The sequence below is a fragment of the uncultured Tateyamaria sp. genome, from assembly GCF_947503415.1.
GTDB lineage: Bacteria > Pseudomonadota > Alphaproteobacteria > Rhodobacterales > Rhodobacteraceae > Tateyamaria.
Window position 1 is genome coordinate 227961 of the sequence record NZ_CANNDS010000003.1, and the last position, 55023, is coordinate 282983.

59 protein-coding genes, 1 tRNA gene and 1 riboswitch (2 of these 61 running past the window's edge) are annotated in these 55023 nt (G+C 59.8%); of the genes, 40 read left to right on the top strand and 20 right to left on the bottom strand.

Features of this window, described 5'->3' with window-relative positions; all coding sequences use genetic code 11:
• From miaB to trpB, 16 genes are all read left to right on the top strand, one after another.
• Positions 1–987, top strand: the 3' portion of a protein-coding gene (gene miaB, locus Q1A32_RS17730) for a tRNA (N6-isopentenyl adenosine(37)-C2)-methylthiotransferase MiaB (RefSeq protein WP_299614859.1). The gene continues 336 nt to the left of window position 1, outside the view; the window shows 987 of its 1323 coding nt (coding positions 337–1323); its start codon lies beyond the left edge, outside the window; its stop codon occupies positions 985–987.
• 272 nt (positions 988–1259) lie between these two features.
• Positions 1260–1781, top strand: coding sequence for an OmpA family protein (locus tag Q1A32_RS17735; RefSeq protein WP_299615489.1), 522 nt, complete (start codon positions 1260–1262; stop codon positions 1779–1781).
• Positions 1782–1791: 10 nt separating this feature from the next.
• Positions 1792–2106 carry a hypothetical protein gene (locus Q1A32_RS17740; protein ID WP_299614862.1) on the top strand — a complete coding sequence of 105 codons (315 nt, stop codon included), beginning with the start codon at positions 1792–1794 and terminating at the stop codon, positions 2104–2106.
• A gap of 174 nt (positions 2107–2280) precedes the next feature.
• Positions 2281–3246 carry a PhoH family protein gene (locus tag Q1A32_RS17745; RefSeq protein WP_299615491.1) on the top strand — a complete coding sequence of 322 codons (966 nt, stop codon included), beginning with the start codon at positions 2281–2283 and terminating at the stop codon, positions 3244–3246.
• A gap of 60 nt (positions 3247–3306) precedes the next feature.
• Positions 3307–3801, top strand: a complete 495-nt coding sequence (gene ybeY, locus Q1A32_RS17750) for an rRNA maturation RNase YbeY (RefSeq protein ID WP_299656149.1) — start codon at positions 3307–3309, stop codon at positions 3799–3801.
• Between the two features lie 45 nt (positions 3802–3846).
• The gene (locus Q1A32_RS17755) at positions 3847–4734 is read left to right on the top strand and encodes a hemolysin family protein (RefSeq protein ID WP_299615493.1); all 888 of its coding nucleotides are present in this window, start codon (positions 3847–3849) and stop codon (positions 4732–4734) included.
• Positions 4731–6245, top strand: coding sequence for an apolipoprotein N-acyltransferase (gene lnt / locus Q1A32_RS17760; RefSeq protein ID WP_299656152.1), 1515 nt, complete (start codon positions 4731–4733; stop codon positions 6243–6245). The genes Q1A32_RS17755 and lnt overlap by 4 nt, the downstream gene beginning before the upstream one ends.
• Positions 6246–6254: 9 nt before the next feature.
• Positions 6255–6307: riboswitch (SAM-SAH riboswitch) on the top strand.
• Between the two features lie 3 nt (positions 6308–6310).
• A complete protein-coding gene (gene metK / locus Q1A32_RS17765; protein ID WP_299614873.1) occupies positions 6311–7492 on the top strand; it encodes a methionine adenosyltransferase in 1182 nt (393 codons plus the stop codon).
• A 116-nt stretch (positions 7493–7608) separates the two neighbouring features.
• Complete coding sequence (locus Q1A32_RS17770; RefSeq protein ID WP_299656155.1) at positions 7609–8208, top strand: hypothetical protein; 600 nt, start codon at positions 7609–7611, stop codon at positions 8206–8208.
• A 79-nt stretch (positions 8209–8287) separates the two neighbouring features.
• Entirely contained in the window at positions 8288–11158 is a 2871-nt protein-coding gene (locus Q1A32_RS17775) for a GAF domain-containing protein (protein WP_299656158.1), read from the top strand.
• A 357-nt stretch (positions 11159–11515) separates the two neighbouring features.
• A complete protein-coding gene (gene rpsA, locus Q1A32_RS17780; RefSeq protein WP_299614885.1) occupies positions 11516–13192 on the top strand; it encodes a 30S ribosomal protein S1 in 1677 nt (558 codons plus the stop codon).
• A 274-nt stretch (positions 13193–13466) separates the two neighbouring features.
• Positions 13467–13751 (top strand): integration host factor subunit beta, encoded by a 285-nt coding sequence (gene ihfB / locus Q1A32_RS17785; protein WP_299614887.1) that lies wholly within the window; start codon positions 13467–13469, stop codon positions 13749–13751.
• Positions 13751–14101 (top strand): LapA family protein, encoded by a 351-nt coding sequence (locus Q1A32_RS17790; protein ID WP_299614889.1) that lies wholly within the window; start codon positions 13751–13753, stop codon positions 14099–14101. The genes ihfB and Q1A32_RS17790 overlap by 1 nt, the downstream gene beginning before the upstream one ends.
• A 10-nt stretch (positions 14102–14111) precedes the next feature.
• On the top strand, positions 14112–14756 hold the full coding sequence (locus Q1A32_RS17795) for a phosphoribosylanthranilate isomerase (RefSeq protein WP_299656161.1): 645 nt from the start codon (positions 14112–14114) through the stop codon (positions 14754–14756).
• A complete protein-coding gene (locus tag Q1A32_RS17800; protein WP_299656164.1) occupies positions 14753–15202 on the top strand; it encodes a GNAT family N-acetyltransferase in 450 nt (149 codons plus the stop codon). Before Q1A32_RS17795 ends, Q1A32_RS17800 begins: the two co-directional genes overlap by 4 nt.
• A gap of 15 nt (positions 15203–15217) precedes the next feature.
• Positions 15218–16465 (top strand): tryptophan synthase subunit beta, encoded by a 1248-nt coding sequence (gene trpB / locus Q1A32_RS17805; protein ID WP_299656167.1) that lies wholly within the window; start codon positions 15218–15220, stop codon positions 16463–16465.
• 2 nt (positions 16466–16467) lie between these two features.
• Here the strand turns inward: trpB and Q1A32_RS17810 are convergent, their stop codons facing one another.
• From Q1A32_RS17810 to Q1A32_RS17830, 5 genes are all read right to left on the bottom strand, one after another.
• Positions 16468–16836: a DUF2237 family protein gene (locus Q1A32_RS17810; protein ID WP_299656171.1), complete on the bottom strand. Its 369-nt coding sequence runs from the start codon at positions 16834–16836 to the stop codon at positions 16468–16470.
• Between the two features lie 4 nt (positions 16837–16840).
• Entirely contained in the window at positions 16841–18010 is a 1170-nt protein-coding gene (locus Q1A32_RS17815) for a serine hydrolase (RefSeq protein WP_299656174.1), read from the bottom strand.
• 66 nt (positions 18011–18076) lie between these two features.
• On the bottom strand, positions 18077–19111 hold the full coding sequence (locus Q1A32_RS17820; RefSeq protein WP_299656177.1) for a DUF2332 domain-containing protein: 1035 nt from the start codon (positions 19109–19111) through the stop codon (positions 18077–18079).
• Positions 19108–19791: an aminoacyl-tRNA hydrolase gene (pth, locus tag Q1A32_RS17825; protein WP_299656180.1), complete on the bottom strand. Its 684-nt coding sequence runs from the start codon at positions 19789–19791 to the stop codon at positions 19108–19110. Before pth ends, Q1A32_RS17820 begins: the two co-directional genes overlap by 4 nt.
• A gap of 275 nt (positions 19792–20066) precedes the next feature.
• Complete coding sequence (locus Q1A32_RS17830) at positions 20067–20711, bottom strand: 50S ribosomal protein L25/general stress protein Ctc (protein ID WP_299656183.1); 645 nt, start codon at positions 20709–20711, stop codon at positions 20067–20069.
• A gap of 97 nt (positions 20712–20808) precedes the next feature.
• On the opposite strand from Q1A32_RS17830, the gene Q1A32_RS17835 reads away from it, so the two are divergent.
• Positions 20809–22032, top strand: a complete 1224-nt coding sequence (locus Q1A32_RS17835; protein WP_299656186.1) for an MFS transporter — start codon at positions 20809–20811, stop codon at positions 22030–22032.
• A gap of 67 nt (positions 22033–22099) precedes the next feature.
• Here Q1A32_RS17835 and Q1A32_RS17840 read toward each other — a convergent pair whose 3' ends face one another.
• A complete protein-coding gene (locus Q1A32_RS17840) occupies positions 22100–23263 on the bottom strand; it encodes an alpha-hydroxy acid oxidase (RefSeq protein ID WP_299656189.1) in 1164 nt (387 codons plus the stop codon).
• Between the two features lie 159 nt (positions 23264–23422).
• Between Q1A32_RS17840 and Q1A32_RS17845 the strand changes: the two genes are divergently transcribed.
• The 5 genes from Q1A32_RS17845 to Q1A32_RS17865 all read left to right on the top strand — a co-directional run bounded on the left by Q1A32_RS17845 (position 23423) and on the right by Q1A32_RS17865 (position 27885).
• The gene (locus Q1A32_RS17845; RefSeq protein WP_299656192.1) at positions 23423–24529 is read left to right on the top strand and encodes a twin-arginine translocation pathway signal protein; all 1107 of its coding nucleotides are present in this window, start codon (positions 23423–23425) and stop codon (positions 24527–24529) included.
• A complete protein-coding gene (locus tag Q1A32_RS17850) occupies positions 24522–24968 on the top strand; it encodes a MarR family winged helix-turn-helix transcriptional regulator (RefSeq protein ID WP_299656195.1) in 447 nt (148 codons plus the stop codon). The genes Q1A32_RS17845 and Q1A32_RS17850 overlap by 8 nt, the downstream gene beginning before the upstream one ends.
• A 76-nt stretch (positions 24969–25044) precedes the next feature.
• Complete coding sequence (trmB, locus tag Q1A32_RS17855) at positions 25045–25746, top strand: tRNA (guanosine(46)-N7)-methyltransferase TrmB (RefSeq protein ID WP_299656198.1); 702 nt, start codon at positions 25045–25047, stop codon at positions 25744–25746.
• A gap of 160 nt (positions 25747–25906) precedes the next feature.
• On the top strand, positions 25907–27259 hold the full coding sequence (aroA, locus tag Q1A32_RS17860) for a 3-phosphoshikimate 1-carboxyvinyltransferase (RefSeq protein WP_299656201.1): 1353 nt from the start codon (positions 25907–25909) through the stop codon (positions 27257–27259).
• Entirely contained in the window at positions 27256–27885 is a 630-nt protein-coding gene (locus tag Q1A32_RS17865) for a d(CMP) kinase (RefSeq protein ID WP_299614934.1), read from the top strand. The genes aroA and Q1A32_RS17865 overlap by 4 nt, the downstream gene beginning before the upstream one ends.
• Here Q1A32_RS17865 and Q1A32_RS17870 read toward each other — a convergent pair.
• The 3 genes from Q1A32_RS17870 to Q1A32_RS17880 form a co-directional block, all read right to left on the bottom strand.
• Complete coding sequence (locus tag Q1A32_RS17870) at positions 27882–28316, bottom strand: hypothetical protein (RefSeq protein ID WP_299614939.1); 435 nt, start codon at positions 28314–28316, stop codon at positions 27882–27884. The two genes, Q1A32_RS17865 and Q1A32_RS17870, sit on opposite strands and share 4 nt — an antisense overlap.
• A 109-nt stretch (positions 28317–28425) precedes the next feature.
• Positions 28426–29220 carry a tryptophan synthase subunit alpha gene (gene trpA / locus Q1A32_RS17875; RefSeq protein ID WP_299614945.1) on the bottom strand — a complete coding sequence of 265 codons (795 nt, stop codon included), beginning with the start codon at positions 29218–29220 and terminating at the stop codon, positions 28426–28428.
• Positions 29221–29279: 59 nt separating this feature from the next.
• A complete protein-coding gene (locus tag Q1A32_RS17880; protein ID WP_299614948.1) occupies positions 29280–29765 on the bottom strand; it encodes an acyloxyacyl hydrolase in 486 nt (161 codons plus the stop codon).
• Positions 29766–29953: 188 nt separating this feature from the next.
• On the opposite strand from Q1A32_RS17880, the gene ychF reads away from it, so the two are divergent.
• On the top strand, positions 29954–31051 hold the full coding sequence (gene ychF, locus Q1A32_RS17885) for a redox-regulated ATPase YchF (RefSeq protein WP_299614951.1): 1098 nt from the start codon (positions 29954–29956) through the stop codon (positions 31049–31051).
• Between the two features lie 6 nt (positions 31052–31057).
• On the opposite strand, the gene Q1A32_RS17890 is transcribed toward ychF, so the two are convergent.
• Entirely contained in the window at positions 31058–31267 is a 210-nt protein-coding gene (locus Q1A32_RS17890) for a hypothetical protein (protein WP_299656204.1), read from the bottom strand.
• 153 nt (positions 31268–31420) lie between these two features.
• Between Q1A32_RS17890 and Q1A32_RS17895 the strand changes: the two genes are divergently transcribed.
• Positions 31421–31510, top strand: a tRNA-Ser gene (locus tag Q1A32_RS17895).
• 134 nt (positions 31511–31644) lie between these two features.
• Here Q1A32_RS17895 and Q1A32_RS17900 read toward each other — a convergent pair.
• Both Q1A32_RS17900 and Q1A32_RS17905 read right to left on the bottom strand, forming a co-directional pair.
• Positions 31645–32475, bottom strand: a complete 831-nt coding sequence (locus tag Q1A32_RS17900) for a GNAT family N-acetyltransferase (RefSeq protein WP_299656207.1) — start codon at positions 32473–32475, stop codon at positions 31645–31647.
• Positions 32472–33149, bottom strand: a complete 678-nt coding sequence (locus Q1A32_RS17905) for a GntR family transcriptional regulator (protein WP_299656711.1) — start codon at positions 33147–33149, stop codon at positions 32472–32474. The genes Q1A32_RS17900 and Q1A32_RS17905 overlap by 4 nt, the downstream gene beginning before the upstream one ends.
• A gap of 252 nt (positions 33150–33401) precedes the next feature.
• Between Q1A32_RS17905 and Q1A32_RS17910 the strand changes: the two genes are divergently transcribed.
• The 7 genes from Q1A32_RS17910 (at position 33402) to Q1A32_RS17940 (ending at position 41220) form a co-directional block, all read left to right on the top strand.
• Entirely contained in the window at positions 33402–34388 is a 987-nt protein-coding gene (locus tag Q1A32_RS17910; protein ID WP_299656210.1) for an ABC transporter ATP-binding protein, read from the top strand.
• A 27-nt stretch (positions 34389–34415) separates the two neighbouring features.
• Entirely contained in the window at positions 34416–35675 is a 1260-nt protein-coding gene (locus tag Q1A32_RS17915; RefSeq protein WP_299615059.1) for a PotD/PotF family extracellular solute-binding protein, read from the top strand.
• A gap of 102 nt (positions 35676–35777) precedes the next feature.
• Positions 35778–36599, top strand: a complete 822-nt coding sequence (locus tag Q1A32_RS17920; protein ID WP_299615501.1) for an ABC transporter permease — start codon at positions 35778–35780, stop codon at positions 36597–36599.
• A gap of 1 nt (position 36600) precedes the next feature.
• Positions 36601–37440 carry an ABC transporter permease gene (locus Q1A32_RS17925; RefSeq protein ID WP_299656213.1) on the top strand — a complete coding sequence of 280 codons (840 nt, stop codon included), beginning with the start codon at positions 36601–36603 and terminating at the stop codon, positions 37438–37440.
• Entirely contained in the window at positions 37437–38072 is a 636-nt protein-coding gene (locus Q1A32_RS17930) for an aspartate/glutamate racemase family protein (RefSeq protein ID WP_299656217.1), read from the top strand. Before Q1A32_RS17925 ends, Q1A32_RS17930 begins: the two co-directional genes overlap by 4 nt.
• 449 nt (positions 38073–38521) lie before the next feature.
• The gene (locus tag Q1A32_RS17935) at positions 38522–38983 is read left to right on the top strand and encodes a (2Fe-2S)-binding protein (protein ID WP_299656220.1); all 462 of its coding nucleotides are present in this window, start codon (positions 38522–38524) and stop codon (positions 38981–38983) included.
• A 2-nt stretch (positions 38984–38985) separates the two neighbouring features.
• Complete coding sequence (locus tag Q1A32_RS17940) at positions 38986–41220, top strand: molybdopterin cofactor-binding domain-containing protein (RefSeq protein ID WP_299656223.1); 2235 nt, start codon at positions 38986–38988, stop codon at positions 41218–41220.
• 82 nt (positions 41221–41302) lie between these two features.
• On the opposite strand, the gene Q1A32_RS17945 is transcribed toward Q1A32_RS17940, so the two are convergent.
• From Q1A32_RS17945 to Q1A32_RS17955, 3 genes are read right to left on the bottom strand one after another with little or no spacing between them, the layout of a single operon-like run.
• Positions 41303–42358: a DUF1513 domain-containing protein gene (locus tag Q1A32_RS17945; protein ID WP_299656226.1), complete on the bottom strand. Its 1056-nt coding sequence runs from the start codon at positions 42356–42358 to the stop codon at positions 41303–41305.
• Positions 42358–43350, bottom strand: coding sequence for an imelysin family protein (locus Q1A32_RS17950; protein ID WP_299656229.1), 993 nt, complete (start codon positions 43348–43350; stop codon positions 42358–42360). The genes Q1A32_RS17945 and Q1A32_RS17950 overlap by 1 nt, the downstream gene beginning before the upstream one ends.
• The gene (locus Q1A32_RS17955; RefSeq protein ID WP_299656232.1) at positions 43350–44861 is read right to left on the bottom strand and encodes a di-heme oxidoredictase family protein; all 1512 of its coding nucleotides are present in this window, start codon (positions 44859–44861) and stop codon (positions 43350–43352) included. The genes Q1A32_RS17950 and Q1A32_RS17955 overlap by 1 nt, the downstream gene beginning before the upstream one ends.
• 86 nt (positions 44862–44947) lie before the next feature.
• Here Q1A32_RS17955 and Q1A32_RS17960 point away from each other — a divergent pair, with 86 nt between their 5' ends.
• Entirely contained in the window at positions 44948–45355 is a 408-nt protein-coding gene (locus tag Q1A32_RS17960) for a hypothetical protein (protein WP_299656235.1), read from the top strand.
• Positions 45356–45467: 112 nt separating this feature from the next.
• A complete protein-coding gene (locus tag Q1A32_RS17965; RefSeq protein WP_299615078.1) occupies positions 45468–45938 on the top strand; it encodes a Dps family protein in 471 nt (156 codons plus the stop codon).
• On the opposite strand, the gene Q1A32_RS17970 is transcribed toward Q1A32_RS17965, so the two are convergent.
• From Q1A32_RS17970 to Q1A32_RS17990, 5 genes are all read right to left on the bottom strand, one after another.
• A complete protein-coding gene (locus tag Q1A32_RS17970; protein WP_299656238.1) occupies positions 45921–46184 on the bottom strand; it encodes a DUF1289 domain-containing protein in 264 nt (87 codons plus the stop codon). The two genes, Q1A32_RS17965 and Q1A32_RS17970, sit on opposite strands and share 18 nt — an antisense overlap.
• Before the next feature lie 52 nt (positions 46185–46236).
• A complete protein-coding gene (locus tag Q1A32_RS17975) occupies positions 46237–47451 on the bottom strand; it encodes an imelysin family protein (RefSeq protein WP_299656714.1) in 1215 nt (404 codons plus the stop codon).
• A 70-nt stretch (positions 47452–47521) separates the two neighbouring features.
• Positions 47522–47989 (bottom strand): hypothetical protein, encoded by a 468-nt coding sequence (locus tag Q1A32_RS17980; RefSeq protein ID WP_299656241.1) that lies wholly within the window; start codon positions 47987–47989, stop codon positions 47522–47524.
• The gene (gene hemP, locus Q1A32_RS17985) at positions 47986–48126 is read right to left on the bottom strand and encodes a hemin uptake protein HemP (protein WP_299656717.1); all 141 of its coding nucleotides are present in this window, start codon (positions 48124–48126) and stop codon (positions 47986–47988) included. Before hemP ends, Q1A32_RS17980 begins: the two co-directional genes overlap by 4 nt.
• Before the next feature lie 17 nt (positions 48127–48143).
• A complete protein-coding gene (locus Q1A32_RS17990) occupies positions 48144–48296 on the bottom strand; it encodes a hypothetical protein (RefSeq protein WP_299656244.1) in 153 nt (50 codons plus the stop codon).
• A gap of 525 nt (positions 48297–48821) precedes the next feature.
• Here Q1A32_RS17990 and Q1A32_RS17995 point away from each other — a divergent pair.
• The 7 genes from Q1A32_RS17995 to Q1A32_RS18025 form a co-directional block, all read left to right on the top strand.
• Complete coding sequence (locus tag Q1A32_RS17995; RefSeq protein ID WP_299656720.1) at positions 48822–50078, top strand: ABC transporter substrate-binding protein; 1257 nt, start codon at positions 48822–48824, stop codon at positions 50076–50078.
• A 104-nt stretch (positions 50079–50182) separates the two neighbouring features.
• Positions 50183–51130 (top strand): carbohydrate ABC transporter permease, encoded by a 948-nt coding sequence (locus Q1A32_RS18000; protein WP_299656247.1) that lies wholly within the window; start codon positions 50183–50185, stop codon positions 51128–51130.
• Positions 51131–51233: 103 nt separating this feature from the next.
• On the top strand, positions 51234–52172 hold the full coding sequence (locus Q1A32_RS18005) for a carbohydrate ABC transporter permease (protein ID WP_299615089.1): 939 nt from the start codon (positions 51234–51236) through the stop codon (positions 52170–52172).
• A 109-nt stretch (positions 52173–52281) separates the two neighbouring features.
• Positions 52282–52476 carry a hypothetical protein gene (locus Q1A32_RS18010; protein ID WP_299615510.1) on the top strand — a complete coding sequence of 65 codons (195 nt, stop codon included), beginning with the start codon at positions 52282–52284 and terminating at the stop codon, positions 52474–52476.
• Positions 52476–53573, top strand: a complete 1098-nt coding sequence (locus Q1A32_RS18015; RefSeq protein WP_299656250.1) for an ABC transporter ATP-binding protein — start codon at positions 52476–52478, stop codon at positions 53571–53573. The genes Q1A32_RS18010 and Q1A32_RS18015 overlap by 1 nt, the downstream gene beginning before the upstream one ends.
• Positions 53566–54564 (top strand): ABC transporter ATP-binding protein, encoded by a 999-nt coding sequence (locus tag Q1A32_RS18020; RefSeq protein WP_299656253.1) that lies wholly within the window; start codon positions 53566–53568, stop codon positions 54562–54564. Before Q1A32_RS18015 ends, Q1A32_RS18020 begins: the two co-directional genes overlap by 8 nt.
• 15 nt (positions 54565–54579) lie before the next feature.
• On the top strand, positions 54580–55023 hold the beginning of the coding sequence (locus Q1A32_RS18025; protein WP_299656257.1) for a dihydroxyacetone kinase subunit DhaK. It continues 1179 nt past the right edge of the window; 444 of the gene's 1623 nt are visible here — the first part of the coding sequence; it begins with the start codon at positions 54580–54582; the stop codon falls past the right edge of the window.

The following is a 55023-nucleotide window of genomic DNA, read 5'->3' on the forward strand; positions in this document are numbered from 1 at the left end:
CCCGAGATGGAGGCGAAGACGCGTGAAGGTGAAAAGGCGCTCGACACCGATTTCCCCGAAGAAGACAAATTCGAGAAGCTCAAAGGCCGCCGCAAGGCCCAGCGTGGTCCGACGGCCTTCCTGACCGTTCAGGAAGGCTGCGACAAGTTCTGCGCATTCTGCGTGGTGCCCTACACCCGTGGCGCTGAAGTCAGCCGCCCGGTGGATCGCATCCTGACCGAAGCCCGCGATCTGGTCGAACGCGGCGTGCGCGAGATCACCCTGCTGGGCCAAAACGTCAACGCCTATCATGGCGCTGGCCGGGACGGGTCGGATTACACCTTGGCCAAGCTGATCTGGGATCTGGACAAGGTGGACGGGCTCGAACGCATCCGCTTCACCACCAGCCACCCCAATGACATGACGGATGACCTGATCGAGGCACATGGCACCTGTTCCAAGCTGATGCCCTACCTGCATTTGCCGGTACAATCGGGCAGTGACCGCATCCTCAAGCGCATGAACCGGAGCCACACCGCCGAAAGTTACCTGCGTGTCATCGAACGCATCCGCGACGCACGCCCCGATATCCTGATGTCGGGCGACTTCATCGTGGGCTTCCCCGAAGAGACAGAGGAAGACTTCCAGGCAACGCTCGATTTGGTGGAAGAGGTCAATTACGGCTACGCCTACAGCTTCAAGTATTCCACCCGCCCGGGCACCCCGGCGGCAGAACGCGCTCAGGTGGACGCAGCGCAGGCCGATGACCGGTTGCAACGGCTGCAATCCCTGATCACCCGCCAGCAACGCGCCATTCAACAAAGCATGGTCGGGCGCACGGTGAATGTGCTGTTCGAAAAGCCCGGAAGGTTGCCGGGTCAGATGGGCGGCAAAAGCGACTATCTGCACGCGGTTCATGTGGCCGATGCACCGGTTCAAATCGGTGATATCGCCCCCGTCAGAATCGTTGAAGCTGCGACAAATTCTCTGGCCGGTGTGATCGACTGATTGGGCCCTTTGCCGCGAAATCAGGTGAAAATTGCGCGGCTCAATTGTAAGTCGGCTGATTTTAGACACAATATCTGGTAAAAACGGGTTCACAGAACGTTAATTTTTCCCTACGGTTTTTCGCAGAGTGGCGAGGGTCGGCCTGTTTCCGGGCAAGTTGTTGATCCTTGCGGGGGACCAACAAAAAGGGACAGGCTGTGGCGAAATTGTTTTCAAAAACAGGTCATAAGCTTCTAGCAACGGCGGCTGCCACCGCTGTGGCTTTGACATCGATGATGGTGTCGGACGTGTCCGCGCAGGCCTTCGGGCAGACGCGGTCGCAGGAAGGACGCGATCAGGGCCAGTATATTCCGACCATCTGGGTGGACCCCGATGGGTGCGAACACTGGGTGATGGATGACGGGGCAGAGGGCTACATGACCCCGCACACCAACCGCAAAGGCATCCCGGTGTGCCGCCGTGGCAACCTGTGTGGCGTGATGCAATCCGATCAGTTCTTTGCAACCGACAGCTTCCGCATTCACAAGGCAGGCCGCGAGCGTCTGGCGAAGTTCTTCCAGGATTCGTCCGCCCAGGCGTTCATCATCACCGGTCACACGGACAGCCGGGCCAGCGATGCCTACAACCTGCGCCTGTCGTTGAACCGGGCCAACTCGGTGGCTGCGGTTGCCCAACAGTCCGGTGCGCGGATCGCAGATGTTCGGGGCTACGGTGAACGCTTGCCCGCGCAGCCGAACAACACCGCAAAAGGCATGGCTGCCAACCGCCGTGTCGAAATCATCTGCATTCAGTGAGGGACGCAAAATGACCAAGTTAAAATTCGTCCCGCTGCTTGTTGCCGGTTTCGCGCTTGCCGCGTGTGCCGACGGCTTCGGTGACGGGCTGCCCGCAGACAAGACAATTGACCGCGGCACCGACGCCAAGGACCTGAGCCAGTTGCAGGCCGGTATCTGGGTGGATCCCAATGGCTGTGATCACTGGATCATTGATGACGGCGTTGAAGGATACCTGTCCGCGCGTCTTGACCGCTACGGCAAACCGGTATGCTCCGGCGTCGCGGAACCCACGCGAACGGTCGGTGACTTCAAAGGTGGCTCGCGCATCAACGACCCGAATTGATCGTGATCGAAACACATTCACGAGGCCGGGGCGCGACACACGCTCCGGCCTTTTTTGTTTCAATTGCATGAAAACCGTCCCAAGCCCGTTGCACCCCCGAACTGAACTTGCCACGCTGGCTGAAACAAAGACTCAAAGGAGCAGCATTTGACTCTAGACCAACCGTCCCAGGAGATGGTCCTGGAATTCCCCGACAACCGTCTGCTGATCGACTTGTGTGGTCCATATGACAGCCATCTGACGGCCATCGAATCCGCCCTTGAGGTGCAGATCGTGCGACGGGGAAACGTGTTGGCGATTCTGGGCGATGATGCTGCGCAAAAGCGGGCAGGGGACGTGCTGAACGCGCTCTACCTGCGGCTCGAGACCGGCAAGGATGTGGAGCCGGCGGACGTGGACCGCGAATTGCGCATGGGCCAATCCGAAGAAGGGACAGGCTCCCGGCAGGGTGACCAGCTCGAAATGTCAGTGGGCAGCCGGATCGAGATCAAGACCCGCAAGAAACTGGTCGAGCCGCGCACGGATGCGCAAAAGGCCTATGTGCAGTCGCTCTTTGACAACGAAATGGCATTTGGCATCGGTCCGGCCGGTACGGGCAAGACCTACCTCGCCGTCGCTGTCGGGGTGTCGATGTTCATTTCCGGTCACGTGGACCGGATCATCCTGTGCCGTCCTGCGGTCGAGGCGGGCGAGCGGTTGGGCTTCCTGCCCGGCACGCAGGAGGAAAAAGTCGACCCCTACATGCAGCCGCTATATGATGCGCTGAACGATTTTCTGCCGGGCAAGCAACTGGCCAAGCTGAAAGAGGAAAAGACAATCGAGATCGCGCCGCTTGCCTTCATGCGCGGCCGCACGCTCAGCCGTGCCTTTGTTGTCCTGGACGAAGCCCAGAACGCCACGACCATGCAGATGAAGATGTTCCTGACCCGTCTGGGTGAGGGATCGCGCATGGTCATCACCGGCGACCGCACCCAGATCGACCTGCCGCGCGGCGTATCGTCCGGCCTGTGGGACGCGGAACGCCTGCTGAAATCCATCCCCAACATCAGCTTCAACTACTTCACGTCCAAGGACGTGGTGCGTCATCCGCTTGTGGCGGCCATCATCGAAGCCTATGAGGCTGATCCAGAAGCAACCTGATCCACCTTCATCTTGCCAGATAAACTTCGGGGGTCCGGGGGCTGGCCCCCGGTCCGACATATGCCACACGATATCGACATCCTGATCGAAGACACCCGCTGGCACGGCGCGGGGTTCGAAAGGCTGGCCAACACCGCCATCGCTGCAACCCTGTCTGCGCAAGGCATTGAACAGGCCGAACTGTCGATCCTCGCGTGTGACGACGCGCGCATCACAGTGCTCAACGCCGACTTCCGGGACAAACCCACGGCAACCAACGTGCTCAGCTGGCCGGATAAAGACCTGTCGCCGAAGCAGGAAGGCGATGCGCCCGCGACCCCCACACCTGATCCGGACGGGGCCGTGAGCCTTGGTGACATCGCCATCGCCTATGACACCTGTGCGCGCGAAGCCGCCGAACAAGACAAGCCGTTGGCCCATCACGTGACCCATTTGCTGGTTCACGGAACGTTACATTTATTGGGCTATGACCACATAAGTGTCACAGACGCCACGCGGATGGAGGCGTTGGAGGTCGAGATACTTGGCAAACTGGGTATCCCTGACCCATATTAGGACGCATTGGGGCCAAGACCCCGCATGAGACTTGGACAGGAGCCAATGGGCGACACCGACGGATCGTCTGACGCGGCGCAACGCGCGCAGTCAGACACTGACATGACCGAACCTTCGCAAAGTGGTGGATTCCTGTCGCGCGTTATCGGCGCGCTCAGCCCCCCCGGCAACGACAGCCAGCCCACCGAGGCACCCAGCCCCCGGCCACAATCGCATGGCATGATCAATCTGCGCCGCCTGCGGGTGGAGGATGTGGCTGTGCCCAAGGCTGATATCACCGCCGTGCCCGACACCGTGTCGCTGGACGAATTGGTGCAGGTGTTCAAGGACAGCGGCTACACCCGCCTGCCGGTGTTCGAAGGCACGCTCGATACACCCGTGGGCTTTGCCCACCTCAAGGACGTCGCGCTGCAACATGGCTTTAACGGCGGTGGCGCGGATTTCGACCTGCGCGCGCGCCTGCGTCCGCTTCTGTTCGTGCCACCGTCGATGACCATCGGCGTGCTGCTCACAAAGATGCAGACGGAACGGCGGCATATGGCGCTTGTCATCGACGAATATGGCGGCGTGGACGGTCTTGTCACAATCGAGGACCTGATCGAACAGGTCGTGGGCGAGATTGAGGACGAACACGACGTGGACGAGGGGATACTCTTCACCCGTGAAAAATCAGGCTGCTATCTGGCTCTGGCCAAGACCCCGCTGAAAGAGTTCGAGGAAGAGATTGGCATTTCCCTCACCACCCACGATGACGTGGACGAGGAAGAGATCGACACGCTGGGCGGCCTCATCTTCATGCTGGCGGGTCGCGTGCCTGCGCGCGGCGAAGTGGTCCTGCATCCCGACGGACCGCAATTCGAAGTGATCGACGCAGATCCGCGCCGCATAAAACGGATGCGCGTGCGTCTGAAAGGGCCGGAGCCCGCCGAATGAAGATATCCCGCGCCGATGTATCGGCATGGCCGGTCTGGGCGCAGGGACTTCTGGGGCTTGCTGGCGGTGCGTTCGGGGCCGCGGCGCATGCACCGCTGTCAATCGCAGTCGCCATCCTTGTGCCCATCGGCGTCATGTTCAGCCTGCTGAAGGCGGCACGCAGCACCGGGCATGCCGTCCTTCTGGGGCTGTCGGTCGGCGTCGGCTATTTCGGCCTGACGCTCAGCTGGATCACCCAACCCTTTCAGATCGATGCCGCCACGACCGGCTGGATGGCGCCCTTTGCCCTTGGATTGCTGGCACTTGGGCTGGGTCTGTTCTGGGGTGCCGCACTTGCGTTCGCAAAATGGTGTGGCGGGCGGGCCTTTGTTCTGGTGTTCAGCTTGGCCGGGGTCGAGATGCTGCGCGCCTATCTGCTGACTGGATTTCCGTGGGCCAGCGCGCCTCAAGCGCTGGTGGACGGCCTTGCCGGACAGGCACTTGCGCTGGCAGGGCCGCACGGTGTGATGCTGGCCATGCTTGCGGTCATGGCCGGTGTGCATGCGCTCAACCACCGTGCCTTCGAAACCGTCCTCGTCTGCCTGATCGCCATTCCACTTCTTCTACCGCCGTTGGCCGAACGCAGCGCACTTACCGACCACACCATCCGCTTGGTGCAGCCCAACGCGCCGCAGGATGAAAAATGGGACCCTGCGCGCATCCCGGTCTTCGTCAACCGCCAGATCGACTATACGGCGGCAGGCGAGGTGCCCGATCTGGTCGTCTGGCCCGAAACCGCCTTGCCATACCTGCTGGAAAACGCCCAACCGGTCTTTGACGTGATTGCCGACGCTGCCCGCGGTGCACCCGTGGTGTTGGGAATTCAGCGGCGGGATGATGCAGGTTACTACAACAGCCTTGTGACACTGGATGCGGCCGGGCAGGTCACCCAGACGTATGACAAGCATCATCTTGTCCCCTTTGGCGAATACATGCCCTTGCCGGGGCTGTTTCGCAGCCTTGGTATCCGGGCGCTGGCAGAACGCGCGGACAGTGGATACGCGCGTGGACCCGGCCCGCAAGTGCTGGACATGGGCGCGCTTGGGACCGCATTGCCGCTGATCTGTTACGAGGCTGTCTTTGCCCATGATGTCGGTGCCGCGCCCACGCGCCCGACCTTCCTGATGCATATCACCAATGACGCATGGTTCGGTATGCGCTCAGGCCCGCAGCAACACCTGGCGCAGGCGCAGATGCGGGCCATCGAACAGGGACTGCCGCTGATCCGCGCGGCCAACACGGGTGTGTCAGCCATCATTGATGCCAACGGACGCATCACCGAGGCGCTCTGGCTCAATGAGCCGGGATATGTCGATGCGGCGCTGCCTGTTGCCGGGCCTCCGACGCTCTACAGTCGCACGGGCGATCTGCCTTGGGTCCTGCTTATTCTGGCCGGATTGATTGCGGCGGTGTTGCATCACGCCCATCTGCGGCGTGCGGGGGCCATTGACGCGCCCGGCCCCGGCGCGTAAGCCGCTGCAGACCCGTCACAACGGCTTCCTGACGTGACGCGGAACACTTTTTTAATGGAGCACTTATGTCCCGTCAGAATTATACCTTCACCTCGGAATCCGTGTCCGAGGGCCACCCCGATAAAGTCTGCGACCGCATTTCCGATGCCGTCCTGGACGCTTTTCTAGCCGAAGAACCCGAAGCACGCGTCGCTTGCGAGACGTTTGCAACCACCAACCGCGTCGTTATTGGCGGAGAGGTGGGCCTGAGCGATCAGGACAAGCTGCACGATTACATGGGCAAGATCGACGAGATCGCCCGCGCCTGCATCAAGGATATCGGCTACGAGCAGGACAAGTTTCACCACGCGACCTGCAAGGTAACGAACCTGCTGCACGAGCAATCTGCGCATATCGCCCAAGGCGTCGATGCTGCGGCTGACAAGGATGAAGGCGCCGGTGATCAGGGCATCATGTTTGGCTTTGCCACGAATGAGACGCCCGAGTTGATGCCGGCCCCCATCCACTACGCCCACGCCATGCTGCGCCGTCTGGCCGAAGTGCGCAAGGACGGCACCGAGCCCGCCCTTGGCCCCGATGCCAAATCGCAGCTTTCGGTGATCTACAAAGACGGCAAGCCCGTGGGTGTCAGCTCTCTCGTGCTGTCCACGCAGCACCTTGATGAAAGCCTCAGCAGCGCCGACATCCGGGCCATCGTGACCCCCTATATCGAAGAAGTCCTGCCAGACGGCTGGCTGACCGCTGACACCGAATGGCACGTGAACCCCACCGGCAAGTTCGTGATCGGCGGCCCCGACGGGGACGCAGGTCTCACGGGCCGTAAGATCATCGTGGACACCTATGGTGGCGCGGCGCCACATGGCGGCGGCGCGTTCTCGGGCAAGGACCCGACCAAGGTGGACCGCTCAGCGGCGTATGCTGCGCGCTATCTGGCCAAGAACGTCGTGGCGGCAGGTTTGGCCGACAAGTGCACGATCCAGCTCAGCTATGCGATCGGGGTGTCCAAGCCTCTGTCGATCTACTGCGACACGTTTGGCAGCGGTCAGGTCGATGATGCGGCAATCGAAGCAGCCGTGGCCCAGGCCATGGACCTGACGCCGCGCGGCATTCGTGAACATCTGTCGCTGAACAAGCCGATCTACCAACGCACAGCCGCATATGGCCACTTCGGTCGAGCCCCCGAAGCGGATGGCGGCTTTAGCTGGGAACGCACCGATTTGGCGGACGCTCTCAAGGCCGCGGTCTGAGGAAATACGGACGCGGTTCCGGCCGCGTCTGTTTCAACCGATCACCAAAGGGTGCTTGGTATTTGAGCCATGGCTGGCCTAGCTTTTCCCTGTCATCAGAGAGAAAGGCACCGGCCATGGTACTCATTCGCACCGCATTGATGGTTACTGTTCTGGCCTTCGCAGCCATGTATGGCGCGGCGCATGCCCAGACAACGCCCGACAACGGATCGGACGCCGAGGTCCTGCCGGATGCGGAGGCCTTGCCCGACGCCCCGCTCGAGCCCCCCATGACCCTGCTGCGCATGGCCGAGATCATCCGCGCCATCGACCCGGAGGCCGTGGCCGCTGGCAGCGCCATCCAGTTCACGCTGGACGATGTGCCGATCGTGGTCATCGCCGACCCACGCGCCGACCGTATGCGGGCCATGGTGCCGATCCGGTCCGCCGAAGGGCTCAGCCCCGAAGAACTCATGCGGCTGATGCAGGCCAATTTCGACACCGCGCTCGATGCCCGCTATGCGGTGGCGCAGGGGCGGCTTTGGGGCGTCTACATCCACCCCCTCAGCCCGCTGGAAAAAGACCAGCTGCTGTCGGCCTTCATCCAGACCATCAACGTGGCCCGCACCTATGGCCAGACCTATTCCGGTGGGGCAACGGTTTTTGGCGGCGGCGACAGCAATGGCATCTACGAAGAGTTGCTGAAGGAACTGCAGGAATTGGGCGAAGAGATCTGAGCCAACGGTCAGGCGTTGGCAAGTACGGACGGCTTGGATAGGCTGATACGGGCAAGTATTTCAAACAAGGCCATTTCGCGTGCCCGACGTCCTGCCACTACGCACATCCCACACATTGTCCGAGGCTGTGCAGCTGCGGGCCATGCGCGAACTGCTGGACATCATCAGCACCAGCCGGGACGACGAAACCCCCGTTTTCGAAGCCATCCTCAAACAGGCCTGCGCGATGTGCAACGCGCCGCTTGCGGGGCTGATCCTTGGCACACCGGAGGATGACACCCAGACACTCGCCGCGCACAGGGGCATGTTCCCCGAAGCCATCGCTCTGTTCGAGACCGGGCAGATGCGCATGGACGCGAACCTGTCCTATGCGGCACGCTCCATTATTGAGGGGCGCCTGATCGCGCTCGACGATATGGGCCAAAGCGATCTTTACGCCCAAGGCAGCCCGGTTGTCCGCTCGATGGTCGATGCATCGGGCATCCGCAGCGTGATCTTCGTACCGCTCATCCACAATGGCAACGCCATCGGCAACCTCACGGTCTTTCGCAGCGAAGTCCGCCCCTTCGATGCCGAAGAGATCGCGCTTCTTGAGGCGTTCACCACGCAAGCCGTGATTGCCATCGAAAACGCGCGCCAGTTCCGCGAGGTGCAGACCCGGCTGGACCGTGAACGCGCCTCGGCCGAGGTGTTGGAGGCAATCAGCCAGTCTCGTGACAACGAAGGGCCGGTGTTCGACCTGATCCTGAAACGGGCGGCGCATCTGTGCGACGCGCACGCAGCGGCCCTTGCATTGGGCGAAAAAGGCGACACGCATCAGCGCCTTGCGGCGTCTCACGGTGTCGATCCGCGCACCATCGCCGTTTATGACCGTGGCGAAGTCACGATGAACCCGGACATTTCCCTTGCCGCCCGTGCCATCGTCACCGGCACACCCGTGCATGTCGATGACATGGCCACGACCGACGGGTACCGCAGCGGTGTCGGCCATTTTACCACCGTTGTCGACGATACCGGCATCCGTACAAACCTCTTTGTGCCATTGGTCACAGAGAATGGCGGCATCGGCGTAATGATCCTCTTCCGGAAAGAAGTGCGCCCCTACACCGACGACGAAATCGCACTGGTTCAATCCTTTGCCGCCCAGGCTGTGATTGCCATCGAGAACGTGCGGCAATTCCGCGAGGTTGAGGAACGACTGGCGCGCGAAACGGCCAGCCGCGAAGTGCTGAGTGTGATCAGCCAGAGCCGCGATGACGATCTGCCGGTTTTTGACGCGCTGTTGGAGAAATCCGTCGCCCTCAGCGGCAGTCAACACGGGTCGATCTGGCTGGTGTCCGAAGACGGCGCGTGGCTCGACGTTGCGGCCCGCCGCGAAGACGGGGCAGAGCAAGGGGCAGATTTCGACCGCAGGGCGATGGACGATTCCGGCAGCGTCATGGTTCAGTGTGTCCGCGATATGAAAGTGCGGCACATCGACGATCTGCTCGATATCGAAAGTTTCAAAAATTCGGATCATCCAAACCGGATATGGCTTGATCAGTCCGGCGCGCGCTCGGTCTTGATGGTGCCGTTGGTGTCCGAAGGGCAGGGCATTGGCGTTCTCGGCATGTACCGGTGTGATGTCGCGCCCTATTCCGACGAACACGTCTCACTGGTTCAAGGCTATGCCGCACAAGCTGTGATCGCGATCGAGAACGTGCGCCAGTTCCGCGAAGTGCGCGCCCGACTGGAGCGTGAGGCGGCGACCCGCGAGATACTTCAGGTCATCAGCCAAAGCCCGGATGATGAACGCCCCGTCTTCGATGCAATCCTGAGCAATGCGTCGCGCCTGTGCAATGCACCGCTTGCGTTTCTGCCGATGGCCAATGCCGAACGGACGCATGTCACCGTGCCCGCATTTCGCGGCGTGCGCCCCGATTTCGCCACGGCCTTGGATGAGTTTCGCGAACCCATGGCGTCGTCCAGACTTGTCGCTGTCCGTGCCGTGGCCGAAGCGCGGGTCATCCTCAGCGACGATCTGGTGAACGACCCGCAATTCCCGGCATCCGGACGCTGGCGCTACGAGCTTGTGGAAACAGAAGGGGCCCGGTCGGTCCTTTTGGTGCCCCTGATGCAAGGCGACATCGCAATCGGGGCCATCATGCTCTACCGCCGCGAAATTGCGCCATTCAGCCCGGATGATCTCGAACTGGTCCGCACTTTTGCAGCGCAAGCCGTGATTGCCATTGAAAACGTGCGCCAGTTCCGCGCGCTGGAAACGCTGAATGCCGAACTTGGCGAACGGGTCGACGCGCAGGTGGGCGAGATTGAGCGCATGGGCAAGCTCAAGCGCTTCCTGCCCGCCGCCGTGGCCGACACGGTTGTGTCCTCGGGTTCCGAAGATATGCTCAAAAGCCACCGCGCCCTTTTGGGGGTGCTGTTTTGCGACATCCGCGGCTTCACCGCCTTTTGCGAAACGGCAGAGCCCGAAGAAACCATCGAAGTGCTGCAGACCTACCATCAGGAAATGGGCAAGCTGATCAACGCACATGGGGCCGGTGTCGATCACCGGATGGGCGATGGGATCATGGTCCTGTTCAATGACCCGGTGCCTTGCGATGATCCGGCAGGCGACGCGGTGCGGCTGGCGCTTGCGATGCGCACCCGGATGCAAGAGCTGTGCAAGGATTGGAAGCGACTGGGTCACCGGTTGGGCTTTGGTGTGGGCGTGTCGCTGGGCTATGCCACCGTGGGTATGGTGGGCTACGAAGGGCGGTCGGACTACACCGCGTCCGGCACCGCCGTGAACCTTGCTGCACGGCTGTGCGACATGGCCGAAGACGGGCAGATCCTGCTGTCACCGCGCGCGGCGACAGCGGTAGAGGACGACATTGACGTCGCCCCGGTTGGTGAAGTCACGCTGAAGGGCATCCGCGCCCCCGTCGAAGTGTTCCGTTTGTCGGATTAGTCCGCGCGTTGCGTTAACATCCGAACCCGCGTGCGTTGGGGGTGCACAGGGGGTGTACGCATGGTGCACGGGGGGCGACACCCTGCCGTTTGCGCTTAAGCTCAATAAACAAAAGGTTTTCACGGCGATTCGTTGCCCGCGGCGTGCCTGGCCGACACACACCCTTGCCCTCAGGTCGGTCAAGGGCTATACGCCGAGCCGTCGCCAAGGTGTAAACACCGCAAGACATCGAGATGAGCAGGGTCGGAACCATCCGGCCCTCTTTGTTTTGCGATACATCTGACCAACCACATCCAAGACCGGCGGAGACAACCGCACGGCCCGAGAAAACAAGTATAGTTAGGAAAACGACGCCACATGGCTGATAAATTGATGGAGGAATTCGAAGCCCTCCTGCAAGAAAGCTTCGAAATGGACACGCCCGAAGAGGGGTCAGTTGTCAAAGGCAAGGTTCTCGCCATCGAGGCAGGCCAAGCCATCATCGACGTAGGCTACAAGATGGAAGGCCGCGTCGAACTCAAAGAATTCGCAAATCCCGGTGAAGCGCCCGAAATCTCTGTCGGGGACGAGGTCGAAGTGTACCTGCGCGCAGCCGAGAACGCCCGTGGCGAAGCCGTCATCTCGCGCGAGATGGCCCGCCGCGAAGAAGCCTGGGATCGCCTGGAAAAAGCATATGCAGACGACGCCCGCGTCGAAGGGGCCATCTTTGGCCGCGTCAAAGGCGGCTTCACCGTCGACCTTGGCGGTGCCGTGGCCTTCTTGCCCGGCTCTCAGGTTGACGTCCGCCCCGTGCGCGACGCTGGCCCCCTGATGGGTCTGAAGCAGCCGTTCCAGATCCTGAAAATGGACCGTCGCCGTGGCAACATCGTTGTGTCGCGTCGTGCGATCCTCGAAGAATCGCGTGCCGAACAGCGCGCCGAAGTCATCGGCAACCTGACCGAAGGTCAGAATGTCGACGGCGTGGTCAAGAACATCACCGAATACGGTGCGTTTGTTGACCTGGGCGGCGTTGACGGTCTGCTGCACGTCACAGACATGGCTTGGCGCCGGGTCAATCACCCGTCCGAGATCCTCACCATCGGTGAGACGATCAAGGTGCAAGTCATCAAGATCAATAAAGAAACCCACCGTATCTCCCTCGGCATGAAACAGCTGCAGGAAGATCCATGGGATCTGGTGGCTGCGAAGTACCCGCTGGAATCGACACATACAGGCCGTGTGACCAACATCACCGACTACGGTGCCTTTGTTGAGCTGGAGCCCGGTGTCGAAGGTCTGGTCCACGTCTCCGAGATGTCCTGGACCAAGAAGAACGTGCACCCCGGCAAGATCGTATCGACCTCTCAGGAAGTCGAAGTCATGGTTCTGGAAATCGACGGTGCCAAGCGCCGCGTGTCTCTGGGCCTGAAACAGACCATGCGCAACCCATGGGAAGTGTTTGCAGAAACACACCCCGAGGGCACGGAAGTCGAAGGCGAAGTCAAGAACATCACCGAGTTCGGTTTGTTCGTTGGCCTCGAAGGCGACATCGACGGCATGGTTCACCTGTCCGATCTGTCGTGGGACCAGCGTGGCGAAGAAGCCATTCAGGATTACCGCAAAGGCGACATGGTGCAGGCCGTTGTGTCCGAAGTCGATGTCGAGAAAGAGCGCATCTCGCTCTCGATCAAGGCCATCGGTGGCGACAAGTTTGCCGAAGCCGTGGGCGGCGTGAAGCGCGGCTCGATCGTGACTGTGGAAGTGACAGCCATCGAAGACGGTGGTGTCGAAGTGGAATACGAAGGCATGAAATCCTTCATCCGCCGCTCCGATCTGTCGCGTGACCGTGCCGAACAGCGTCCCGAGCGTTTCTCGGTCGGTGACAAGGTGGACGTTCGCATCACCAACATCGACGGCAAGACCCGCCGTCTGGGCGTTTCGATCAAAGCGCGCGAGATCGCCGAAGAGAAAGAAGCCGTGGAGCAGTATGGCTCGTCGGACTCGGGTGCATCGCTGGGCGATATTCTCGGTGCCGCGCTCAAAGGCGACGAATAAAAATTCCCCCTCTGCGGGAATGTTCAAGGGGCCCTTCGGGGCCCCTTTTGCTATGTCGCAGGACGTCTCGAATCACGTCGACATCGTGATGTGCAAGATGCTGCACACACCGAACATACGGCGCTTGGGTGCCGATTTTCGTATCATCCTTCTGTTCAGACGGTAAAAAAACCGACTTACGCCAAATTGCGCCTATTCCCGAAAGGCGCGTTTGTTCCTATAGTTACCGGACGCATAAAGACAAAAAACCGAGTCTCTTCGGGGGGAATTCATAATGATCCGGTCAGAGCTGATCCAAAAGATCGCAGACGAAAATCCACACCTGTATCAAAGAGACGTGGAGCGGATCGTGAATACCATATTCGACGAAGTGACCGACGCGATGTCGCGCGGCGACCGTGTTGAGCTTCGCGGCTTTGGTGCATTTTCGGTGAAAAAGCGGGATGCGCGCACCGGACGGAACCCACGCACCGGTGAGACCGTTGATGTCGAAGAGAAACACGTGCCCTTTTTCAAAACGGGCAAACTGCTGCGTGATCGTCTGAACGGGAAAGCCTGATGCGTTACATTCGCTATGCCTGCATTGCCATCTTTGCCGTGGCACTGATTGCCGTCGCCTTGGCCAATCGGGGCATGGTGACGCTGAAGTTGCTGCCAACCGAGATTGCGGGTCTGTTTGCGGTGACCCCGACCGTCGAATTGCCGCTGTTTGTGGTGATATTTGGCGGCATCATAGCCGGCCTATTGATCGGCTTTGTCTGGGAATGGCTGCGCGAACATAATATCCGCGCCGAAAACGCCCGCAATGCGCGCGAGATGCGCAGGCTTGAGCGTGAAGTCAAACGGCTGAAGACGGAAAAGCACGAGGGCAAGGACGAAGTTCTGGCCCTTTTGGACGAAGCTAGCTAAGCCCACTTCCATGTCAGACGTATTTGTGAAGATTTGCGGCCTGCGCCGCCCTGAACACGTGACTGCGGCCGTAAGGGCGGGCGCAACATATGTGGGCTTTGTCTTTTTCCCTAAATCGCCTCGCAATATCTCGGTCGCGGATGCGCGTGCGCTTGCTGTTGAAGTGCCGCCGGGTGTTGCCAAGGTTGCGCTGGTCGTCAACGCAGACAATGCATTTCTGGATGAATTGATCGCGAACGTTCCTCTCGACATGGTGCAATTGCATGGCTCGGAAACACCCGAGCGGGTGGCGGAAATCAAAGCACGCTACGGGCTGCCGGTCATGAAGGCTGTCGGCGTCGGATCCGCGGCGGATTTGCCGGACTTGGATGCATATATGCGCGTGGCTGATCAGATTCTGGTCGATGCCAAACCGCCCAAGAACGCGGACCTGCCTGGCGGCAATGGCCTTGCATTTGATTGGCGGTTGATCGCGGGACGGCGTTGGCCCGTTCCGTGGATGCTGGCCGGAGGGTTGAACGCGGACAACGTGGCCGAGGCGGTGGCTTTGACAGGTGCACCTCAGGTGGACATCAGCTCTGGTGTCGAGTCCGCGCCGGGCGACAAGGACAGTGACCTGATCCGCGATTTCATGGCTGCGGTCGAAAAAATATGAGCGTGCGGTTTCGCATTGCGACCGAAGCAGATGTGCCTGCAATCCTTGCCCTTCTGACGGACGATGTATTGGGCGCTGGACGCGAAGGGGCGGCGTTGGACACCTATATGGCAGCCTTCCGCGAGGTCGACGCAGATCCGAACAACGCTGTAATCGTGGGGGAGCAGGACGGCGCAATCGTTACCACCTATCACCTCACTTTTATCCCCGGGCTGACATTGCAGGCCAGCAAGCGCGCTCAGATCGAGGGTGTCCGTGTTGCCGGACATCTGCGGGGTCAGCAGATCGGTGAAGCGATGATTGCAGATGCCGAAGTGCGGGCGCGCGGGGCCGGATGCACGTTGATGCAGCTGACCATGAACAAAAGTCGCACCGATACGGCCCGTTTCTACCAGCGCCTTGGCTTTACCCCGTCTCACATCGGATATAAACGCGATCTGACCTGAACGCGGGAGGCGACGATGGCCAACGATCTTTTCAATTCCTTCATGACCGGCCCCGATGAAAACGGGCGCTTTGGCGACTTTGGCGGACGGTTTGTGTCCGAGACGCTGATGCCGCTGATCCTGTCGCTGGAAGAGGAATACGAGAAGGCCAAGACCGACGACAGCTTCTGGGCCGAGATGGACTTCCTGTGGAAGCACTATGTGGGTCGTCCCAGCCCGCTTTATCATGCTGAACGGCTGACCGAACATCTGGGCGGCGCCAAGATTTACATGAAGCGCGACGAGTTGAACCACACCGGCGCGCACAAGATCAACAATGTACTTGGCCAGATCATTCTGGCCCGCCGCATGGGCAAGACCCGCATCATTGCCGAGACAGGGGCAGGTCAGCACGGTGTGGCCACGGCCACCGTGTGCGCCAAATTCGGCTTGAAGTGCGTTGTGTATATGGGTGCGCATGACGTGGAACGTCAGGCCCCCAACGTGTTCCGCATGAAGCTGCTGGGTGCCGAAGTGATCCCCGTGACCTCGGGTCGTGGGACGTTGAAAGACGCCATGAACGACGCCCTGCGCGACTGGGTGACCAATGTGCGCGACACGTTCTATTGCATCGGCACCGTCGCTGGTCCGCACCCGTACCCCGCGATGGTGCGCGATTTCCAAAGCATCATTGGCAAGGAAGTGCGCGAGCAGATGATGGAAGCCGAAGGGCGCTTTCCTGACACTCTGATCGCTGCCATCGGCGGTGGGTCGAACGCGATGGGCCTGTTCTATCCTTTCTTGGATGAAAAAGAGGTTGGTATCATCGGCGTCGAAGCGGGCGGAAAGGGCGTGAACGCCAAGATGGAGCATTGTGCATCCCTGACGGGTGGCCGCCCGGGCGTGCTGCATGGCAACCGGACGTATCTGTTGCAAGATGATGACGGTCAGATCCTCGAAGGGTTTTCGATCTCGGCTGGCCTGGACTATCCCGGCATCGGGCCGGAACACGCATGGCTCCATGACATTGGCCGCGCTGAATATGTGTCGATCACGGACACGGAAGCGCTTGAGGCGTTCCAGCTGTGCTGCACAACCGAAGGGATCATCCCCGCGCTTGAGCCCAGCCACGCGCTGGCCCACGTCATGAAGATAGCACCTGATCTGCCATCTGATCACATCATCTGCATGAATATGTGCGGACGCGGCGACAAGGACATCTTCACCGTCGCGCGTCATCTGGGCTTCGATATGACAGGCCCCGAAGGCCGCAACGTCGAGTGATCTCAGGCCGCGTGGCCTGACAGGACGTCCAATGGCACGATCTCCAAGGCACGTTTGTGCGTCGCTTGCAGGTTCACCTTTGGCGCGCAGCCTTCGTCATGGGCTTGCAGGAAGCGTGAGGCGCACAAGCACCAGCTGTCACCCGGTTTGAGGCCTGCAAAGCGGTACTCAGGACGCGGGGTACTCAGGTCGTTGCCCACGTACTTGGAGTAGGCGAGAAATTCGGCCGTCATGACGGCACACACCGTGTGGCTGCCTTGATCGGCGTCGCAAGTGTTGCAATGGCCATCGCGGAAGAAGCCGGTCACCGGGTCCATGCCACACAGCTGCAGGTCTGTGCCCAAGACATTGACGCTGTCATCCGGTTCCATGCGCTTACCCCTTGGTGGATGCTACAATCTGGCGAAACATTTCTATGTTTTCGTCACTTACACCGTCTTCACGGAATTGGCGGTCCGCTGCCGTGCTGACGATCACCACACCAGCCTGTTGATCGATATAGAGGTACTGGCCATAGATTCCACGTCCCATGAACTGCCCGTCGGTGGCATCAACCGGGATCCACCACTGATAGCCATAGCCGATCTTGCCCTGCTCGGTCTCGGCACTGGCTACGGTTGAGGCGGCGATCCAATCAGCGGGCACGATCTGCTGCCCCTGCCACGCGCCGTTTTGCAGGATCATTTGTCCGAACCGGGCGTAATCGCGGGTCGTGATGTTCAGCCCGCCCAAAACAAATGCCACGCCGACACCGTCCGTCAAGTAGAGGGGCGATTGTTCCAAGCCCAGTGGCGCAATCAGCTTTTCTGCCATCAGGTCAGGGATATCCCGCCCCGTGGCACCACGTGCGACCATGCCCACCACATGCGTGTCGATGGAGGTGTATTTCCAAGTCTCACCCGGTGCGGCAAAGCTTTCGGTCAGGCCAGCGGCGAATTCATCCATCTTGCCACCCAAGGCAAGAACGCGGCCCATCCGATTGATGTCGCTGTCATAGTCAAGATAGTCCTCGTCAAACGTGATGCCGCTCGACATCTGCAAGACGTTCAGGATCGTTGCCGCGTCATAGGCGCCGCCTTCCAGTGCGGGGGCATAGTCGGTGACGGGCGCGTCGAGCGATGAAATGGCGCCTTCGTCAACCAGAATGCCAAACAAAGCGGACAGATAGCTTTTGGCAACCGACCAGCTGATCCGCCGATCCTCCGCATCCGTGCCTTGGTAATAAGCTTCGTGCACGATCTGTCCGTCTTTGAGAACAAGGGTGGACGTAACTGTTCTGTCGTCAACCCAAGCGTCGTAGGTTGCAGGCATGGTCAACTGTGGACCTTCGGGCAGGGGGCTGATCGGACTGGCACCCTTGGAGATCTCGGTATGAAGAAACGCGCCGTCCATATTGGAAAAGTTGGATACGATACGGTCTTCGTTGAACAAGGAGTTCACGGCAAGAAGGCGGGTTATTTCCTCTCGCTTCCAAAATCCGATCACAAGCGCCGCTGTTATCAACGCAAACAGGGCCCGGAGTACCCATTTTAGAACATTTCGCATCTTTATCCTCCACGCATGCCGCATCTATCCATAGGGCCGCGTCCATGAGCAAGCCGTGTTGGTGCGTCAGCCCGTCCAGTTGATCCATCTTCCGTGAAAATCGGCGCGGCCCAGGTTCAGGGTGATGTCACCGGGCCAGAGTCGCAAGGTGAGCGCTGCACCGACGGCGCCGGTTGTGTCGCCATCGGTCTCCATCTGCATCCACGCCAAGGGGCTGTCATCCCTTGCGCGCGCGCCTGCGGCCTCGATCATGGCTGTACCGCGGGCTTGTGCCGCGGCTGGGAAATACTGCCATGCAACGGTGTGTTGGATCATGTGCATGTGGCCTGCGGGCGCGCCGGCAAGACGGCTTTCAAGCCAGTCAATCGCGTCGCCTTTGTCCACCTGCGCAGACAGGACGGAGGTCGCAGCGCGCGTCAATTCCACACGGTGCGGTTGGTCGGCCCACAGGTATGACAGCAATCGAAGCCGGTCTTCATCCGCGTGCAAATTCAGCGGGTTAAGGTCGACACCTGATCTATCGACCACCTGTGGAAGTGCTGTGGGTGGCGCCGCCCCCGACCATTCCGGTGTGAGTGTCAGCGCCGCGTCGGTTGGGCCATAACGCTCGCCCGCAATCTCAAGTGCGAAGTGATCCCACATCAAATTCAAACCGCCGCTTGCGCCAAGCTCTGACAAGACGATGGGTCGGTTGAAATGGGACGCGGCAACATGGGCCATGGCGATCAGCGCGGCGCTGCGTCGGACTTCATTTGTCTGAGGCGCGTGTCGGGTCCAGTCGAGCAGGAAATCCTCATTCGTTTTCAGTGCGTCGACAATAGCGTCTTGAAGTGTCGCATCGTCGACTTTGTTGGGAGGATAGGCCGCCGCCAGCGTAGGACTTTTGCCTTGCAACACCAAGGCGTGCAGCCCGCCCGCGATCCGAAGCGGCAGCGAATGACCAGCGGGTCCAATATCCCCCTGATATTCTGCCATTTTCAGGCCTAGAGGCGTGTCTGAGGCCCAGACATCCGCCAAGATATGCAGAACGCGCCCCATGAGAGGGGAGCCCATACGAGCACATGTTCCGGATTGGTCGAGAAAGGCTTGCTTGAGGTTCATGAAAACCGGTCCATCAGTTTTTGCAGTGGGGACCGCGCGTCATCTTTCGCACTTTGCGGTGGCTCTGAAACCTTTGGCTTGTCCACCTTATTATTGTCGGAACCAGAGCGCGGAGGTTTTACACGCAAAGCGACGGCATTCATGAACTTTGGCCCGTCGCCTACCGCCAAATGCGGCGCGCCGTCGGAACACCCACGGATCACGTCATCAAGCCACTCCTCGTCTGCCTTTGGAAAGTCCCGCAAAACATAGCCGGGCACGGCATCCTTGTGGCCGGGGTGCCCCACGCCAAGGCGCACGCGGGCATAGTCCGGACCGATGTGTGCATGAACAGATCGCAATCCGTTGTGACCCGCATGACCACCGCCGACCTTCCATCGTACCTTGCCGGGCGCGAGGTCAATTTCGTCATGTAAAACAATGACGTCCTCTGGTTCCAGCTTGTGGAAGCGCATGGCGGCACCGACGCTGTCGCCGGACTTGTTCATGTAGGTTTCTGGCTTGAGAAGTATCACGCGATCCGACCCAAACCGCCCTTCGGAAACCACGCCCTGATGCTTGGACTTCCACGCAGGAAAGCCGTGATCTTCCACAATGCGGTCCAGCACCATGAAGCCGATATTGTGGCGGTTGCGGGCGTATTTGGCACCCGGATTGCCAAGGCCGACGATCAGTTTCATGGAACCTCCGCATTGAATATCGCAGTGCAGCATACGGGGTGCGTCTGGGCGGGTCCAGCAATGTGTAGATGAGCGCAAGGTGGGCACTTTGAGCCACTGCCAACCAAAACCAAAATGTTTCGCCGCGAAACCATGCATTTTCCACGACCCTTTCAACGCACCGTAAGCACACCTTCAATTCGTGCGTCACTCCGCGCCCCGCGCGCATAGACAAGCAAAGGCCGCCCCGGATACCCGGAGCGGCCTTGAAACCCGAAGCGACAAGCGCCGTGGGATTATTCTTCTGTGGAAGTCTCTTCGGCTTCGGTTGCTTCTTCGGCTTCGCCTTCTTCGTTCTCAGACGACCGCAGGCCGGACGGAGCGGAAACCGTGGCAATCACGAAGTCACGATCGATTGTGGGCTTTGCACCTTGCGGGAGTGTCACGGACGAAATGGTGATGCTGTCACCAACCTCAGCTTTGGACACGTCGATCGAGATGCTCTCGGGGATGTCACCCGCTGTTACGACCAATTCCACCTCGGGGCGGACCAGCGACAGCACGCCGCCTTTTTTCAGACCGGGCGAGACGTCTTCGCCTTCCACGTCAACTCCGATGAACAGGTTGATCTTGGTGGTGCGGCGCAGGCGCATGAAGTCCACGTGTGTGGGCAGGTCCTTGACCACATCGCGCTGTACGTCGCGGCAGATGACGCGGACGTCGTCGTGGCCGTCGACTTTCATGTTGAAGAGCGTCGACTTGAAGCGACCGGCCTTCAGCATCTTGAACAGTTTGTTAAAGGGCAGATTGATCGGCAGCGGATCTGTGTCACCACCAAAAACAATCCCCGGAACCATACCGGCACGACGTGCCTGACGAGCGGCGCCCTTGCCTGTCCCCGTACGTTCCAGGGCTTCGAGATCAGGAATCTCTCCAGCCATAGTATTTCTCCAAAATTAGGGCAGGGTGCCTCCAAGGCTGTCACCCCGCGTGAAGGCTGCGCTATAGACCGGTTTCGGAGGCATGAAAAGACGCAAAATGCGTGTGTTTTGGCTGGACCGGGCGCGGCACCCATGTCACCGCTTGGCGATGCAACTTCTGAACGACCTCATTGCGTCACGAAGGGCGCTCGCTGGCTTCATTGTGGTCGGCTTCGGCTGGGCCGCGTTTTCGGCGCAGATGCCTGTGATCAAGGGACAGGTGGGCGTGGGCGACGGGTTCTGGGGCACGCTTGTGCTGATCGGATCTACGGGGGCCATCATGGCCATGTGGCTGGCGCCGCTGATGCACCGATTGGTTGGCCGGTGGGCGATGATTGTGGGGGCCGCTTTCATGGTGGCGGGATTCTTGCTGGCCGGTGCCGCCCAGACGCCGCTGGTCATCGGCCTGGCCCTGTTTCTGGCTGCGGGCGGGTCAGGCATCGCCGATGTGCTTGCCAATGCCGAGGTGAGCGAAGCCGAGGCCGAGACCGGGCGCAGTCTGATGAATCTAAACCACGGTCTCTTTTCAATGGCTTACGCGCTGGCTGCCATTGCGGTGGGCTTTGCCCGCGAGGGCGGTATGGGCCCGGTTGGGGTGTTCATGGGCATGTCGCTGGCCGTTGTCCTTCTGGTGCCGTGGATGATCCTGCCCGACCGCGTGCCCGAGGAAGAGGACATGGCTGATGCGACAGGCATGCCCCGCGCGCTTGTCTGGGTGGGCGGACTTGTGGTGCTGTCCGCCTTTCTGGGAGAGGCCGCGTCCGAAGGCTGGTCCGCCTTGCATGTCGAGCGCACGCTGGGTGGTGGTCCGGCAGAAGGGGCGTTGGGCCCTGCGCTTTTGGCGACAGGCATGGCGGTGGGGCGTCTTGGCGCGCATGTGTTCGGCGCGGGCTGGCCGCCTTTGCGGGTCATGGTGCTGGCCTCTTGTGTGGCCGGAGTTGGGCTGGCGTTGGCCGGGGCCGCACCGGGGCTGGGCGTGGCCTATGTGGGCTTTCTGCTGGGGGGCTTGGGCGTGTCGGTCGTGGGCCCGCTGGCGCTTGGGCTGGTGGGGCAGGCGGTGCGCCCCAAACACCGGCTTGCCGCGATCAGCCAAGCAGCTGCTTTGGGGTATGCCGCGTTTTTCCTTGGCCCTGTGATCATGGGCTACGTGGCCGAAGGGTTCGGCTTGCGCGCGTCCTTTTACGTGATTGCAGCCATCATGCTTGCTGTCGCTGCCGTCCTGTTGCCCGCTTGGGGAAGGATGCTCGCCCGTCGATCCGCGCCCTTGTCTTCTGCTGGCTAGAAATATCCCGGGGGGCTGGGGGGCTGGCCCCCCAGCCGGTCGCCGCTGCGTGCTGCGGCGAAACACCTTACTGCCAGCGTCCCTCGAACCCTTCGGGAACGAGCAAATTGTGGCGACCCAAATCAGCCACATTCGTCTCACCACACAGTGCCATCGTGGTGTCGAGTTCTTTGTGAATGACATTAAGCGCCTCTGTCACGCCGGCCTTACCCATGGCTCCCAACCCGTACACAAAAGCCCGCCCGATATAGGTGCCCTTGGCTCCCATGGCGAGGGCCTTCAAGACGTCCTGACCGGACCTGATGCCGCTGTCTAAGTGCACCTCGACCTGATCACCCACCGCGTCAAGAATCGATGGCAGGGCGCGGATTGAAGACAGCGCGCCGTCTAACTGCCGCCCGCCATGGTTTGACACAATGATGGCATCCGCCCCGACCTTAAGCGCCATCCTGGCGTCGTCTGCGTCGAGAATGCCTTTGAGGATCACTTTGCCACCCCATTGTTCTTTCAGTTTAGCGACCTTTGACCAGTCGAGGGTCGGGTCGAACTGTTCCGCCGTCCAGGCCCCGAGCGACGAGGCGTCGCTGATGCCGTCCACATGGCCTACGATATTGCCGAACTCGCGGCGCTTGGCCGACAGCATCTCGATGCCCCAGGCCCATTTGGTGGCGAGGTTCGCGATGGTTTTTGCCGTCAGTTTGGGCGGGGCGGACAACCCGTTTTTCAGGTCCTTGTGCCGCTGGCCGAGGATTTGCAAATCAAGTGTGATGACAAGGGCCGAGCAGTTTGCGTCCTTGGCCCGCTGGATCAGGCGGCTAACATAGTCCTGATCCTTCATCGTATAAAGCTGGAACCAGAAGGGGGCGGTGGTGCAACCTGCCACATCCTCGATCGAGTTGATGGACATCGTGGACAGCGTGAACGGTACACCGAATTTCTCGGCAGCGCGGGCGGCTTTCATTTCGCCGTCGGCGTGCTGCATGCCGGTGAGGCCAACGGGCGCCAGCGCCACGGGCATCGCCACGTCCTGGCCAATCATCTGGGATTTGGTGATGCGTCCCGACATGTCCACGGCCACGCGTTGGCGCAGTCTGATGTCGTCGAAATCCGAGGAATTGTCGCGGAAGGTCTGTTCCGTCCAGCTGCCGGATTCGCAGTAATCGTAGAACATGCGCGGCACGCGGCGTTCGTAGATACGTTTCAGATCGTCGATGGTTGTGATGACGGGCATGGCAAATTTCCGATATTGGTTAGGTTTGCTTACCAATCGAAGAGATTTCGGGCAAGGGATGATGTGCCGCACCTCAATAAGGTGCGAAATGGGACTTGTGTGGTGCGATATCGGATTATATATTATGCTATAGTTCGAAATCGCACCAATGGAGTTTTCATGACACTGACCCGACGCAAAACACTGGCCCTTATCGGTGGCGGCACCATCCTCGCGGCAAGCGGCGCAGCGGCAGGATTTGTGATGACCCGAACCCCGCGTATCGCCCTTGCGCCATGGGATCAGGCGGGGAGCTATGACGATCCGCGTCTTTTTGCCCTGTCCTATGGGCTGCTCGCCCCGAACCCGCACAACCGTCAACCCTGGGCGGTGGAGCTGGATGGTGGTGATGGCTTTATTGTTTGGCGGGACAAGGACCTCAATCTGCCGGTGACCGATCCGTTTGCCCGGCAGTTGACGATCGGCATGGGCTGTTTTCTGGACCTGACACGTATGGCAGCCGCCGAGCGCGGGTTCGATATGCAGACACAGCTGTTCCCGGAAGGCGAAGACGGTCCAGTTGCGGCGTGCCGGTTTGTCGATGGCGGGGTGCCCGATCCGCTTTTTGCCTACGTCATGGACCGCCGAAGCCATAAGGAGGCGTTTGAGCCCCGCAAAGTGACGGCTGATGCGGCGGCACCTTTGGTCGATTACGCCCAATTGCATCTGGGTGGCGACAGCACCGAGCGTCTGCGCACACTTGCGCATGAGGCGTGGCTGATCGAGGTCGCAACGCCTGCGGCCTGGCAGGAAAGCATTGACCTTTTGCGCATTGGCAAGGCCGAGATCAACGCCAACCCCGATGGGATTGACGCAGGGGGTCCATTTTTGGAAGGGCTGGCCGCCGTCGGTGTCTTTACCCGCGAAGCCGCATCGGACGTGACCAATCCCGGCACACGAAACGCCATCGAAGAAACGGCAAGCGCGATCCTGGGCGCGCCCGGATTTGTCGTGCAGACCACCCCCGGCAACAGCAGGATTGATCAGATCGCTGCCGGGGCGGACTGGTTGCGGCTGAACCTTGCCGCAACGGGCGCGGGTCTGGCCCTGCGCCCGGTGAGCCAGGCCTTGCAGGAATACGCTGAAGTCGCGGGATCCTTCAACGCGATGCAGTCCGAGTTCGCGAACGCCGGAGAGACGGTTCAAATGCTTGGGTTGCTGGGCTACGGTGCGCAGACGCCGCGCACACCGCGCTGGCCATTGGAGGCAAAGCGCCTGGATGCGTGACAATGACCCGTCGATCTTTTTCGAAGTTTTCAACGAGATCGGCATTATCGAACAATTGAGCCGCGCCATTCTGGAGGCGCGGCTTCCGCATGGATTGATTGCGCCGCACTTTTCCGTGTTGAACCATTTGATACGTGTTGATGATGGCCGGACCCCGATGGACATGGCCCGCGCGTTTCAGGTGCCCAAGACCTCCATGACCCATACGCTCAAGGGACTGGAGGCGCACGGCTTGGTCGAGACCCGGCCGAACCCCGACGATGGCAGGTCCAAGCGCGTGTGGCTGACCCAGGCCGGGCGGGATTTGCGGGCAGAGGTGATTGCAGGTCTCGCCCCGGATTTTGCGAGGCTTGCAGAAGGTTTCGACGTGGCGCGGCTGGCGGAAATCCGCCCCGTACTGACCGATCTGCGCACCTATCTGGACGCAGCACGGGACTAAAAGCGCGGACCGGCGCAGGACACCTGCGCTTTACGCACCATTGCCCCGCCTGAATGCGCGCGCTAAAGGGCGCGCCATGAGCACACGGCCGCATCGCAATTTCTATGGACGCCTCAAGGGCAAGCCCCTGAAGGACAGTCAAAAGCGTTACATCGACGAAGACCTAGCGGCGCTGTCTCTGGGCCCAGTGTCGTGGGAAGAGAACCCGGAGCGGGTGCCATTGGATCTTGAAGGTCTTTTTGGCGGCAAGCCTGTCTGGCTTGAGGTCGGCTTTGGCGGTGGAGAACATATGGTGCATCAGGCCGCGGCCAACCCGGATGTCGGCATCATCGGCGCGGAGCCTTACATCAACGGTGTGGCCATGTTGCTGGGCAAGATCCGGCGCGCGGGTGTGCAGAACCTGGCCGTGCATCCCGGCGATGCGCGGGATTTGATGGATGTGCTGCCCGAAGCGTCGATTGCGCGGGCGTTTTTGCTGTACCCTGATCCCTGGCCCAAGGCCCGGCACCATCGCCGCCGCTTTGTCACGCGAGAGCATCTGGAGCCGTTGGCCCGCGTGCTAAAGCCCGGTGCGATATTCCGCGTGGCAACAGACATTCCCGACTACGTGCGCCAGACGCTTGAAGAGGTGCCGAAGGCCGGGTTCAAATGGTTGGCTGAACGGCCCGCTGATTGGCGCGACCCGTGGGACGACTGGATCAGCACTCGTTATGAGCAGAAGGCCCTGCGCGAGGGCCGCGTGCCGCATTATCTGACCTTTCGCCGCGTGGCTGACTGATCTGCTGTTGCGCGGGTTGAGAGTGCGGGAACGAGGGGCCAGCCCCTCGCGCTCCCCGGGATTTTTTTTGGCCGGAAGAAGATGTGTGGTTGTTCCCGGTCTGGACGGGCTTATGAGAGCGGGTTAGGTCTGCGCCGAACGAATTGATGCGAGCGCAAACATGTCCAGCCACGGTGATCCGATCCCTATGACATCCTCTGCCTGTGGGCCGCTTTCGGGCACGGCTGAGGTGCCGGGGGACAAATCCATTTCGCATCGGTCTTTGATCTTTGGGGCCATGGCTGTGGGTGAGACGACCATCACCGGTCTGCTGGAAGGGCAGGATGTGCTTGATACCGGGAAGGCCATGCAGGCCTTTGGCGCCGAGGTGGTGAACCATGGTGGCGGGTCCTGGTCCGTGCATGGGGTTGGTGTGGGCGGCTTTGCTGAACCGGATCAGGTGATTGACTGCGGCAATTCCGGCACTGGCGTTCGTTTGATCATGGGGGCGATGGCAACGTCGCCCATTTCTGTGACCTTTACCGGCGACGCCAGCCTGAACGGGCGACCCATGGCGCGGGTGACGGATCCGCTGGCCTTGTTTGGCTGTCAGGCGGTGGGCCGGTCGGGGGGGCGCTTGCCCATGACGTTGGTGGGGGCCGCTGATCCCGTGCCTGTGGAATACACCGTGCCCGTTCCATCGGCGCAGGTGAAGTCTGCCGTGTTGTTGGCGGGTTTGAATGCGCCCGGTGAGACCGTTGTGATCGAGGCCGAGGCCACGCGGGATCATACCGAGCGGATGCTGGCGGGTTTTGGGGCCGAGATTTCGACCGAGGTGACAGAGGCCGGCCGTGTCATCACTCTGAAAGGTCAGCCGGAGCTGAAACCGCAGCATATAGATGTACCCCGAGATCCGTCCTCGGCCGCATTTCCGGTCTGTGCCGCGCTGATTGTACCCGGATCGGATGTTCTGGTGCCCAATATTGGACTGAACCCAACGCGGGCCGGGCTGTTTACAACCCTGCGCGAGATGGGGGCGGATGTGAGCTATGAAAACGAGCGTGAAGAGGGGGGCGAGCCTGTGGCCGACCTGCGCGCGCGGTTCTCGCCTGATCTGAAGGGCATCGAGGTGCCTGCCGAGCGGGCGGCAAGCATGATCGACGAGTATCCGGTGCTGTCCGTTGTCGCGAGTTTCGCCAAAGGCGAGACACATATGCCGGGCGTGAAAGAGCTGCGCGTGAAGGAAAGCGACCGGATTGATGCGATGGCGACCGGGTTGCGGGCCGCGGGTGTCACGGTTGAGGATGGGCCGGATTGGTGGACTGTGACCGGTTTGGGCCATGGCAACGTGCCGGGTGGTGTGACCTGCGCCAGCCATCTGGATCACCGGATTGCGATGTCGTTCCTGGTGATGGGGATGGGGACGCAAAAGCCGATGTCTGTGGATGATGGCGGGCCGATTGCCACGTCCTTTCCGATCTTTGAGCCGCTGATGGCAGGGCTTGGTGCACAGGTGCGACGGGACAACAAATGAGCGACGCGCCCTTTACTGTTGCCATTGATGGACCTGCGGCGGCAGGCAAGGGTACGATAAGCAGGGCCATCGCGGCGCATTTCGGATTTGCGCATCTGGATACCGGGTTGCTCTACCGTGCTGTCGGAGCGCTGGTGCTTGATGGTGCGGAGCCCATTGCGGCGGCTCAGGCGTTGGACCCACGCGCGCTGGAGGATGCGCGTTTGCGGACCGCGGAGGTGGCGCAGGCCGCGAGCCGTGTGGCGGTGATCCCCGAAGTGCGGGCGGCCTTGCTGGACTTTCAGCGCGCCTTTGCCCGGCGGCCCGGTGGGGCCGTTCTGGATGGGCGGGATATTTGCACCGTGATTTATCCGGATGCTGAGGCACAGCTTTTTGTGACGGCCAGTGCGGAGGTGCGGGCCGCGCGGCGTTGGAAAGAACTGCGCGAGAAGGGCGACACCCGTACGTTGGCAGACGTGCTTGCGGACGTGCAGGCGCGGGATGCGCGGGACAGTGAGCGTGATGCGGCGCCGATGCGGCCCGCGGACGGGGCCAAGCTGCTGGATACCTCAAAGATGTCCATTGAAGAAGCAGTGGACGCGGCCATTGCGCATGTCGAGGCCAAAGGCGCTGTACTTCGCGGCTAAGCGTTCAGGGCACTGTTCAATTCTGCCGAATCCATGATCACATATGAGGTAAAGGCAATCTTCCAGTCTTCGGTCTTGGACCGTCTTAGGATCGAGAACGCCGGGTAGGGCTCTTGCACCAGAATATCGCGGCTGATCAGGCGGGTTTCATGGGTGGCAACAACTTCGTCCGCGCCGCGGAAACTGGCCGACACGCAGTGCCGTGCCATGAGTGTCACTTGCTGTTTGACAAGATGCGCATGAACGGCGTCGAAGGTCAGCCGAAGGCTGCTGCGTGTTTCAATTCGGCGTCGCCCGTCGACCGTTTCCATTTCATATGGAAGCGAAAAGCACCGTGCGAACGCAGTGAAATCGCCTCGCATCATGGCCTCTCCGGTGCGCGCAAGCAGGTATTCTGAAACGTCTTTGGGGGTGCTTAGTTCGTCGGGCATCATTGCTTGGTTCGCCTTCAATGGGCGGACTGTGTCACATTTGACGAAAAACTCAACGATTTCAGGCATTTCCCGTATTGCGGGAAGAATTTCGGCGCTTGTCTGCCGATTATGCGGCGTGCGCGCCGTCAGACAGCGTTTTCACAAAGGCCAGAACATCATCCACGCTGTCGCCTGCTGCGATGCGGCTGACGATGGCTGACCCAACAACGGCGCCGTCGGCGACCGACGCAATGGCCTTTGACTTTTCGGGTGTGTTGATTCCGAACCCGACGATGACGGGCAGGTCAGTCGCGGACTTGATCCGCGCCACCTCTGGGCCGACGTCGCCGGCGTCTGCCTCGGCGGCACCGGTGATGCCGGTGATCGAGACATAATAGACGAATCCGGACGTGTTTTGCAGGACGCGCGGCAGGCGCTTGTCGTCCGTTGTGGGCGTTGCCAGACGGATGAAGTTCAAACCTGCGGCCTGCGCGGGGGTGCACAATTCGCTGTCTTCTTCGGGTGGCAGGTCCACGACGATCAGCCCGTCAATACCTGCGTCTTTGGCCTGGGCCAGGAATGTATCGACGCCGCGCGAATAGATCGGGTTGTAGTATCCCATCAGCACAATCGGTGTCGTATCGTCCGTTTCGCGAAACGTGCGCGCCAGTTCGAGAGTGCGATCCAGCGTCATGCCCGCTTCGAGCGCGCGTTGCCCGGCAAGCTGGATGGTGGGACCATCCGCCATCGGATCGGTAAAGGGCAGGCCAAGTTCGATGATGTCAACGCCGGCGCCGGGCAGACCGCGCACGACTTCGAGTGACGTGTCGTAGTTCGGGTCGCCAGCCATCACGTAAGACACGAAAGCTTTGCGTCCTTCGGCCGCGAGGGCCGCGAATTTGGCGTCGATCCGGGTTGTCATCTCAGTCTCCTGTCCGATGCGCCTCACCTGCCTTAGCAATGCAGGAAAGGCAAGCGTCGTCAGAATTTGAAATGGTACCGGATGGCGTACACGTTCATGCCGGGATTGTCTTCGGCCAGGCTGGCATTGGACTTGTGCGAGATGGCAGCCGATACCGCATTGCCGTTGTCGAACTGATAGCCGACGCCCAAAAGCGAGCGGATCTCGAATGCGGAGCCAAGATCATTACCGTCTGTGCCCTCTTCGTAGAGGCCAGGCATGACGCTGGCATCGATGAACCAGCCGCTTTGCCATTGCCAACGGTTCCAGATGCCGCCGCCGATAAATATGTCGCCTTCGCCCGTCAGGCCAAGATTTGCACCAAACGCCAGCGACAGTACGCGCCGTTCAAGGAAAGGTGAGTGGCGGTATTCAAGGTCCAGGGCCACGCTGTCATCGCCCCCGTCACCAAAATCAGATCCCCCCAGACCAACAGTCCATTCTTGGGCGGTTGCAGCTGTCACGCTGAGAATAAGGGATAATAGCGCAACATAAATGCGGTTCATGTTGTTGTTCCTAAGTCTAAATTCTTTCGATGTCCGGGCTGTACCCGAACCCGATCTAACGTGCGTCATACGCCTCTGTATTTTCAAATTCTTTCGAAATCCCGCGATCACTTAATCTGAACCTGTCACCGGCTTGCACCTGTTCCCTGTCCTGCTAGAAGCAGCGCACTGGTTGAAAGGACGTGTCGATGGGTTTCAAGATGGGTATCGTGGGCTTGCCGAATGTGGGCAAATCCACCCTGTTCAACGCGCTGACCAAAACGGCAGCGGCGCAGGCGGCCAACTTTCCGTTTTGCACCATCGAGCCCAATGTCGGCGAGGTGGCCGTGCCGGATGCGCGTCTGGAGAAGCTGGCGGGCATTGCGGCTTCGAAGCAGATCATTCCGACCCGCATGACGTTTGTGGATATCGCCGGTCTGGTCAAAGGGGCGTCGAAGGGCGAGGGCCTGGGCAACCAGTTCCTGGCCAATATTCGCGAGGTTGATGCGATCGCCCACGTCCTGCGCTGTTTCGAAGACGGCGACGTGACCCATGTTGAGGGCCGTGTGGACCCGGTCGCGGATGCCGAAACCATCGAGACGGAGCTGATGCTGGCCGATATCGAGAGCCTTGAGAAACGCCTGCAGAATATCGTTCGCAAGATCCGTGGTGGCGACAAGGAAGCCGTGCAGCAGGAACGGCTGATGAAGATGGCGCTGGCCGCTTTGGAAGAGGGCCAGCCTGCGCGCGTCGTTGACGTGGACGCCGAGGACGCCAAGGCGTGGTCCATGCTGCAGCTTCTGACCTCAAAACCCGTTTTGTATGTCTGCAACGTGGGCGAGGCGGAAGCCGCCGAAGGCAACGCCCATTCGGCACAGGTCGCCGAGATGGCCGCCGCCCAAGGCAACAGCCACGTGGTCATCTCTGCCCAGATCGAGGAAGAGATCAGCCAGCTTGAGGATGATGAGGCTCAGATGTTCCTAGAGGAAATGGGTCTGTCGGAAGCAGGTCTCGACCGATTGATCCGCGCAGGCTACGAGCTGCTGCACCTTGAGACCTACTTTACCGTCGGTCCCAAGGAGGCGCGCGCCTGGACGATCAAGACGGGCACGTCCGCCCCCAAGGCCGCTGGCGTGATCCACGGTGACTTTGAGAAAGGGTTCATCCGTGCCGAAACCATCGCCTACGATGATTTTGTTTCATTGGGTGGCGAACAGCCTGCCAAGGATGCAGGCAAGATGCGCGCGGAAGGAAAGGGCTACATCGTCAAGGACGGCGATGTGATGCACTTCCTGTTCAACACCTGATTGCGCCTAGCGCCGGTCATTGGCCCATTGCCGGTAATCGGGGTTCAGGCGAGACAGCGTTGGCGCCGACGGCCCTGCGGTGCGCCGTTCGATGCGGTTGGCGTCGCGGACAGAAATGGGTGTGCCAGCTCCTTCACCGGCGACAAAGCCACCTGGACCGTCGCATGCCGCAAGGGCCAGAACCAAGAGAGCTGCAATAACTGCTTGATATTTCACGTTCGTGTCCTTGTCTCATACCTGTACCGGATCAAGCGTTACATGATGAAAAGCGTCTGCGCCAATCACAGTGTAGCGCGGTGGCGCAGAAAGCGAGGGCTCGTGTGTAATTGCGCTTGTATCCCCGACGTTTGACCCGTTATACGCGTCGGCGGAGACGTGGCCGAGTGGTCGAAGGCGCTCCCCTGCTAAGGGAGTAGGCCCGGAAGGGTCTCGAGGGTTCGAATCCCTTCGTCTCCGCCACAAAAATCTGGATCATTGACATGGTGTTCGGGCAGACTTGTGCGACAGGACGTGGAGCGCAAGGCCGGTTCGTCTGTCCTCTCATCTTGCAACGGTACAACTGCAATCGGTGGTAGACCGGCCGGAGCTTCCAGCTAGCCAAGTTCCATCGTTGCTATCGCCTGGTACGTCGACGGCCCGTAATTTGGGGTGCGTCCCGTGAACATTCGCGCCGTTTCGAAGACCGGTGCGAAGCCGCGCGTTTTAAGCAGGGCTGCAAGCGGAGTGCTTTGCCCTTGCGTATCGATGAAAGCGGGGCCGCGCAGTCCGGCAAATGGTGAGGATGCAAGCAGGCCAAGCGCATCGGTTTCGTCGTCGGCGACGAAGGGTCCGATTTTCACGCCCGATCGACATCTTCGAAAAGTGGCAAAGCCTTTGATGTCGGACCCGTCCACCAGAACCATTGTCTGTCGCGTTGCCGTGGATTGAAACCATGTCGCCAAAAATGCCTGGCGCGCCATACCGGATGTTCTCTGGTCGTATTCGATCAATGTGACGACGTCGGATGACGTGGCAAGACGTACACGCTTGTCTGGTGCGTCGCCTACGTGTCCTTCGAAGCGGACCGTGCTGCCATGATGGATGAACCCCGACCTTGCGTAGTTTGCCTGTTGATCAGGCACGCCATCCAGTCCGATAGAGCGTTGACCCGCGTGAGCGATACCTGCGCGCCACACGTCCATTCCGTGCCCTTGTCCCCGGTATTCCGGCTTGCATAAATATAGCCCAAGAAAGGCAAAGTCGTCGTCATGATTGACGACGGAAATCGCAGCGACGGGGACGCCATCCACTTCCTTTAGGAAAAGGCCGGCAGGGTCTGCGGCAAAGAATGCCGACGCGTCATCCAGTCCGGGGTTCCATCCCTCGTCTGCGGCCCAGCCCAATACCAACTGTAAGTCGTCCAGTGTCATTGTGCGCACAGTCATTGGGTCAACGCATCCTTCAGTGAGCCCGCACGCCAATTTCTTTCCCGAAGATCCAATGCCGAATGCAGATCGACCAAATGGCTTTTCATCAACGCCTCGGCTTGTGCCTCGTCCTTGTCAGCAAGCGCCCGGACCAATGCGTGATGTGCATGTTTCTCGCACAGGGCTCTTTCGTGACGCCAATACAGGGCGATGATCAGAGATGACCGCGCAACCAGCGTTTCAACGAACCCCGCAATCGTCGCCTGATCCGCGATGCGCGCAATTTCGTTATGAAACAGGCCGGACAGATACAGTGCGCGGCCCGGATCAGATGCGTCCAACGCAGCGTGCTCGTCACGGATATGTCGTTCCAACAAGGCGATGTCCGTTGCATTGGCGCGTGCGGCGGCACTTCGGGCGATGCGCGGTTCCAGAAGTTCGCGCGCTTCGAAAACCTCGTGCGCCTCGGCCAGGGATGGCGACGCGACACGAGCGCCTTTGTTGCGTCTGATTTCAACGAGCTGAATGTGCGACAGGCTTTGCAGGGCGGCGCGGACCACGGTGCGCGAAACCCCGTAGATTTCCGCCAATTCGTCTTCGCCCAGTTTGGTGCCCGGAGCAATCCGGTGCTCATGGATTGCCAGCGACAATCCTTGCGCGATGTCATGACTGGTCGACGGTTTGGACGACATCGATGCTGAGCTGTGGGCCATCGCTACTCCTCTCCCATCTCAATGGCAGAGCAGGTGTGCAGCCTCAAGCCTACCGGGCGGTTCGCTGTTTTGCCGTCGATTGTATACAATTTTGTGTCCAATTTTGCATCGTCTGCGCGTCAGACGGCACAAGTTTTGGGCAATGACTGTTCTTTGCCTGAATATGCGCGCCCGCTGGATTGTTTGCGATGAGGCTGGTCCATTCACTGGTCCCGTACGCCGGGGGGGCTCATGGACGCTGCACACAAAGATTTGGAACTCGTCGCTGTCACCAAGCGCTACGGCGCAACCACTGCAGTAGATGCAATCAGTCACAAGTTCCGGCCTGGTGGCTACGCCTGCCTTTTAGGTCCGTCAGGATGCGGTAAGTCATCGACCTTGCGGATGATCGCAGGCCACGAAAGCGTAACTGAAGGCGCGGTTTTGCTCGGTGGTAGTGATATTTCCCGTCTGCCGCCGGCGAAACGCGGCACGGCGATGATGTTTCAGAACTACGCACTGTTTCCGCATCTCAGCGTGGCAGACAACGTTGCGTTCAGCCTGAAAATGCGCGGTGTGGACAAGGCTGCGCGCCTCAAGTCAGCCGGAGAGATGCTGGAATTGGTTGATCTCAGCGCGCTGAGCGACCGATTGCCCGATCAACTGTCGGGTGGGCAGCAACAACGCGTGGCGCTGGCGCGTGCCTTGATCACCCGTCCCGAGGTTCTGCTTCTGGACGAGCCGCTTTCGGCACTTGATCCGTTTCTGCGCATCCGCATGCGGGGCGAGTTGCGCAATTTGCAGCAAGAGCTTGGCATCAGCTTCATACATGTCACGCACGGGCAGGATGAAGCACTGGCCCTCGCCGACGAAATCGTGGTGATGAACAATGCGGTGATTGAGCAGGCGGGCGCTGCCAGAGACGTGTTCAACGCACCCAGAACCGCATTCGTTGCGCAGTTCATCGGCGGTCACAACGTTGTGGCACTGCCCGAGGGGCATTTTGCCATTCGCACTGACGCTGTTGGTATCGCTCAGGCAGGCACCGGCACATTGCAGGGCAACATCCTTGGGGTCGAGTATCAGGGCGCGCACGTCTCCGTGTCTGCCCGCATCGCCGGAGATCAGGAGATCAGCGCGATGATCCCCGAAGGTGCCTTTTTCGCCAATCCATTCAACCCGGGCGATCAGGTCGGTCTGATCTGGGACAAGAACAATTTGCACAAACTCACGGCCTAATCACCCCGACATGGAGAGAAAGACAACATGACCAAGTTATCGAGAAGAAACGTCCTTCAGGGCGGTGCGGCGTTTGCGGCTGGCAGTACCCTTGGCGCGCCGATGATCTGGGCGCAGAACATCAAGGATGTCACCCTGCGCCAGTTCGGGACCGGTGTGTCGAACCTCAATGAAGTGGCGCAAAAGGTGAAAGAAGACCTTGGTTTCACGCTTGAGATGACGGCACTTGATTCCGACAGTGTGACGCAGCGCGCGGCCACCCAGCCCAACAGTTTTGATATTGCCGATATCGAATACTGGATCTGCAAAAAGGTTTGGCCGACTGGCAACCTGCAGGCGATGGATACGTCCAAGATCAAGAACTACGACAAGATCGTGGGCATCTTTCGGGATGGCAAGTTGACCCCAGACAGCACCATCGCGCAAGGGACGGCACCGCATAGTGTGGGCTTCACATCGGGTCCTGAAGGTACGGACTTTGTCGACAACGAAAGCGGCTGGATGACGCTGATCCCGACCATTTACAACGCCGACACGCTTGGTATTCGCCCCGACCTGATCGGGCGGCCAATATCAAACTGGTCGGAACTGCTAAACCCCGAATTCAAGGGCAAGGCATCGATCCTCGATATCTCCTCCATCGGGATCATGGACATGGCGATGGTGGTCGAGTCCATGGGCGAATACACCTATCCCGACAAGGGCAACATGACCCGGGAAGAGATTGACCTGACGATGGCGATCTTCACCGAGGCCAAGCAGAACGGCCAGTTCCGCGCATTTTGGAAGTCGTTCGACGAAAGCGTGAACCTGATGGCCTCCGGAGAGGTCGTGATCCAGTCGATGTGGTCGCCCGCCATCACGGCGGTGAAAGCACGCGGTGTGCCTTGCGTGTATCAGCCATTGGAAGAAGGCTACCGCTCATGGGGTGGCGGCATCGGTCTTTCGGCGGCGCTTACCGGTCTCGAACGCGATGCGGCTTACGAATACATCAATTGGTATCTCGATGGTTGGGTTGGCGGGTTCCTGATGCGTCAGGGCTATTATTCGGCGGTGCCGGAGACGTCCAAGAACCACATGTCCGAAAACGAATGGGGCTACTGGTTCGAAGGCAAGGAAGCCACCGACGTCATCACCTCACCCTTCGGCGATCCGCTGGCGCAAGCGGGCGAGGTCCGCGATGGCGGCTCGTTCAATGACCGCATGGGCGCTGTGGCCTGCTGGAACGCCGTCATGGACGAAAACCAGTACATGGTCCGCAAGTGGAACGAGTTTATCGCGGCCTGATCCACACCGACACCGGGATGGGCGCGCCCGTGCCCATCCCTCTCCGCCCCCCTTTGCGAAAGCGTCACCGTGCTGAAGAACAACACCTTTGTCGGATGGCTTATGGCCGGTCCCATCATGGCGGTGCTGCTGTTCTTTCTGGTGCTGCCCATCGTAATGATCATCGTGGTCAGTTTCTGGCGCGCGACCGAGTTCTCGATCATCCCCGCTTTCGTTTGGGAAAACTACGAATTCCTCTTCGGCTCGAACGTCACCTACCGCGTCTTCTTCAACACGTTCAAATACGCAGCGATCACGTGGGTCTTCACGCTCACCATCGGCTTCACGGTCGCCTATTTCCTGGCCTTCCACGTGCGCAGCCTGACGTGGCAGATCGTGCTGTTCCTGCTGTGCACAATTCCGTTCTGGACGTCCAATATCATCCGCATGATCAGTTGGATCCCGTTTCTGGGGCGCAATGGGATCGCCAATTCCACGCTGCTTTCGTGGGGCGTGATTGATGAACCACTGGAATGGCTGCTGTTCAGCGACTTCGCGGTGATCCTCGCCTTTGTGCACCTCTACACGCTGTTCATGGTGGTTCCGATCTTCAACACTATGATGCGCATCGACAAATCCCTGATCGAGGCCGCGCGGGACGCAGGTGCTTCGGGCGCGCAAATCCTATGGAACGTCATCATACCGCTGACGAAACCCGGCATCATGATCGGCACCATCTTCGTTGTGACACTGGTGATGGGCGACTTCATTACGGTGCGTTTCATGTCAGGATCACAATCTGCGAATGTCGGGCGCTTGATTTCGAACGACATCGCGCTTTTGGCGTACCCGTCCGCCTCAGCTACGGCAGTTGTTTTGCTGCTGACCGTCCTGATCGTTATCGGCATCTTGCTCCGCTTCGTCGACATCAGGAAGGAGCTTTGAGATGGAGCCGCGGTCCCGGTCTTTCTATGTCCTCAGCGCATTTTTCGCACTGTTCCTTCTGTTCCTGTATGGCCCCACGATCACCATCGCGATCCTTTCGTTCCAGGGACCCGGTGGCGGTCTGACCTTTCCTATGCGCGGCACGTCGCTGCACTGGTTCCGCGACTTGTTCGAACAGCAGGCCGTGGGCGACATCTGGGGCAGCTTCCGCCGCAGCTTTGCGTTGGGGCTGATGGTCATGGTCACCACTGTTGTTCTGTCGGTGATCGGCGGGCTGGCCTTTCGAAAGAAATTTCGTGGCTCCAGTCTCTTGTTTTATCTGATCATCACGTCGCTGGTTATCCCGTCCATTCTTGTGTCGCTCGGGGTCGGTCTGATATTCTCGCAATCAGGGTTGAACGTGCATTGGTCGACGTCCGGCTTCGGGTCGCAGCTTACGTGGACGCTGCCCTTTGGGTTGCTGATCATGTTCGCGGTCTTCAACCGGTTTGACAAAAGCTACGAAGAGGCTGCGCGCGATCTTGGGGCCACATCGTGGCAAACTCTGCGCCATGTGGTTCTGCCGATCATTGCGCCGTCTCTGATCGGTGTGGCGCTTTTCGGCTTTACGCTCAGCTATGATGAATTCGCGCGGACCCTTCTGACGTCTGGCAGTTACAATACGCTGCCGTTGGAAATCTTCGGCATGACCACCAATGTCACGACCCCGGTTCTTTATGCCTTGGGGACACTGACGACCGTTTTCTCACTGGTGATCATCGCGTTGTTCCTCTGCCTCGCACTGTGGAGCGCGCGGCGCAGGGCGCGCGCAGGCTCTGATGCAGGCAAAGGCATGCTATGATCACTCTCATCAATCCGAACAGCACGGTCGCCATGACGGATGCCATGTTGCGCACCGCCCGCAACGCCGTTCCTGATGCCCAGTTCGAGGGGTGGACCTCCCATGACGGCCCCCCCGCAATTCAGGGCGAGGCGGACGGCCAAGCTGCCGAAGAACCGCTTCTGCGACTGGTGGCCACTGCGTCTGACAAAGGCGCATCCGCGATCATCATCGCGTGCTTTGACGACACCGCGCTTGATGCCGCACGCCGGGTTGCCGATTGTCCGGTCATCGGCATTGGTCAGGCCGCCTATCATCTGGCCGCTCTGGCAGGACAGAAATTCTCTGTCGTCACAACGCTGGATGTCTCCGTGCCGATCCTGAGGAAAAACATCCACGCGTATGGTTTGGATGGCTACCTGGTCAACGTGCGTGCAAGCGGTGTCCCCGTTCTGGCGCTGGAACAGAACGCACAGACCGCGACCGAAACGGTGATCGCGGAGGTTCACAAGTCCGTGCGCGACGATGGTGTGCAATCGGTCGTTCTTGGGTGCGGCGGGATGGTTGATGTCGGAGCATCTGCGGTCAACTCGGATCACATTCGCCTTATTGATGGGGTCCGTGCCGCGGCGGCCTTTGCCGCTCAACTCTGATGCGCATGGTACACCGCCGCTCGGTCGATTTGCGAGTATGGCAAAGTTGATTGGCTTTCCCCGCTGCATTCTGTCGACATTGCTCCGCTGGCCTTAGCCACGTAAGCGATTGTAATTAATATTTATTCTCGCGGTCAGATATGCCTGTCGCGAACTGCTTCCGACGAATGCCAAGCTTGTAGATCAGCGAAACGGAGACCGTATCCGACGAGGGGCATGTTGCGCAGGCCAGAGTATTCAACGTCGCCCATCATGCCTTCCATGCTGCTTCGCGCTGTTTTGCCAATGCCGCTGGCTACGTTATGTGCCGACGTGCAGCCGAACGACCCGTGCATCTTGATTTGGACCGTCAGTCCACACTCTGCACAAAAAAACTGGTCCATACCCTAGAAACTACGATCCTCGTATCTATTTCTGGATCAAGGTAGCGCAGCGGCAGCGGAGGTAGCATGGCAATTTCATTCAATCTGAACGGCAACCCAGTTTCAGTGGACGTGGATCCAGAAATGCCACTGCTGTGGGTGGTGCGAGAAACCCAAGGCCTGACGGGTACGAAATTCGGGTGCGGCATAGCCGCGTGCGGGGCGTGTACGATGCATGTTGATGGCGTGGCGACGCGCACCTGTGTGTTGCCAGTCGAAGCGGTCGCCGGGGCCACCATCAAGACGATCGAAAGCATCGGCCCAGACACTCCGAGTGCAGTGCAAGACGCGTGGCTCACCCACCAAGTGCCGCAATGCGGGTATTGCCAATCGGGTATGATCATGGCCGTCGAAGCGCTTTTGGACGAGAACCCGACCCCCAGCGATGCCGACATAGATGACGCCATCACCAATATCTGCCGGTGCGGGACCTATGATCGCATTCGTGCGGCGGTACACACCGCTGCCCAGCTGCGCAGGGAGGGGTGAACATGTCGGATACCACCGAAACCAAGAAACGCTCCACGCTTGGCAAATGGACACGCCGGTCCTTTCTGGCCACGGCAGGCGTCGTGGGGGGCGGGCTTGCCCTTGGGCTGACATTGTCGCCCAACCGTCTCAAAATGGCGGCGGACGGTGCGGCAACGGGCGACGAGGTCTTGCTGAACACGTGGGTCAAAGTCACGCCGGACAACAAGATCACAGTCTTTTTCCCACACTCCGAAATGGGGCAGGGCGCAGGCACCGGCCTTGCCCAGATGCTGGCCGAAGAAATGGAAGCTGATTGGGACACTGTGTCAATTGTGCAGGCCCCCGTGACCGAGGAATACACCAACAGCGATCTTGGGCGCGGCTACATCGTGGGCGAGGGGGCAAACATCCCGGCCTTCATGTACCCGATGCTGGACTTTGCATTCTTTCAAATCGCAGGCAACCTGGTGGGGCAGATGACGGGCGGCAGCACGGCCATCCGGCTGACCGGACACCACGGCATGCGCCGCGCAGGTGCCGCGGCCAAGGAAATGTTGCTGCAAGCGGCCGCCGCTGATTGGGATGTACCGGTGGCGTCCCTGACGGCGCGCGACAGCATGGTAACGCACGAGGCATCAGGGCGCAGTGCCACCTTCGGTGCATTGGCCGCGCAGGCGGCGGAGTACTCGCCGAACCTCAAACCCGCGCTGAAGGACAGCGCCGCCTACCGTATTGTCGGAACGGCCAAGCCGCGTCTCGACCTGCCGGAGAAGGTGAACGGAACGGCGCAATTCGGGATCGATGTCACAGTGCCGGGCATGGTTTATGCCGCCGTTGCTTTGCCGCCAATCCGGGATGCCCGTGTTGCTGCGGTGGATGACAGCGCAGCCCTTGCACGCCCCGGTGTTGGACAAGTGGTCAACCTGGGCGACGCCGTTGCCGTGACGGCGGACAGCTATTGGACGGCAAGCCGCGCCATCGAGGCTCTGGGTATCACTTGGAGCGGTGGCCAAACCGAATTGTCCTCTGCGTCCGTCCGCGCACAGCATGTGTCCGATCTGGAGGGGGGCGACCTTGAAGAGATGGACGCAGAAGGGGATGTGGCGGGTGCGCTGGGGCAGGGCACAAGCCTGAAGGCCGAATACGAGGTCCCCTATCTTGCGCATGCCACGATGGAGCCGATGAACTGCACCGTCTCGTTGTCGGGTGATCGTGCCGACATTTGGGTCGGCCACCAAAATCAGCTTTTTGCACGCAATGCAGCAGCCGAGACGCTGGGTATGGAGCCTGCAAACGTCACGATGCATCCCGTGTATCTCGGGGGTGGGTTCGGGCGGCGCGGCGATATGGATTTCGTCACGCTGGGCGTGCGGATTGCGCAGTCGCTCGATACACCGGTCAAGGTCATTTGGTCGCGTGAAACAGACATGACGAACGACACATACAGGCCTGCCATTCTGGCGCGTATGGAAGGTGCCGTTCAGAATGGACGGATCTCGGCGTTCTCCAACAGGTATATTGATGCGCGCTCGGGGATGCCCGACAGCGAACGCCCCTTTGACTTCCAGTACGATGTGCCCAATCGCGACATTGCGCGGGTCATCTGCCCCAGCCCGATCCCGGTGGGGACATGGCGTGCTGTGGACTTCACGCAAATGGGGTTCTTCCACGAAAGCTTCATGGACGAATTGGCCGAAGCGGCGGGTGCCGATCCGTTGCAATTCCGCATTGACCACTCCGGCAATCCACGCCGCCGTGCTGTTCTGGAACGGCTGGGCGCTGAAAGTGGATGGGGTGAGACTTTGCCCGAGGGCCAAGCCATTGGCGTTGCCATGGTCGACAGCTTCGGCACCGTCGTGGGGCAGGCCGTGCACGCCGGCGTATCGCCTGATGGCGGGGTGACGGTACACCGGGTGGTGTCTGTCGTGGATTGCGGTCGCGTCATAAATCCATCCGCGGCAGAAGCGCAGGTGACTGGGTCCGTGATCTATGGCCTGACATCGGCCCTATACGGAGAGATTACGTTGGAGGGTGGTGCAATCCGGCAAACAAACTTCCCGGACTACGAGATGATACGGCTTGAAAACGCGCCGGAGCAATCGGTTCACTTCATAGACAGCGACGAAGCGCCGGGCGGTTTGGGCGAACCGGCTGTGCCGCCGGTCACGCCTGCATTGACCAACGCGCTTTACAAATTGACGGGCAATCGCATTCGCAATCTGCCGATCACCAAATCCGGGCTGCACGTCGCCTGACAGTGCCATATTGAGCGGCTGCCAGCGGTTGAACACTCTGCTGGCAGCGCACGGTCGCTCGCAGAAATGACAAGGCTTGCGCTCAAATCGGAACCAGATGGTTATCCCACGCGACGGGATGTGCCACGCGTTGGCCTGACGGTGCGACGGCCAAGCCTGTTCCGGTCGTTGCATAGAACCCTGTATCCGTCGCCGCCACGCCGCAAATATCGCGGAGGCGTGTTTCGGACCTGAGCGTGGGGCCTTCAAAAATCTGCAGCGTCCCACTGCGTGGCGATGTCGTTGCGATCTGTGCGCCGTTCCGCGACACCGCAACGCTACCAAGATAGCCATTCATGGTTTGAACAGATGCGTCGCCTACCAAGTCAACCGTGCCCGCGGTGCTGTTGTGCACCCCCAAAAGAGGCAAGTCTTCTGTCAAATCACCCTGCCATTGCATGGCAAACACAACTGATCCCTGCGCTGAGACTGCAAGATGGCGGATAGAGTTCTTGCGATGCGCGGGGTCCAGTTCGATCTGGTCCAGAAGCTGACCGTCAAAATCGATGTAGCTCAGGTTCGGTCGCATCGTTGGAATGTTGAGTTTGGTGCGCCCCGTCTCGGGGTGCGTCTCGATCCCACCATTTGCGATAACCAAGCTCGCGCCATCCGGCATCAGCTTGATGTCGTGTGGACCGACGCCGCCGGACCCGACCTCACCAAGACGTCTGTACCCATCTGAGACGTCCCACACACCGATCACACCGCGCCCAGCGTCAAAATCGTTTTCCGTTGTAAAGAGCAGATCGCCGTCGGGGGAAAACGCACCGTGACCATAAAAGTGGCGGCCGTATGGAGCGTCCAGCTGCGCGGTCTGCGTGCCTGTTGCACAGTCCAGTACAATTGCAAATGTTCCGGGTCGGCGGGCAAAGGCCACGGCTTCGGCGCGGACTGGATGGGCCGCTGCCGCGTGCCCGCGGGCCGGAAGACTGCGCTGAAAGGTGATTTGCCCGTCGCGACTTAGGCCGCACAGGACAAATGTTCCGTCCGGAGCCATTCCTGCAGAAAGAAAGGCAGGGCTGCCGACCTGTGCCCAAGTGGCACGTGGCAATGCACCGGCAGCAAACATGCCCGCTATGAAGGACCTTCGGTTTGCCATCAGTCGCCATCCAGAGAATTGAAACCAGCGGCGATGCCAAGGCTTGGCCCGACACTTTCTGCCAGAAGCTGGCGTATATCATTGATTTCCTGTTGGAGCACTTCGATCCGGAGCCGACCTTGCGGGTCGGCAGCGCCTGCAAAAATGGGATCGTCCAGCGCCTCGGCTCGTTGCAATGCGGTGTCGAAGGCCTCTGCCACAGCTGCGCTATCCGCCGACATCAAGGCAGACAGGTCTTTGGTTGCTGTCAGCGACAAGATCACGTGACTGAGCGAACGCCCCGAGCGCCGCGCTTCGGCGCGATTGGGGCGCGGTCTGTCGAACGTGCCCAAGGGACGGCCAATGCGCGCGTTGGCCGTAAATTCCAGTCCGGTCGACAAAGCGGTAAAAAGCTGTTGGGCCGCCTCGGTCGGCGTTCTGTAGGTGTCGTTGCCAGCGTCGGACATCACGTCGCCATAGCCGCCACGCCAATCATCGTGGATTGCAGCGCTGATCAGAGCGATGTCGCCAGTTATGGCTTGCACCAGGGCACAATGATATTCCGGGTTGTCCCCGGGCGCGAACTGAGGATCGAACAGCAGGAATTCAAGCGCATAAAACCCTCTGGCCGCAATGGAGACTTCGGCAAATGCATCCGGGTCCGAGACTGCCGGGTCTTGATCCCCGAGGAGTGTCGCAAGAGCTTTGGGGATCGACCCCCTCGTGTCCGGCCAGAAGGCGAGCGCAAAGGCGCGGTCCTGCTGTTCTGACGGACCAAACCGCAGGTGGCTTACGCTGACCCATGCGTCAAACGCGGTGTTGAAATCCGCGATCAGGTCAGGGCTGTTGGGCGCGCATTCACTTGCCGCAGTCGCCGCCAGATCTGCAGCTTCTGTTGCCAATATCTGATAGCCGGGCAAGATATGGCCAACGACGATGGCGCGGATATCTGCCCCGTCTGCCCCTGCGGGCGAGGATAGTGCGATCACAATCGCGGATAAAAGGTGCCGCATCACAGGCTCTCCAGAAATTTGATCAAGGCATCTCTGTCCGCGCGGGGCATTTTGACCACCGCGTCACGTTGGGCCTGCGCTTCGCCACCATGCCAAAGAATGGCTTCGAGCAGGGAACGGGCCCGCCCATCGTGCAGGAAATACGTGTGACCGGAAACCTGCTGCGTCAATCCGATACCCCACAGAGGCGGTGTCCGCCACTCTGCTCCGGTGGCCCGCGCTTCCGGCCGGTTGTCGGCAAGGCCCGGGCCCATGTCATGCAACAGCATGTCGGTATAGGGCCAGATCAGTTGAAAGCTTTGTTCCGGCTGATCTTGGAGCCTGTGCGTGACAAAGGCGGGTTGATGGCAGGACGCGCAGCCAGTGGTATGAAACACCGCCTTTCCCAGCAGCACCTGCGGGTCGTTGACGTTCCGCCGCGCAGGCACACCAAGATTGCGGCTGTAGAACGTTACAAGGTCGAGCCCCTCATCGCCAATCTCAAACCCGCGCTCATCATCATCGCCATGAGGTGCATCGCGACACCCTGATTGCAGTTCAGTGCATTCGCCCCAAGCAGCCGGAAAAAGCGGGTTGGAAATGCCGATGTCGCCCGCGAATGCGCCCGCAGATTGATGCCGTACCGTGGGCGCACCGGCCTTGAGCCCGAAGCGGCCCAGCATGGGTTGGGTGTACTCCAGTGACCAGACAATGTTCGGGCGCCCGGAAATTCCATCGCCATCCGCGTCATCCGGATCGGCCAACGCCAGAATGTCAGATGCAGGGATCGCTTCGAGCAGGCCGAGGCCGATCATCTGCGGCGCAACGCGCGGGCTGAGCATTGCGTCAGGGTGCAACGGCCCATACCCAAGATTGGCAGCAGTATATGTGGGCTGTCGAAGGACGGCGGTTTCGCCTTCGGACAGGGCGACCTCAACCTCTTCATAGTCGATCTGAAGGCTGTATTCTGCCGGGTGCCCCGCCAGACTGAAATCCTGCAACTGCGTGCCATAGGTCGGGTCCGGCAGCGTCGCAAGATAGCCTTCGATTTCGTCAATGCCATCATCCGGTCCGCCTGGGATCGACACGCGCAGGAACATCGATATTGCATTGTCTTCCTGGCCGTCGGGAGGATGACCGCGCCCATCCTTTAGGTGACACCGTTGGCAGGACCGGGCGTTATACAGCGGACCCAGCCCATCAGATGCAAGCGTGGATGATGGCGATGACACCCAAAGCTTTCTGAACAGGCCATTGCCGACCTTGAAGGTCAATTCATCCTCAAAGCTAATGTTTCCAGAGGGTTGGGAGAAGGCGTTGGCATCTGGCCTTACCCGAACTGTTGCAGCCCCGGCTGACAACTCTTCAAACTTTTGCGGAACAGAAAAGTCGGTCGGCGGGCGTAAAACGGCTTCGATCCGGTCGGCTTCAGCGACAGTGCGTGGTATCACATTCAGATGCACGTCTTCGACACTTTGCGCATTGGCCGCACTCCATAGCAACGCTGACGTGACGATTATTGATACGCGCATATTGGCACCGCCTCCCTTTCTGACTATATTTGTCAGGAAATAAGCGAAATGTCTAACCCACAGGCTGCGACCAATTGGATAAAACCATGACAGCTGTACTCAAACTTCCGGTCCAAGAGGTGCCTTGGCCCCAAGTTGGGTCGGAGACGCGCGCGCTTATCAACCGTCTGAGATTTCACGCATCACTCTGCCGGGCGTCTGCACATCTCGACATTCACGTGGCCTGCGGCCTGATAGATCCAAACAGCGGAGAGGATGCCGCAGCACGCACGCTCATTCGTGTTCTGGCTCAGGCATTGGATCGCACACCAGTGTGGTTGCGGCCGGGCGAGATATCGCTCAGCTTTGATGAGTGCTGGCTTGCACAGGTGATCGAAGCACGACGCGGCGAAGACTTCGACAGCCTTTTGTTTTTGACACATCGGCGGATCGCCGGTGACAAGCGTCGCCTTTTTGGCATGCTGGTCGCAAACCTCGCCTGCGCGGCAACTTAGAAAGTTTCTAATCTACCCTTGGCGGAGCGATAAAAACGGCTATGTCGCTCCCCAAGCGAGCCAGCCTTTCGCCAGCCAGCCAGGACATCCACAGATTGAACCGGAGGGGCAGATGAGCCAGACCGCAGCAGCCTTGTCACAAGATGCACAAACCGAAATTTGCACGGCGCTCAACCAATGCGTTGCAGAAACCGTCGTCACCACGATGCTCGCGCAGAACTTTCACTGGAATGTCACAGGAATGGCCTTTGGACCACTGCATGAGTTGTTTCAGCAGGTCTACGAAGACCACTTCGTGGCACAAGATGATCTTGCGGAACGGATCAAGGCGCTGGGCGGTCACGCCAATGGCAAGTTGGCCGACATGGTTGCAGCGTCTAAAGTGCCCGAACATGACGGGCACGCCGACGACAAAACCATGATTGCTGCACTGGCCGACGCGCAGCGCACAGTGGCTGGAACACTTGCCGGGGCAGCAGATATTGCAGAGAAACACGGTGATATGCTGACGCAGGATCTGTGCATCGAACGGGGACGGACGCACGAAAAGTTCGCTTGGCTGATCTCAGCGCATCTGCGCTGACACGATCTTGGGCAGCGGTGCGCCCTTCTTGGCGCATCGCTTCTCATACAAGCCCGGCCACGCCTTGAACCTGCCCATGTTCAGTTGTTGCGCGACCAGCATATCCACAAACGCTTCTCGGTGTTTGTTGCTTTTCAGCGCCTTGAACATTGATTTTTGCGCTTTGGTCATTGAGCAGGCAATACAATGATCCTGACGCTTGTATTTGCACACATCGACACAGGGGCTGGGGAGCTTCTTGGCCATAAGCAACCTTGCTGAAAAGGGCAGGGGCCGCAATCGGCCCGCCCCGATAGTGTTACTGGAAAACGGCGTCGGGATTGTCGAGGCTGTCCGAGCCCTCAATCGCAATTGTGGGTGTGCCAAGGGCGGCCACGACGCGTTCGATGCTGCGGGTCTGATCGATCAGACCGTTGACGCCCCCCATGATCAGAGCCTCACCAGCAGCATTGCCGCGCTCGAGCATCATGTCGTAGCTGAACCCGGCCTCGGCGGCTGTCTTGATCCGGCTCAGCGAAAGCACGGCTGCTGCCAGCTTGGATTGCATCTCGGCATCAAGTGCCGGGTCGATTTCGGCGACCAGATTGGCCAGCGATGGGCCTGCAACCACTGATCCGTCAACACGGGTGTAGCTGCCCAAGTACACCGACTGAATGCCCACACCGTTATAGAAATGATCGTTGTGCGTGTTGTCGGCAAAGCAGGAGTGCTCCTCCTCGGGATCGTTCAACATGACGCCCAAGCGCATGCGTTCACCAGCGGTTTCGCCATAGGACAGTGACCCCATCCCCGTTAGCATCGCTGATATTCCTGCGTTTTCGTCGGCTGTTACGGCGGTGCGGGCCTCGCCCTCGTCCCCCCATTGACCGACCATCCACTCAAGATCCGAGATCAGCAAATCCATTGCTGCCCGAAGGTAATCGCCGCGACGATCACAATTCCCGCCCGTGCATGCGTCACCCTGCGCATAATCCGTCCAGGGACGGTTTCCGGCACCGGCGTCGTGACCGTTCAGGTCTTGTCCCCACAGCAGGAACTCGATTGCATGATATCCAGTTGCGACATTTGCTTCGACACCGTCGGCTTCCTGCAAGGTCTCTTCCAACAAGGCAGGTGTGATGGCCGAGGCATCCACAGCCTCACCCGACAAGGTGAAGTTTGCATTTGCAATGACATTCAGGACCGCGGCCCCGTTTTCATCCGTTGGCCCGCCATAGGACGCATCCACATAATCAATCAAACCCTCGTCCAGCGGCCAGGCGTTCACCTTGCCTTCCCAATCATCGACGATGGCATTGCCGAAACGGAAAACTTCCGACTGTTGGTACGGCACGCGGGCCGCGAGCCAAGCGTTTCTGGCACCCACCAACGCTTGTGCTGATGGGGCTTCCAGCAGACCCTCAATGGCTGTTTGCAGGCGTTCGGCCGTGATCAGACTGTCGGCATAATTGGCCTCTGCGATGTTGGCATAGGTGTCGAGCACGTCCGCTTTGCTGATCTGCCCGTCCGCCATCGCAGCGGCGCCACAGCCAAGGGCGACGGCACACGTCGCAAGGGTAAGGAATTTCATATGGCACTGTCCTTTAGTGAAGTTTCATTGGGTTCTGGAAAGCGTGATCGGCCATGAGCGCCATCCGTCTCAAGGCAAGCCCGAACTCCTGCGCAAGATCGACAAGCGGCAACGCCATGTCGGGACGCACGATGGTTGTTGCGATCAGCAAAGCATCTTCACGCTCCCCTTCACTGGCATAGCCGATGAAGGTCGCAAAACAGGATTCGTCCGCGCCAAGGCATTTGCAGGTCACATGATGGCGCATCAGGGGACGGCGGCCATGGCGGGCGCACAGATCGCACAGCGTCTCGAATGACTTCAGCGCCTTGCTCCCATGTTTTGTGCCAAGCGCTGTTGCGAAATCATTCCAGACTTGGCTTTGGGCCGCTGGGCCATTGCTCCAGAGCCGCAGGTACAGCACGGCACCGGCCTCCACTGGACCCAGCTCGGTGATATATCCAACCGGGGCGCCACCCCGATGCGGGGTCAAGGCGTTCATTTCGTGAGTATCAGCTTACCCGCCCGGGTGATCCGAAGCGTGTAAATCTGATCGCCAAGCTTGATCCGGGCCATGTCGCCGCCCTTTGTCAGGTCGGTCGCCTCGTAGATCGGCAAAGTGTCGTCCGGCCGGGCCATGGTTTCCCTTGCGATATTCACCACCAAAACCCACCCCATGCGCCGTCCTCGGCCCTGTCGAGAAGCCATTCGATACTGAATACCGTCGGAAGTCCCATCGTCAGGCTGCCAAAGAGCATGTCGTGGACGTCCTGTCCGCCAAGAGCTACTGCGTTCCGGTCAAAATTCATCGTCCCACTCCCATTGAGGTGTTGGGTGTCTGGCTTGCCACTGACTGGATTTGGCTGGCTTTCAGCGTAAGTTGAGTGAAAAAGTCAGAAATGACAAGAAAATAATTTAGTAATTTTGTCGGATAAAGTGAAGCGCGGTGAAAGTTTGATCGGTTGGCATGAGTTCGATGGTGGCGGCGGAGGGTGCTTGCATTGCGAAGCGCGTGGGGGTTTTCGGTTCAGGTCGCGGGTTCAAAACGGTTTTCTCGACTCACTCCGGTTGCCTCAACAAAAGACTTCCCATTTCCAACAGATGCGTCCTTCGACAGGGTCCCGTGCAATTTCGTGTTTTACTTCAGTGAGATAAACTACCTCAAGATTGGAATGATGAACGCACCTCAAAAATCCGTTGACATGATGTACGCCCCTCAAATAGCGTTTCCGCAGGGTCACCACAGACGTGTGACCCATAGGGAGGATCATATGAAAAAAGTGACTTCAGCCGCCGTTGGCGCGGCCCTGATAACGTCTGTCAGCGTGCCCACGATGGCCATGGCAGAGGATTTGACATTGTGCTGGGCGGCCTGGGATCCGGCCAACGCGCTTGTCGAACTCAGCAAGGAATTTGAGGCCCAATCCGGCCACACCATGAATTTTGAATTTATCCCGTGGCCCAATTTCGCGGACCGGATGCTGAACGAACTGAACTCGGGCGGCAAGCTCTGTGACCTGCTGATCGGCGACAGCCAGTGGATCGGTGGCGGGGCCGAAAACGGCCACTACGTCAAACTGAACGACTTCTTCGACACCGAAGGCATCAGCATGGACGATTTCGCGCCTGCGACTGTCTACGCCTATTCCACATGGCCCAAGGGCACGCCGAACTACTACGCGCTGCCCGCGATGGGCGATGCGAATGGCTGGTTCTATCGCAAGGACTGGTTTTCAGACCCAGAGATTCAGGCCGCCTTCAAAGAGGCAACAGGCCGCGATCTGGGGGAGCCCAAGACCCAACGCGAAATGCTGGAAATCGCCCAGTTCTTCCAGGGCCGCGAGATTGACGGCAAAACCGTTTACGGCGCCTCCATCTTCACCGAACGCGGCTCCGAAGGGATCACGATGGGCGTGACCTCGGCGCTTTACCCCTGGGGCTTCAAATACGAAAACACCCCCGGCTCTTACGACATGGAGGGCGCTGTGAACTCGCCCGAAGCGGTCGAAGCACTTGAATTCTATAAAGAGTTCTACGAAACAGCGACACCGCCTGGCTACACGAACTCCTATATGGGTGAGAGCCTCGACGCGTTCAAATCCGGTCAGGTCGCCATGGCGATGAACTGGTTCGCGTTCTTCCCGGGCCTCTATGCCGACCCGGCCACAGGAGGGGACAAGATCGACTTTTTCGTGAACCCACCGCAAAATCAGGCCGGGTCCACCTTGGGCGGGCAGGGCATCAGCGTCGTCGCCTATAGCGACAAACAGGACGCCGCCCTTGAATACATAAAGTGGTTCGCCGATCCGGAAGTGCAGGCCAAATGGTGGGAACTTGGCGGCTACTCGGCCCACAACTCCGTCCTGAACGACCCGGGCTTCAAGGACAGCGCACCGTTCGCCGGTGACTTCCTCGAGGCGATGGGCGCCGTGCAGGACTTTTGGCAAGAGCCAGCCTATGCCGAACTGCTGCTGGCCATGCAGAAGCGCATCCACGACTACGTGGTTGCCGATCAGGGCACGGCACAGGAAGCGCTCGACAAGCTGATCGAGGACTGGACCGAAACCTTCGAAGACGAAGGCAAGCTCTAAGTCCTCCTCCCAAGGGTGGGCAGCATTGCCCACCCTAACACCCAACCCGAATTGACCCTTTGCAGGGTGGGCCATCTGCCCACCGCATGAAGAGGCTGTGCCCGATGACAGACACGCTCGCAGACAAAGCCGCCGGTGCCACACCCAAGCGCGTCGTACGCAAGATCAGGGGCCTGAGCGACCGCGCCATCGCGTGGATCTTTGTCGCCCCCACGATCTTTCTGCTGCTGGCGATCAATATCTTTCCGCTGATCTGGACGATCCAGCTGAGCTTTACCAATTTTCGCGCCAACCGACTGACGCGAGAGCCTGAGTTCATCGGCCTGCGCAACTACGAACGCATCCTGACCGACAGCGACATCTGGCTGAACATGCAGGCCACGGCGCATTTCCTGTTCTGGACCATCGCACTGCAGGTGCTGATCGGGTTCACGCTGGCCTGGCTCATCAACAAGAAATTCAAGGGCAACGATCTGTGGACCACAATCATCGTGCTGCCCATGATGCTGTCGCCCGCCGTGGTGGGGAACTTCTGGAAATTCCTCTACCAGCCGCAAATCGGGCTTTTCAACTACATCGTCGCCTTCTTCACCGGCAAGGAGCCCTCCAGCTTCGAAATGCTCGGCTCGGTCCAACTGGCGCCCTGGTCCATTGTCATCGTGGACACGTGGATGTGGACACCCTTCGTGATGCTGATCTGCCTCGCCGGTCTGCGCTCCATTCCCGACTACATCTACGAGGCAGCAGAGGTCGACCGCGCCTCCAAACTCCGCCAGTTCTTCACCATCACCATCCCCATGGTGCTGCCCTTTCTGATGCTCGCCGTCCTGTTCCGCGGGATCGAGAATTTCAAAATGTTCGACCTCGTCGTCCAACTGACCGGCGGCGGCCCCGGCTCCACCACAGAACTCACCTCGATCAACCTCAAAAGAGAGGCGTTCGAGAAGTGGCGCACAGGCTATGCGTCGGCCTACGCCATCATTCTCTTCGTCACGGTGTTTGGCCTCGCCAGCATCTACGTCAAGGCGCTGAACAAGGTAAAAGAGAGATGATGCACACTCTTCTTTCGGCTCCAAATATCCTCGGGGGGGCGCGCCAGCGCGGGGGGCAGACAGCCCCCCTCCCAACCTCAGCACCCATCACGGACGTCAACCCATGAGCGCCTTTTCCATCACCGAACCCAGCCAACGCTCCAAATGGGTCGCCGGGTCACTGGTCATCGTCTACGCGCTGATCACGATGATCCCGCTGGCGTGGATCATGCTCACCGGCTTCAAATCCCCCAGCGACGCCATCAGCTACCCGCCCAAGGTCGTGTTCGAGCCGACGCTCGAAGGTTACGTGAACCTCTTCACCACCCGCACGCGCCAAACGCAGGACTTCCTTGATGCCAACCCGCCGCAAAACTGGGCGGATGAGATCGTGCGGGAATACGACATGGTCATCGTCGGCCCCTCCAAATTCGGCGAACGGTTCCTCAACTCTGTGATTATCGGCTTCGGCTCGACCTTTTTGTCGATCTTTCTCGGTACACTCGCCGCTTACGCGTTCAGCCGTTTCAAGATCCCGCTGGCCGACGACCTTCTCTTCTTCATCCTCAGTACAAGGATGATGCCCCCCATCGCTGTCGCGATCCCGATCTTCCTGATGTACCGCAATCTCGGCCTCAGCGACACGCATCTGGGCATGATCCTGCTTTACACGGCGGTGAACATCTCTCTCGCGGTCTGGCTGCTCAAAGGGTTCATCGACGAAATCCCGCGCGAATACGAAGAGGCCGCGCTGATCGACGGCTACACGCGGTTCCAGGCGTTCTACAAAGTGGTCCTGCCCCAAGCGGCGACGGGCATCGCCTCCACCGCCATCTTCTGCCTGATCTTTGCTTGGAACGAATATGCCTTCGCGGTCCTGCTGACCTCGGCCACGGCCCAGACAGCCCCGCCCTTCATCCCGACCATCATCGGTGTCGGAGGCCTTGACTGGCCCGCGGTTGCGGCAGGGGCCACGATCTTCCTGCTGCCTGTCATGATCTTCACCATCCTGCTGCGCAAACACCTGCTGCGCGGGATCACATTCGGAGCCGTTCGCAAATGACCAGGCTATGCCAAACCACAACATCTTGGTGCACCGGGGGGGTGCACAGGGGGTGCACGGGTGGTGTACGGATGTCACCCCCCCGTTTTTGCCAACCGGAGGGTACATGATGAAAGGGTTCCTGACCGGCCTCATGCGCCTGCACCGCGGCCCATGGGAGGCGCTGGCGACCATCATCATCGCCCTTGGCGTCTTCATGCTGATGCAGCCGTTTGTGCTCTGGGCCTTCACCTATTCTTTCATCACGACACTGGTGGGCACCGTCATGTTCATCGTCGTCAGCCACTTCCCGGAAGGTGAGTAATGGCCGAGATTGTCATCAAGAATGTCCGCAAGGAATTTGGCGATTTTGTCGCCGTAAAGGAGTCCAGCTTCACCATAGAAGACGGCGAGTTCTTCATGCTCCTGGGCCCCTCCGGTTGCGGCAAGACCACCACCCTGCGCATGATTGCAGGGCTGGAACTGCCAACCTCCGGAGAGATCTTTCTCGACGGTGAAGAGATCGGTCAACGCCCCCCGTCACAGCGCGATATTGCCTTTGTTTTCCAGATGTTCGCGCTCTATCCTCATATGAACGTCTACAAGAACCTGAGCTACCCGCTGGTCAGCCAAGGCATGCCGCGCGCGCAAGTCCGCGCCAAGGTGGATGAGGTCACCACGATCCTCGGTATCAAAGATATCCTCAAGAAACCCGTGGGTGGTCTGTCGGGCGGTGACCGGCAACGGGTTGCGCTCGGTCGGGCCATTGTGCGTGAGCCGAAAGCCTTCATGATGGATGAACCGCTGGGCGCTTTGGACGCTGAATTCCGGGAACACATGGCCGAAGAGCTGCGCGCTTTGCACGACCGTATGGGGGCGACCACAGTCTACGTAACCCACGACCAGCTTGAGGCGATGCAGATGGGCGACAAGATCGTTGTGATGAACAACGCCGTGGTCGAACAGTTCGGCAAACCGCAGGATATCTACGACATGCCCGCCTCCATGTTTGTGGCGGATTTCATTGGATCACCATCCATGAACTTCCTGAATTTAAACGGTAAAGTCGAACCGGGCGATACGGAAATTCACTTAAACAATCAGCGAATGAGCGTGCCCACGTTGCGCGAAGGGGCGTCTGGCGATCTGGTTTTTGGCGTCCGGCCGGAACACATCCATCTGTCGTCCGATGGTGATTATCGGGGCAGGGTCCTCGCCACGGAATACCTTGGCACCACCCAAATCGTGACCCTCGACACGCCCAACGGAGAGATCAAGGCGCGCATTGCCTCCGACCAGCCCGCAAGCGTGGGGGAAACGGTCGGCCTTGGCTTCAACGGCCAAACGGTGACCCTGTTCGACAAGGCGTCGGGCCGTGCCCTGCGGTCTGAACTCAACGAAGGAGTGCTCGCCCATGGCTGAGGTGCAACTGAGCGGCGTGTCCAAATCCTTCAAGGCAACGAAGGCGTTGATCGACATGGACCTGACCATTCCCGATGGCGCCTTTGTTGTGCTTCTGGGGCCAACGGGTGCAGGCAAGACGACCACCCTGCGCCTGATCGCGGGGCTTGAGAAACCGGACGCGGGCCATATCAGCATCGGTGGCACGCGCATGGATGGCCTGACGCCTGCACAACGTGATGTGGCGATGGTGTTTCAGCAATACTCGCTCTATCCCCACATGACCGTGCGCGAGAACCTGGCCTTTCCTCTGCGCTCGCCCATCCTCAAAACACCCGAAGATGAAATCGCTTTTAAAGTCAAAGAGGTAGCAGACGTACTTCACATACCGCATAAACTTGACAACAGGGCGACCGAGCTGTCCGGCGGCGAGATGCAGCGCGTCTCCATCGGGCGTGCACTGGTCCGTGATCCGCAGGTTTACCTGATGGACGAACCGCTCAGTTCTTTGGACGCCAAGCTGCGCGCCGACCTGCGGATCGAGTTGAAACGTATCCATGCCGAACTCGCGGCCACACTGCTGTACGTCACCCACGACCAGATCGAAGCCATGACAATGGCCACCCATGTCGGCGTGCTGGACGAGGGACGACTGGTGCAATTCGGCACCCCGCGCGACATCTACGAAAACCCGAGCACGGCCTATGTGGCCGCCCGTTTGGGGCAGCCCCGCATCAATCTGCTGCCCGTGGGTTTGTTGGGCGAAGACGCCCCGGCAGGCGCGCATCAGGTCGGTCTGCGCCCGGAAAACATACGCCACGGATCGGGCCGGGATGCCCATGTGGTCCGTGTGGAACATCTGGGCGACCAGACCCGGCTGCACCTGAAGGTGGCAGACCATGACGTCATCACCCTGACCGATCCACACACCAAACTGAACGCGGGCGAAACGATCCAGATTGCCCCCGATAACCCCGTTTTCTTTGACGCCGCCGGCGCGCGCATCACCTGAGAAAGGACATTTCCCATGGCACAATTCGTGAACGCGAAAGAGGATCTGGTCAAAGAGGCGATCGACGGATTGCTGGCCTGTTCCGGCGGTGCGCTGGCACGGCTCGACGGCTATCCGCATATCAAGGTGGTCTACCGCGCGGATTGGGCCCGTGACCGGGTTGCGCTGATCTCGGGCGGCGGGTCTGGGCACGAACCGGCGCATGCGGGCTTTGTCGGGCCGGGCATGTTGACGGCGGCGGTCTGTGGCGAGGTGTTTGCCTCGCCCTCGGTCGAGGCGGTGCTGGCGGGCATCCTTGCCGTCACGGGCGAGGCGGGGTGCCTGCTGATCGTCAAGAACTATACCGGTGACCGGCTGAACTTTGGCCTGGCCGCGGAACGTGCCCGCGCGTTGGGCCGCAAAGTCGAGATGGTCGTGGTCGATGACGACATTGCGTTGCCCGACTTGCCGCAGCCCCGT

Bases quoted from the DNA above. Each gene is read 5' to 3' on its own strand.
- Q1A32_RS17735 (WP_299615489.1), top strand. From the start codon at position 1,260: ATGATGGTGTCGGACGTGTCCGCGCAGGCCTTCGGGCAGACGCGGTCG.
- Q1A32_RS17740 (WP_299614862.1), top strand. From the start codon at position 1,792: ATGACCAAGTTAAAATTCGTCCCGCTGCTTGTTGCCGGTTTCGCGCTT.
- Q1A32_RS17745 (WP_299615491.1), top strand. From the start codon at position 2,281: ATGGTCCTGGAATTCCCCGACAACCGTCTGCTGATCGACTTGTGTGGT.
- ybeY (WP_299656149.1), top strand. From the start codon at position 3,307: ATGCCACACGATATCGACATCCTGATCGAAGACACCCGCTGGCACGGC.
- Q1A32_RS17755 (WP_299615493.1), top strand. From the start codon at position 3,847: ATGGGCGACACCGACGGATCGTCTGACGCGGCGCAACGCGCGCAGTCA.
- lnt (WP_299656152.1), top strand. From the start codon at position 4,731: ATGAAGATATCCCGCGCCGATGTATCGGCATGGCCGGTCTGGGCGCAG.
- metK (WP_299614873.1), top strand. From the start codon at position 6,311: ATGTCCCGTCAGAATTATACCTTCACCTCGGAATCCGTGTCCGAGGGC.
- Q1A32_RS17770 (WP_299656155.1), top strand. From the start codon at position 7,609: ATGGTACTCATTCGCACCGCATTGATGGTTACTGTTCTGGCCTTCGCA.
- rpsA (WP_299614885.1), top strand. From the start codon at position 11,516: ATGGCTGATAAATTGATGGAGGAATTCGAAGCCCTCCTGCAAGAAAGC.
- ihfB (WP_299614887.1), top strand. From the start codon at position 13,467: ATGATCCGGTCAGAGCTGATCCAAAAGATCGCAGACGAAAATCCACAC.
- Q1A32_RS17790 (WP_299614889.1), top strand. From the start codon at position 13,751: ATGCGTTACATTCGCTATGCCTGCATTGCCATCTTTGCCGTGGCACTG.
- Q1A32_RS17795 (WP_299656161.1), top strand. From the start codon at position 14,112: ATGTCAGACGTATTTGTGAAGATTTGCGGCCTGCGCCGCCCTGAACAC.
- Q1A32_RS17800 (WP_299656164.1), top strand. From the start codon at position 14,753: ATGAGCGTGCGGTTTCGCATTGCGACCGAAGCAGATGTGCCTGCAATC.
- trpB (WP_299656167.1), top strand. From the start codon at position 15,218: ATGGCCAACGATCTTTTCAATTCCTTCATGACCGGCCCCGATGAAAAC.
- Q1A32_RS17810 (WP_299656171.1), bottom strand. From the start codon at position 16,836: ATGGAACCGGATGACAGCGTCAATGTCTTGGGCACAGACCTGCAGCTG.
- Q1A32_RS17815 (WP_299656174.1), bottom strand. From the start codon at position 18,010: ATGCGAAATGTTCTAAAATGGGTACTCCGGGCCCTGTTTGCGTTGATA.
- Q1A32_RS17820 (WP_299656177.1), bottom strand. From the start codon at position 19,111: ATGAACCTCAAGCAAGCCTTTCTCGACCAATCCGGAACATGTGCTCGT.
- pth (WP_299656180.1), bottom strand. From the start codon at position 19,791: ATGAAACTGATCGTCGGCCTTGGCAATCCGGGTGCCAAATACGCCCGC.
- Q1A32_RS17830 (WP_299656183.1), bottom strand. From the start codon at position 20,711: ATGGCTGGAGAGATTCCTGATCTCGAAGCCCTGGAACGTACGGGGACA.
- Q1A32_RS17835 (WP_299656186.1), top strand. From the start codon at position 20,809: ATGCGTGTGTTTTGGCTGGACCGGGCGCGGCACCCATGTCACCGCTTG.
- Q1A32_RS17840 (WP_299656189.1), bottom strand. From the start codon at position 23,263: ATGCCCGTCATCACAACCATCGACGATCTGAAACGTATCTACGAACGC.
- Q1A32_RS17845 (WP_299656192.1), top strand. From the start codon at position 23,423: ATGACACTGACCCGACGCAAAACACTGGCCCTTATCGGTGGCGGCACC.
- Q1A32_RS17850 (WP_299656195.1), top strand. From the start codon at position 24,522: ATGCGTGACAATGACCCGTCGATCTTTTTCGAAGTTTTCAACGAGATC.
- trmB (WP_299656198.1), top strand. From the start codon at position 25,045: ATGAGCACACGGCCGCATCGCAATTTCTATGGACGCCTCAAGGGCAAG.
- aroA (WP_299656201.1), top strand. From the start codon at position 25,907: ATGTCCAGCCACGGTGATCCGATCCCTATGACATCCTCTGCCTGTGGG.
- Q1A32_RS17865 (WP_299614934.1), top strand. From the start codon at position 27,256: ATGAGCGACGCGCCCTTTACTGTTGCCATTGATGGACCTGCGGCGGCA.
- Q1A32_RS17870 (WP_299614939.1), bottom strand. From the start codon at position 28,316: ATGCCCGACGAACTAAGCACCCCCAAAGACGTTTCAGAATACCTGCTT.
- trpA (WP_299614945.1), bottom strand. From the start codon at position 29,220: ATGACAACCCGGATCGACGCCAAATTCGCGGCCCTCGCGGCCGAAGGA.
- Q1A32_RS17880 (WP_299614948.1), bottom strand. From the start codon at position 29,765: ATGAACCGCATTTATGTTGCGCTATTATCCCTTATTCTCAGCGTGACA.
- ychF (WP_299614951.1), top strand. From the start codon at position 29,954: ATGGGTTTCAAGATGGGTATCGTGGGCTTGCCGAATGTGGGCAAATCC.
- Q1A32_RS17900 (WP_299656207.1), bottom strand. From the start codon at position 32,475: ATGACTGTGCGCACAATGACACTGGACGACTTACAGTTGGTATTGGGC.
- Q1A32_RS17905 (WP_299656711.1), bottom strand. From the start codon at position 33,149: ATGTCGTCCAAACCGTCGACCAGTCATGACATCGCGCAAGGATTGTCG.
- Q1A32_RS17910 (WP_299656210.1), top strand. From the start codon at position 33,402: ATGGACGCTGCACACAAAGATTTGGAACTCGTCGCTGTCACCAAGCGC.
- Q1A32_RS17915 (WP_299615059.1), top strand. From the start codon at position 34,416: ATGACCAAGTTATCGAGAAGAAACGTCCTTCAGGGCGGTGCGGCGTTT.
- Q1A32_RS17920 (WP_299615501.1), top strand. From the start codon at position 35,778: ATGGCCGGTCCCATCATGGCGGTGCTGCTGTTCTTTCTGGTGCTGCCC.
- Q1A32_RS17925 (WP_299656213.1), top strand. From the start codon at position 36,601: ATGGAGCCGCGGTCCCGGTCTTTCTATGTCCTCAGCGCATTTTTCGCA.
- Q1A32_RS17930 (WP_299656217.1), top strand. From the start codon at position 37,437: ATGATCACTCTCATCAATCCGAACAGCACGGTCGCCATGACGGATGCC.
- Q1A32_RS17935 (WP_299656220.1), top strand. From the start codon at position 38,522: ATGGCAATTTCATTCAATCTGAACGGCAACCCAGTTTCAGTGGACGTG.
- Q1A32_RS17940 (WP_299656223.1), top strand. From the start codon at position 38,986: ATGTCGGATACCACCGAAACCAAGAAACGCTCCACGCTTGGCAAATGG.
- Q1A32_RS17945 (WP_299656226.1), bottom strand. From the start codon at position 42,358: ATGGCAAACCGAAGGTCCTTCATAGCGGGCATGTTTGCTGCCGGTGCA.
- Q1A32_RS17950 (WP_299656229.1), bottom strand. From the start codon at position 43,350: ATGCGGCACCTTTTATCCGCGATTGTGATCGCACTATCCTCGCCCGCA.
- Q1A32_RS17955 (WP_299656232.1), bottom strand. From the start codon at position 44,861: ATGCGCGTATCAATAATCGTCACGTCAGCGTTGCTATGGAGTGCGGCC.
- Q1A32_RS17960 (WP_299656235.1), top strand. From the start codon at position 44,948: ATGACAGCTGTACTCAAACTTCCGGTCCAAGAGGTGCCTTGGCCCCAA.
- Q1A32_RS17965 (WP_299615078.1), top strand. From the start codon at position 45,468: ATGAGCCAGACCGCAGCAGCCTTGTCACAAGATGCACAAACCGAAATT.
- Q1A32_RS17970 (WP_299656238.1), bottom strand. From the start codon at position 46,184: ATGGCCAAGAAGCTCCCCAGCCCCTGTGTCGATGTGTGCAAATACAAG.
- Q1A32_RS17975 (WP_299656714.1), bottom strand. From the start codon at position 47,451: ATGGCGGACGGGCAGATCAGCAAAGCGGACGTGCTCGACACCTATGCC.
- Q1A32_RS17980 (WP_299656241.1), bottom strand. From the start codon at position 47,989: ATGAACGCCTTGACCCCGCATCGGGGTGGCGCCCCGGTTGGATATATC.
- hemP (WP_299656717.1), bottom strand. From the start codon at position 48,126: ATGGCCCGGCCGGACGACACTTTGCCGATCTACGAGGCGACCGACCTG.
- Q1A32_RS17990 (WP_299656244.1), bottom strand. From the start codon at position 48,296: ATGAATTTTGACCGGAACGCAGTAGCTCTTGGCGGACAGGACGTCCAC.
- Q1A32_RS17995 (WP_299656720.1), top strand. From the start codon at position 48,822: ATGGCCATGGCAGAGGATTTGACATTGTGCTGGGCGGCCTGGGATCCG.
- Q1A32_RS18000 (WP_299656247.1), top strand. From the start codon at position 50,183: ATGACAGACACGCTCGCAGACAAAGCCGCCGGTGCCACACCCAAGCGC.
- Q1A32_RS18005 (WP_299615089.1), top strand. From the start codon at position 51,234: ATGAGCGCCTTTTCCATCACCGAACCCAGCCAACGCTCCAAATGGGTC.
- Q1A32_RS18010 (WP_299615510.1), top strand. From the start codon at position 52,282: ATGAAAGGGTTCCTGACCGGCCTCATGCGCCTGCACCGCGGCCCATGG.
- Q1A32_RS18015 (WP_299656250.1), top strand. From the start codon at position 52,476: ATGGCCGAGATTGTCATCAAGAATGTCCGCAAGGAATTTGGCGATTTT.
- Q1A32_RS18020 (WP_299656253.1), top strand. From the start codon at position 53,566: ATGGCTGAGGTGCAACTGAGCGGCGTGTCCAAATCCTTCAAGGCAACG.